Source organism: Pseudoalteromonas sp. T1lg122 (assembly GCF_002964825.1).
Taxonomy (GTDB): Bacteria; Pseudomonadota; Gammaproteobacteria; order Enterobacterales; family Alteromonadaceae; genus Pseudoalteromonas; species Pseudoalteromonas gelatinilytica.
In genome coordinates this window covers 1-57671 of the sequence record NZ_PQCG01000003.1, presented here as the reverse complement: position 1 = coordinate 57671, position 57671 = coordinate 1, and the positions used below count along the sequence as shown (strand labels likewise).

Sequence of the window (57671 nt, the reverse complement as noted above, 5' to 3'; positions counted from 1 at the left end):
AACCAGGTTTGTTTCACGAGCGCCGAGAGCGGTAGCATTATCAATAACGTGCTGCACCATAGGTTTACCAGCAACTTTGTGTAATACCTTAGGGAGTGCAGAGCGCATACGGGTGCCTTTACCCGCAGCAAGAATAACGGTAGTCAGAGACATTAAAACAATATCCTTCTTTCTTTGTTTTAGTTGAGCGAAATGAATTAAGCGATAAACATGTAAAGTTGCGCAAGTCACGTCATGTGCAAATACTCAAACCTAGTTAATAGGAAAGAACTTCAGATGAAAGCTCAGTTCAGTTTCAATACACACATTGTAGCGGGGAATAGTGCAGGATATAAGTACAATAATCAGAATAGGGTGTTATGCAGTGAATTTCGGGCACAAAAAAGCCCACGTTAAGTGGGCTTTTTGAAAACCGAGTAGGCTTACTTTTTACGTAATTGTTGGATTACGCGAAGTTGAGCGATTGCTTCAGCAAGCTGCACAGCAGCTTGTTGATAATCTAACTCAGCAACTGACGTGTTCGACATTTGCTCTTCAGCATCACGTTTAGCTTTTTCAGCTGCTTGTTCATCTAGATCTTCACCACGAACTGCAGTGTCTGCAAGAATCGTAATGCGATTAGGTTGAACTTCTAGCGTACCGCCAGCAACATACATCACGTCTTCGTGACCAAATTGCTTAACTAAACGTACCATACCAGGTTTTAGGGCAGTTAATAATGGAGCGTGACCATAGTTAACACCTAGGTCACCTTCAGTACCACTTACTTGAATAGATTCTACCAGACCAGAGAATAAACTCTCTTCTGCGCTTACTACGTCAAGATGTACAGTCATAGCCGCCATACTACCCTCCTAATTACATGCTTTTGGCTTTTTCTTGAGCTTCTTCAATAGAGCCAACCATGTAGAACGCTTGCTCTGGCATATCATCAAACTCACCGTTTAAGATACCTTTGAAGCCAGCAATTGTGTCTTTAAGTGACACGTATTTACCCGGTGAACCTGTGAATACTTCAGCAACGAAGAACGGCTGAGATAGGAAACGCTGGATTTTACGTGCACGAGATACAACTTGCTTATCTTCATCAGAAAGCTCGTCCATACCTAGGATTGCGATGATGTCTTTAAGTTCTTTATAACGTTGAAGAACTGTTTGAACGCCACGCGCTGTATCGTAGTGCTCTTGACCGATTACTAATGGATCAAGTTGACGTGAAGATGAATCAAGTGGGTCTACCGCTGGGTAGATACCAAGTGAAGCGATATCACGTGAAAGTACTACTGTTGCATCTAAGTGAGCAAACGTTGTTGCTGGAGATGGGTCAGTTAAGTCATCCGCAGGTACGTATACCGCTTGGATTGAAGTGATTGAACCAGTCTTAGTAGATGCGATACGCTCTTGAAGTACACCCATTTCTTCAGCAAGAGTTGGTTGGTAACCTACTGCTGAAGGCATACGACCTAGAAGTGCTGATACTTCTGTACCCGCTAGAGTATAACGGTAGATGTTATCAACGAAGAAAAGAACGTCACGACCTTCGTCACGGAACTTCTCAGCCATAGTAAGACCTGTTAACGCTACGCGTAAACGGTTACCCGGTGGCTCATTCATCTGACCGTATACTAGAGATACTTTGTCTAGTACGTTTGAGTCGTTCATCTCATGGTAGAAATCGTTACCCTCACGAGTACGCTCACCAACACCTGCGAATACTGAGTAACCGCTGTGCTCGATTGCGATGTTACGGATAAGTTCCATCATGTTTACGGTTTTACCTACACCGGCACCACCGAATAGACCAACTTTACCACCTTTAGCGAATGGACATACAAGGTCGATTACCTTGATACCAGTCTCTAAAAGTTCTACTGAATTTGATTGATCTTCGTAAGAAGGTGCTTCACGGTGAATAGACATACGCTCTTCTTCACCAATTGGACCAGCTTCATCAATAGGGTTACCTAATACGTCCATGATACGACCTAGTGTCTTCGTACCTACTGGAACGTGGATTGGCTGACCTGTACCTTCTACTGCTGTACCACGACGTAAACCGTCAGTAGTACCAAGTGCGATACCACGTACCACACCGCCACCTAGCTGTTGTTGAACTTCTAAAGTTAAACCTGCTAAGTCGCCATCTGTTACTTTTAGTGCGTCATATACGGCTGGCACGTTGTCTTGTGGAAACTCGATGTCCACAACGGCGCCGATAATTTGGACGACCTTACCTAAACTCATGTCTATTCCTCTCATTAAACTTTGCCGAAGCGTTAAACTGCTGCCGAACCGCCAACAATCTCACTGATTTCTTGTGTGATTGCAGCTTGACGAGCCTTGTTATAAACAAGCTGTAACTCATCCATAAGGTCGCCTGCGTTATCAGTTGCAGCTTTCATTGCAACCATACGGGCAGCCTGTTCAGAGGCAGCGTTCTCAACTACACCTTGGTATACTTGAGACTCAATAAAGCGTACTAACAGAGCTTCTAAAATCGCTTCTGGGTTTGGCTCATATAAGTAATCCCAAGAATGTTGAGATACTTCTTCTTCAGCTTTTGGCAAAGGGAGTAACTGATCGATTGTTGGTTCTTGCTTCATAGTATTAACGAATTTGTTAAATACTACGTATAAGCGGTCAATTTTGCCTTCAGAATATGCATCAAGCATAATTTTTACAGGACCGATAACGTCTTGTACTGAAGGTGTATCTCCCAAGCTCGCTTTTTTAGCGAGTAACTTACCGCCGAAACGTTGGAAAAAGCCAGCTGCTTTGCTACCTAAAGTAGCGAACTCAGCTTCAACGCCTTTTTCTTTCCACGCTTTCACGTCTAGGGCAACTTTTTTGAACTCGTTAGAGTTCAAGCCACCACAAAGACCACGGTCAGTAGAGACAACAATATAACCAACTCGTTTTACTTCACGCTCAACTAAGAACGGGTGAGTAAAATCAAGATTTGCTTGAGCAACACGACCGATTACTTCGCGTAAGTTTTCAGCGTATGGACGGCTTGAAGCCACACGTTCTTGCGCCTTTTTCATTTTAGACGCAGCAACCATTTCCATTGCGCTGGTGATCTTTTGAGTATTCTTGATACTCCCGATCTTGCTTTTAATCTCTTTTCCGCTGGCCATGACTCTCTCTCCGAATCAGGTGGGCTTTAGTTGCCTAAAGCTCACCATTCATAACTAAATTACCAAGTTTGCGTCGACTTGAACTTCTCTAGAAGTTCTTTAAGTTGAGCTTCAATCTCAGCGTTGTAGTTACCAGTTTCATTGATTTGAGCCATTAGCTCTGCGTATGTGCTGTTTGCATAAGAAATTAAGCCAGCTTCAAAGTCACCGATTTTCGCGATTTCGATGTCTTTTAGGTAGCCTTTTTCAGCAGCAAATAGCGACAGAGACATTTCAGCAACAGACATTGGTGCGTACTGTTTCTGCTTCATTAGCTCTGTTACGCGCTCACCATGCTCTAATTGAGCACGTGTTGCATCGTCAAGGTCAGACGCGAACTGCGAGAACGCAGCTAATTCACGGTACTGAGCTAACGCTAGACGGATACCACCACCTAGTTTCTTAACGATTTTAGTTTGCGCTGCACCACCAACACGAGATACCGAGATACCAGCGTTAACAGCTGGACGGATACCTGAGTTGAATAAGTCAGTTTCTAAGAAGATCTGACCGTCGGTGATAGAGATAACGTTTGTCGGTACGAACGCAGAAACGTCGCCGCCTTGAGTTTCAATGATTGGCAATGCCGTCAATGAACCAGTTTTACCTTTCACTTCACCATTAGTGAACTTCTCAACGTAATCAGCGTTTACACGTGATGCACGCTCTAGAAGACGTGAGTGAAGGTAGAATACGTCACCTGGGTATGCTTCACGACCTGGTGGACGCTTAAGTAGTAATGAGATTTGACGGTAAGCAACAGCTTGCTTAGATAAATCATCATATACGATTAGCGCGTCTTCACCACGGTCACGGAAGTATTCACCCATAGTACAACCAGCGAATGGTGCTAGGTACTGAAGTGCCGCAGATTCAGAAGCAGATGCAACAACAACGATTGTGTTTTCAAGTGCACCGTGCTCTTCTAATTTACGTACTACGTTAGCGATTGTAGATGCTTTTTGACCAACTGCAACGTACACACACTTAACGCCTGTACCTTTTTGGTTGATGATTGCATCGATTGCTAATGCAGTTTTACCAGTTTGGCGGTCACCGATAACAAGCTCACGCTGACCACGACCTACTGGGATCATCGCATCGATAGATTTATAACCAGTTTGAACTGGCTCATCTACTGATTGACGTTCGATAACGCCTGGTGCGATTTTTTCTACTGGCTCATAACCATCGTTAGCTAAAGCGCCTTTACCGTCGATAGGAGCACCTAGTGTGTTAACAACACGACCAAGTAGACCACGACCAACAGGAACCTCTAGGATACGACCAGTTGATTGTACTTTTACGCCTTCTTTAAGGTCTGCGTAAGGACCCATTACTACAGCACCTACTGAGTCACGCTCAAGGTTTAGTGCGATAGCGAAACGGTTGCCTGGAAGCTCAATCATCTCACCTTGCATACAGTCAGCAAGACCGTGGATGCGGATGATACCGTCAGTAACAGATACGATAGTACCTTCGTTACGAGCTTCACTTACAACTTCGAACTGCTCAATACGTTGTTTGATCAGATCTGAAATTTCAGTGGAATTAAGTTGCATGCTCTTCTTCCCAATTACGATTGTAGTGTAGTAGCTAGGCGGTTTAATTTACCGCGTACAGTGCCGTCGATTACAGTGTCACCAGCCTTGATTACAAGACCACCAACAATAGTTTCGTCAACACTACAATTCAGCTTAACTTTGCGTGCGAAACGTTTTTCTAATGCCGCTACCAGAGATGCTTGCTGCTCAGCAGTAAGCGTTGTTGCAGAAACTACATCTACGTCGATTAATTTGTCGTAGTCCGCTTTAAATTCAGCGAATAGTTCAGCAACAGCTGGTAGTGCCGTTAAACGTCCATTTTCAGCCATCACTTTTACTAAGTTCTGACCATTTTCGTTGAGTTGCTCTGCACAAACAGAAATAATAATTTCTGATTGCTTTTCAGCAGAGGCACTTCCTGAAAGAAACTGAGCGATTTGCTCGTTCTTTGCCACTTCACCAGCAAAAAACAACATTTCGTTCCAGCTTTCAACAGTACCTTTATCAACGGCAAATTCAAAAGCCGCTTTAGCGTATGGGCGAGCGATTGTAGTCAATTCAGACATGCTCATACCCTCCTATTAAAGCTCAGCGACGAGTTTTTCAACGATGTCACTATGTGCGGCTTCATTGATTTCGCGCTCTAAGATCTTCTCGGCACCGATAACCGCTAATGAAGCAACTTGCTTACGCAATTCTTCTTTAACACGGTTACGCTCAGCTTCGATTTCAGAATGACCTTGAGCAATAATTTTTTCACGCTCTTCGTGACCACGAGTAGTCTCTTCATCAACGATTTGCGTGGCACGCTTTTTAGCTTGCTCGATGATATCAGCAGCTTGTGATTTAGCTTCTTTAAGCTCTTCAGTTGCTTTTTTACGAGCAAGCTCAAGATCTTTTTCAGCTTTATCAGATGCAGCTAAACCATCTTCAATTTTTTTCTGGCGAGCTTCAATAGCACCGTTTAGTGGTGGCCACACGAACTTCATGCAGAACCATACAAAAACAATAAATGCTATTAATTCGCCGAGTAGAGTAAGGTTTAAACTCACAACCACTCCTCCTTAGTCAATTGTTGATCGCGTAAAAGTATTTTCAATATTAAAGTGCGAACAACATGTATAGACCGATACCTACACCGATCATCGCGATAGCATCGATAAGACCCGCTACGATGAACATTTTAACTTGAAGTTGTGGTGCAAGCTCAGGTTGACGAGCCGCTGACTCTAGGAATTTACCACCAAGGTTACCGAAACCGATCGCAGTACCTAAAGCACCAAAACCAATTAGTAAAGCAACAGCGATATATTTAAGGCCGATTACAAGTTCCATTATTGTCTCCAATATAATTTTAAATGATTAAAGTTAAAGTAAAAAAATCTTTATTGAACAAGCGCTACGATTAGTGATCAGTAGATGCCATGCTCAGGTATACAATTGTTAGCATCATAAAGATAAATGCTTGCAATACGATTACGAGAATGTGGAATACAGCCCATACGAAGTGCAGTGGTAATTGGAATAAACCAATTGCGCCGATCAGGATGAAGATAAGCTCACCTGCGTATAAGTTACCAAATAAACGTAGTGCCAATGAAATTGGCTTAGCAAACAAGGTTACTAATTCTAGTAACAAGTTTACTGGAATGAATAAAGCTTGAACTACTGGGTTCTTAGCGCTAAATGGTTGTAATGTAAGTTCTTTTACAAAACCCATTACGCCTTTCACACGAATCGAGTAGAAGATGATTAACGCAAACACACCTAAGCCTAACGCCATTGTTAAGTTAAGGTCAGTGGTTGGTACTACTTTCATGTAAGTGTGTGATTGACCGCTAGAGATTACATCCCAAGACTCACCATTGATCAGCGATGCTGCAATTGGTAAGAAGTCTACTGGAATTAAATCCATTAAGTTCATTAAGAAAACCCATACAAAAATCGTAAGGGCAAGCGGGGCAATTAGTTTGCTTCGACCGTGAAAGGTGTCTTTCACGTTTTGATCAACGAATTCAACGATCATTTCGACAAAGCATTGAAGTTTACCAGGAACACCAATCGTTGCTTTATTCGCAGCACGTTTGAAAATCCATAGGAAAACCAATCCTAAACCGATTGACCATGCAAGGGTATCGACATTAAGTACCATCCACCAATTGTTAGGGTCGTCGGTTAGACGCACCTGACCGTTGGTAAGGTGGTGCTTGATGTAACCCGTAAGAGTTAGCTCTTCACCTGCAGCCATGTTATATCCCAAAAGTTAATGTTTAAAAAAAACCGGTGCAAACAATCCAAAAAACATCACAAGTATAAAGCAGCTGAAAAAAGGTAGATGAACTACCGGAAAAAGCTTAAATACCAGTACAAACAAAACGATTGTAAGCAAAAATTTTAGTCCTTTGCCGCGTTTAAACGAAGCAAACACTTGTTTTACCTTACTTGCACCCATATAACGGAATGCATAGAGGGTAAAAACCAGATTAGGGAGTACTGCGACAACTCCGCCAGCAAGCGCTGACTGACCGGCGTTGGCTCCCCAACCTATAAAAACAATTACTGCAGCAATGAGCGCTACGATACCCTGAAGACAAATTAATCTGAATGCGGCAAGCCTATATGGCTTTGCTAACCTATTAGTCACGTTTTGTTAACCTTTAGAACTATCGTTGTCAGGGTATGAAAACTGGCGAAATTATACTGATTCCTACCAGTTTTGCAACTTGAGTTGAGCCTTTGTAGTGCAAAATCACCACAAATGTCTCTTTTTGGACATGTTATTAATTAATGACGGGAATAGTCTTAATTTATACGGCTTAAAATGCCATCTAACTCATCTAGACTTGTATACGAAATAACCAGCTTGCCTTTACCTTTTTTATTGTAGTTAATTTCGACTTTTGCGCCCAAATTTTCAGCGAGCTTTTGCTCTAACTGTTTGACATCAGGGTCTTTTTCTTGCTGTTCTTTTTTAGGCGCTGGTTCTAAAATAGAACGCACTAACTTTTCGGTTTCACGAACGGTTAAAGCTTTAGCAACTGCGAAACGTGCAGCGTCTGACTGCGCTTCACCTTCAAGTGCTAATAAACAGCGTGCATGGCCCATTTCAATGTCGCCATGCTCTAACAAAATTTTAACATCTTCGTTAAGATTATTCAGACGTAGTAAATTAGTCACAGTGGTACGAGATTTACCTACGGCCTCGGCAACTTGTTGGTGAGTTAATTCAAATTCGTTGAGTAAGCGATTCAGTGCAATCGCTTCTTCCATCGCATTTAGGTCTTCACGTTGAATATTTTCAATTAGCGCGATAGCAACTGCCGCTTCATCAGGCACATCTTTGATAATACACGGCACAGTGTCTAATTTGGCTAATTGAGCAGCACGCCAACGACGTTCACCCGCGATGATTTCATATTTGTCTGCACCAATTTGGCGCACAACAATCGGCTGAATGATACCTTGGGCACGAATTGAGCTCGCTAATTCTTCTAGCGCTTCTTCTGACATGTCTTTACGCGGTTGATATTTACCCGATTGTAAAAACTCAATCGCTAACTTTTGCAGCTCACCTTTACTTTGCTCGGCAACCACATCAGAGACTTGCTCAGTTGCTGCGGTTGCTTGTTGCTGATTATTTGCACTAGGGGCAGGTTTTGATGAACTTAATAAAGCGTCGAGTCCTCGGCCTAAACCGCGTTTTTTAGCAGACATGTTATTTTTTTACCTCGAAGTTAGGCTACTGCTGAAGATGTTTTCTCTTTTCTACGTAACATTTCACCGGCTAGGGCTAAGTATGCTTTAGCACCACTAGATGCACGGTCATAATACATGGCAGGGGCACCAAAACTCGGCGCTTCTGCTAAACGGACATTACGTGGGATAACGGTACGATAAACTTTATCGCCAAAATGTTGTTTTAGTTGTTCAGATACATCATTTGCAAGGCGATTGCGCGGATCATACATGGTGCGCAAAATCCCTTCAATTGTTAACGCTGGATTTACTAACTTAGAAAGTTGCGTAATGGTATCCATTAATGCGGTTAAACCTTCAAGGGCATAATACTCACATTGCATCGGAACTAAAATTGAATCAGCTGCAGCCATCGCATTCACAGTCAGCATGTTTAGTGAAGGCGGGCAGTCGATAAAAATGAAGTCGTATTGGTCTTGAATTTTTTCTAGCGCATTACGTAAACGCACTTCGCGAGCAAACAATTCCATTAGCTTTACTTCAGCGGCAGTCACATCGCCATTAGCAGCAATTAAGTGATACTCACCTGAGGTCTCTTTATTGATCACCTCCTCGATAGGGGTTTCTTCAATCAATAAATCGTAAATAGTCGCAACATCACCGTATTTATCGACACCGCTACCCATGGTCGCGTTTCCTTGCGGATCAAGATCGATTAATAACACTTTACGCTTCGTCGCGGCCATCGATGCCGCGAGATTCACAGCGGTGGTTGTTTTACCAACACCACCTTTTTGGTTTGCTAATGCGATGACTTTTGCCACAGTGCTCTGATCCCTAGTCTTTAGATAGAATGATTAGATGTCTTTGCGCATCTAACTCAGGTACTTCCAAGCTGATTTTTTCGTCAAACTTAATACCTTTAGGTAATGAGTCTAGTTCTTCGCTCGGAAATACGCCTTTTAAAGCGATAAATTTACCTGAATGATCAATCAAGTGCGCACACCAGTCAACCATATCTTGTAAAGAGGCGAATGCACGACTTAATACACCATCTAATTTAACACTTGGTTGATATTCTTCAACTCTAGACTGCACTGGGGTTACATTTTCAAGGCCAAGTGCATGTTTTACTTGCATCAAAAAGCGCACACGTTTACCTAAACTATCTAACAAAATAAATTGCGTGTCAGGTAAAGCAATGGCTAATACGATACCCGGTAAACCAGGACCTGTACCAACATCAATGTAATGTTTGCCTTTAAGGTGAGGTGCAACAACTAAGCTATCCATAATATGCTTAATCATCATTTCTTCAGGTAAACGAACAGAGGTTAAATTATACGCTTTGTTCCACTTGTCTAATAATTCAACATATTGCACAAGCTGTTGTTGCTGTTTTTCTGTTAGCGCAATATCAGTTTGCGCTAACAGTGACGTTAATTGTTGTTGTAACACTGTATTCCTTACCAACTACGCTGTTTTGCGTAGTAAGCCTTGCTTTTTCAGATAGACTAATAATAGCGAAATAGCAGCAGGGGTGATACCTGAAATACGCGACGCTTGGCCAATTGTGTCTGGACGACTATCCGTAAGCTTAGCTACAACTTCATTTGATAAACCAGAAACAGTTGAATAATCAAAGTCTTTTGGTAAAACAGTTTGCTCATGACGCAGTTGTTTATTGATCTCGTCTTGTTGACGGGCAATATAACCTGCGTACTTAGTGTGGATCTCAACTTGCTCAAGTGCAGCTTGATTATCAAACTCTGAACCTAAGCCATCAATTGCCATTAAGTCGTTATAACGAATTTCAGGACGACGGATCAGATCTTCAAGGCTTGCCTCACGCGTCAATGGGGTCTTAAGTAACGCATTTACTTGTTCTACAGCAACATGATCTTTATGGATCCACGTTTCTTTTAAGCGTTGCGTTTCTTTTTCGATGATTTCCATTTTTTCGTTAAATGCAGCCCAACGAGCATCATCAACTAAGCCTAGTTCACGGCCTTTAGCAGTTAAACGGATGTCGGCATTATCTTCACGAAGTAATAAACGGTATTCAGCACGGCTAGTAAACATACGGTACGGTTCTTTAGTACCTAATGTTGCTAGGTCGTCAATGAGTACACCTGTGTATGCTTCATCACGGCGTGGTGTCCAAGATTCTTTACCTTGTACTTGAAGTGCTGCGTTCATACCCGCAATTAGACCTTGCGCGCCCGCTTCTTCGTAACCAGTTGTACCATTGATTTGACCAGCAAAGAATAAACCGTCAATAAATTTGGTTTCTAATGATTGCTTTAAGTCGCGTGGATCAAAGAAGTCATATTCAATCGCATAACCAGGGCGACAAATATGTGCATTTTCAAAACCAGTGATTGATTGCACAATTTCAAGTTGAACATCAAACGGTAAACTTGTTGAGATACCATTTGGATATAATTCGTATGATGTTAAGCCTTCTGGCTCAACAAAGATTTGATGTTTGTCTTTATCAGCAAAACGTACAATCTTATCTTCAATTGAAGGGCAGTAACGTGGACCAATCCCTTCGATAACACCTGAGTACATAGGTGAGCGATGCAGGTTATTGCGGATCACATCATGTGTTTTTTCATTTGTATAAGTGATGTAACACGGGATCTGCTGTGGGTGATCCGATTGTTTACCCATAAACGAGAATACTGGAGTAGGGGTATCACCTGGCTGTTCTTGCATCTTGCTAAAATCAACAGTACGCGCATCAATACGAGGTGGCGTGCCTGTTTTTAAGCGATCAACACGGAACGGTAATTCACGTAAACGCTGTGCTAGAGCAATTGAAGGTGGATCGCCAGCACGACCGCCTTTGTAATTCTCTAAACCAATATGGATCTGGCCGCCTAAGAAAGTACCGACTGTAAGTACAACTGAAGGCGCGCTAAAACGAAGACCCATTTGGGTTACAACACCCATTACACGATCACCTTCAACAATCAGATCATCACATGATTGTTGGAAGATCTTTAAATTCTCTTGATGTTGTAATGTATGTTGGATAGCTGCTTTATACAAAGCACGGTCTGCTTGTGCACGTGTAGCACGTACAGCAGGGCCTTTAGATGAGTTTAAAGTACGAAATTGAATACCGCCTTTATCGATAGCCTGAGCCATAGCACCACCAAGTGCATCGATCTCTTTAACTAAATGGCCTTTACCAATACCGCCAATTGCCGGGTTACAAGACATTTGACCAAGGGTATCCATATTATGAGTTAGCAATAGGGTATTCATGCCCATGCGAGCAGATGCTAATGCAGCTTCAGTACCTGCATGTCCACCACCTACAACAATAACATCAAAACGTTCGTGAAAAATCATTTATGGGATCCTACTTAATCGACCAGCAAAACTTTGTAAAGGGAGCGTATTCTACCTAGAAATTTAGAGAAGATAAATGATTAAACAGTGCTCAAGATCTAAGTGGGTGATCTCTAATAATATAAAGGATCTTTTAAAGAGATCTTTTGTTGTTTTTACTATTAGTACTCAGCAGATCTGTTGATAATGTCTGCTTTGCTATTTAAAACATGATCTTAAAGCAGATCTAAAGGTGTTAATATGATCGGATCTTCCCGCGTACAAGCTTTGATCAAAAGGGCTATTTATTCACAGGGCAATATCGATTGGATCTTATCCAAGGGATAAACTAGCTTAAAATCGCAGTTAGATCAGTGTTTATCCACAATCCGATCTAAATTATCAGTAAATTGTGGGTAACTTTTATAACGACGATCAATGCTGATCGGCTTAATTGAGTCCTACTGACTCGATCCAGCTTGGTAACCAGGCTAAAGCTGTGTCTTCTGGTAATGCTTCATCAAGAATATTGAGCTCTAAGCGTTCTGCGACGCGGCTTGCGCCTTTACTCGCTAATAACTCATCAAGATTACGGCCTGCATAGTTATAGGTGTCGTAGCTAGTGTCACCTAGACCGATCACACTGTACTTTAATCCTTTAAGATCAGATTGTTGGTTAATAGATTCAACAAATGGCAGTAGGTTCTCAGGGTAGTCTCCCGCACCATATGTCGATGTACACATCAACCAAATAGTATCTTGCTGATCAATATCATCAAACACAGGCTGTTCATGAAGCTGCACTTGGATCCCTTGTTGTTCAAGGGCTTCTGCTAGTTGCTCTGCTACGTATTCAGCAGATCCCATTTGGCTGCCAACAATGATATTTACTGATTGCATGTGTTTGATCATGTAATTAAATAAGTGGCCACATGATAACGAAGTTAGGGTGTGAGTAAAGCGTTGAATTACGATCTGAATAAGTTTTTAAGCTCAAAATACAGGCTTTAATTTAATAATAATTTTAAAGTACTGTTTTTAATGGTTTTTTAAATATCATAATAAATTAAACCCTTTGATCAAGCTGTTAATAAATTTGGGGAAAGTTCTGATCAAGCTAAATATTGGAAAGTGTATAACTTTGCTAAGTTGTTGATCTTTAATTGTGTGTAAGCGCTTTTATTTTTAGATCAAGGTAAAGTTCGGGTTATGATCGTTTTGTGGATAGATCGCTTGTTGATAACGATCGGTTTGCAATTTGCGATCAATAAAACAGATCGAAAAAATGCTAAATAAGTGCCTATAAGAGCTGTTTTAAAGAAAATTAACGGTGAAAAATGGCTGTTGATGACAAATAAATTTAAATTTCTGCGTTTTTTTATGATCAAATCAGCCTTTAGATCTAAAAAAGCCCCAAATGTGGATAACATTTTTAGCTAAATTCGATCTTAAAAGCTGTTTTGATCTGATTTTTTAGCTCGCTAAGTTAATTTTCGATCTGAGTTAAACTGGTTTTTATCGTATTACCGACTAGATCATAGAGAGAATTACCCAGTGAGAAGCGTTTTGCGCCACCAGCAAAAGCCGCTTTTGCTGAGTTAAAATTATTCATTGCCATCACATTTAGTGGAATATCTATCGCGTTTGCTAAGCTGGTTATTTGCTCTATGTTAGTGAGACCGGGTACAAACAGACCATCTGCTCCTGCATCTTGATACGCTTTTGCGCGCTTTAATGTTGCTTGAAAAGGGGATTCACTTAGAAAGTAGGTATCGGTTCTGGCGTTTATAAATAAACGACCGAAGCTATTTTCGTTAAGTACTTTCTTTATCTCACTAATAATAGTGCATTGCTGTTCGATAGATCTTAGTGCGTTAGTGTCTTTGTCTGAGTCTTCTATGTTGATACCAATAACCCCTAATCTTGCTAACGCTAAAACGTTTTGGCTAATTTGCTGCGGATCGTTACTGTAGCCTGACTCTATATCGACAGAGAGTGGAATATTTAAGTGTTCGGTTAAGCTTTTAACCAGCGCTAATTGAGTTTTAAAAGAGATGTTCTCACCATCGGCTAAACCTAAACTGGCTGCAATGCCCCAGCTGGTTGTTGCGACGGCTTTAGCACCCGCAGTTTGAATGAATTGGGCAGAACTTAGATCCCACGCATTAGCGAGTACAAAACCTGTTGGCTGGTGGTGTAATTGGTGAAAGAGTTGATATTTGTCCATGATGTCCTCCGTTTAATGACATCGCTAGACTAATTGAAATTGCATTTAATACTGGCTGGTTTCGGCCCTGAACCGATAATTGAATGCTGGATTAAAAACAAAAAAAGAGTCTTGCGACTCTTTTTTATAATATTGATGTCCGGAAACTATTTACCGATACAGAACGAACTAAAGATTTTCCCTAGTAGGTCATCAGAGGTAAATTCACCCGTTATCTCATTTAAGAACTGTTGAGTTAGGCGTAATTCTTCAGCAAGGATCTCGCCAGCAATATGCATCTCTAATTGCTCTTTACCCGTGTTTAAATGATAGGCTGCATGATCTAGTGCATCTAAGTGACGACGACGTGCCATAAAGCCACCTTCAGTAGCTCCTTGGAAACCAATACATGCCTTTAAGTGAGTACGAACTAACTCTATACCTTCTGCATTTTTAGCACTTAAACGGATCACCGGATATTGTTCATGTTCATCCATACCGACATTTTCACCGGAAATATCGGCTTTATTTCGGATCACTGTCACGCCCATACCCTCTGGTAGCTTAGCCATAAACTCAGGCCAAATATCATGAGGGTCGGTGGCTGCTGTGTCTGTGCCGTCTAACATAAATAGTACGCGATCGGCTTGGTTGATTTCTTCCCATGCGCGCTCAATACCAATTTGTTCTACTTTATCTGGGCTTTCACGCAGGCCTGCGGTATCAATAATATGTAGTGGCATGCCGTCAATGTGGATATGTTCACGTAATACGTCACGTGTTGTACCGGCTATTTCGGTAACGATAGCAGCATCACGGCCAGCTAATGCATTGAGTAGGCTTGATTTACCAGCGTTAGGGCGACCCGCAATAACAACACGCATACCTTCACGCATGATGCTACCTTGTTTAGCTTGCTGAGTGACATTATCGAGTTGATCAATAATGGCATCGAGATCTGCTGCTACTTTACCGTCTGATAAGAAGTCGATTTCTTCATCAGGAAAATCAATCGCGGCTTCAACATACATACGTAGATGAATGACTTTCTCCACCAGCGTTTCGATGTGCTTAGAGAATTCACCTTGCAATGATTGAAGGGCGCTTTTGGCTGCTTGTTCACTGGTTGCATTGATTAAATCGGCAATTGCCTCTGCTTGGGTTAAATCAAGCTTGTCATTCATAAATGCGCGCTCAGAGAACTCACCTGGTTTTGCTAAACGTACACCGTCAATTTGGCTAATTTCTTTTAATAGCATATCAAGTACGACAGGGCCGCCATGACCTTGTAGTTCTAGTACGTCTTCGCCGGTAAATGAATTTGGCCCTTGAAAGTAAATAGCAATACCTTGGTCAAGCTGTTCACCGCTCAAGCTTTTAAATGGCACATAGTCTGCGTAACGTGTCTTAGGACAACGGCCAATAATCTGTTCTGCCACTGTTTTAGCTAAGCTGCCAGAGACGCGAATAATACCAACCCCACCACGTCCTGGTGCGGTCGCTTGTGCTGCAATTGTGTCTTGATTAATCATGCGATGAAATATTGCCAATAAAAGAATGAATGCTGGCTCTATTGTAACCTATGGCTTAATTTCATGCGAATAGCTGTTTAGCGAATGAAGTAGTAGTTAGCTGATATTAGTAATACTTTATTTAGCTTTAATTAATAATAAACGACCATTGCAAATGATAATTATATTCATTAACATGTTGCGCATTATTAACCTTGTCCCTTTTTACTATGCGTCTTTCTGCTGTTTTTATTGCTCTTGCTGCGGGTTTTTCAGGTATTGCTCATTCGCAAACTGAAGTTTCTACTGATCAAAATGATTCTAAAGAGATCGAAAAAATTGAAGTTGTTGGCCGTGCGTTTTCTTTATATCGCCCAACAGAGTCAAGTTTTGCTACTCGTACTAATACACCGTTAGAAAAAATACCTCAGTCAATTCAAATTTTACCGCAGGAGCTGATTAATGATCAGGCTGCTCGCCAAATTACCGATCTTTATAGCAATATTGCTGGTGTTAATGCCTTTAGTTATTCAGGCGTGACATTCCGTGGTTTTCGCCAAGATGAGATTTTATACGATGGCGTAAAGGGCGACCCTTTCAATGGCTTTGCTGTTCCGCAATTATTTAATATCGAACAAGTTGCGGTGTTAAAAGGACCTGCTGGTGCTATATACGGTAGTGGTAATCCGGGCGGTATTATTAACTATGTGACTAAGAAGCCTAAATTCACCAGTGAGCACAGTATTGAAGTTGAAGTGGGGAATGATGACTTCTTCAGTGGCGCATTAGAAAGCACAGGAGCATTGAGTGAATCACTTGATAACCATGCTTATCGCGTTGGCATCTACCGTGATACTGAAAAACCATTTCGTGCTAATACTAGCAGCGATAATACCATTGTTGATCTTGGTTATACGTGGCTTATAAACAATGCAACAGAATTAACCACTCAGTATACCTATATAGAACAAGAATTAGGTGGGGCGCGTTTACGTGGTGTCCCGGCTGATGATAACGGCAATTTTTTAACTGATATAAGCTGGAACCATAACGAGGCAACAGACTTTCAAAATGTAGAAGCGCATGTTTATCAGGCGACTTTAAAACATGATTTTAATGATGTTTGGCGCACAGATGTCACAGCACGTTATTTTGATAACAAAGAAGTGCAAAACTACCATGAGCCAAGAGGTCTGGTAGATACTGACGGTGATGGAATTGTTGATTGGAGTCATCGAGAGTTTCGTGATCAAGTCCGTGAGAACGAAGGCTTTAGCTTAACAGCTAATGCAATTGCGGAGTTTGCATTTGCCAACATGCAGCATCAAGTGCTGTTTGGTAGTGATTGGTATGAACATGATTTTGAAAGTGTTTACCGTACAGCTACGCAACAAAGTAAAGGTGGCCCAGTACCAGGACTTGATCTTAACAATCCTGAATATGGTTTAACGTCTGCTGATGACTATGACCTTGATAGTATTACTCCAAGGCTTGGGAAAACAAATAGCACGCGCTTTGGTGCGTACTTACAAGACCAACTTGATATCACCGCTAATTGGAGTGTGACAGCTGGCTTAAGATATGACCGTTTTGAAGATAAAGATCTGTTAAATCAAACCGAGTTTTCTGATAGCGACCTCACTTACCGTATTGGTACCAGCTATAACATTAACAATATGTTCTTCCCTTATGCGTTACATGGCACTGGCTTTGTGCCGCAAAGTGCCAGTAATCAGGAATCAGCAAAGGGCGGCCCATTCTCGCCTGAAACTAGTCGTATCAACGAGTTAGGTTTAAGAACCAAGCTATTAGAAGACACACTTGCTGTTAATATGGCGGCGTATGATATTGTTCGCGAAAACATCCTGCAGCCTAGCTTATTAGGTGATGTTGCCGGTGACGGCGTTGATGATTTAGTTGCTATTGGTGAAGTGCAAAGTAAAGGTTTTGAACTTGAAGTGGTTGGTGACATCACTGAGCGCTGGGTAGTTACTGCAAGCTATGCTTATAATGATACCCGTATTACTAAAGCAAACGACAGTATTACCAATCAAATACCTGATAGTGATAAATTTGCCAACGCACCGCAAAATACTTTAGGCATATGGACACGCTATGAGTTACCTCGCTTATCGTCATCTATTTCTGCTGGTTTAGATTATGTTGATGAACAGCTAAGTTTAGGCGGTCAACGCGTTAAACCTTATACGATTTACAACATGGCGTGGCAAACAACCATTAATAACTGGCAATGGCAGTTATCAGTTAAGAACGTGTTTGATAAAGAATACGCAAGCAGTGGCTTTATCGAGCGAACAGGGCACTTTCCTGGTGAGCCACGTCGTGTCTATTTAAGTGCTAAATACAGTTTTTAATGGTGGCGTGTGAACGCTAAAAGTTGGTTTAACTTACATTCTTGGGCAGGACTCTTTGTTGGAGTCCTGCTTTTTGTTACCTGCGTATCGGGGACACTCGCTACGTTAAGTCATGAACTCGAGTACTTAACAGACGCTAAGTACCGTGCTTTAAGTTCTTCTACCTCTACTAACTACTCAGCTCTCGAAAACACTCTTAATAAGCATTATCCGCAAGCTCAATTACTTTATATCCAACGTCATAAACAAGATTACCTTGCCACTGAGGCGGCCCTTAAAGTCGGTGATTCATTTCGTTTTGTTTATTTAGATGCTGCAACGGGTCGCTTACTCGGTGAAGGAGAATGGGCGCGGATATCGCGGTTTTTACGTAACTGGCATATGAACTTGTCGATGGGCTGGACGGGTAAATTAATCGTCACTAGTTTGAGTGTGTTACTCGTTATTTTATTGGTCTCGAGTTTTTATGTGTATCGGCGCTGGTGGCAAGGCTTTATGAAAAAGCCTGCTGCGCTTTGCCTTGATAAGCGCAGTAGTTGGGCTGATTGGCACAAACTGTTTGGGCTTTGGAGTTTATGGTTTATTACGGTGATGGCCATTACTGGGATTTGGTATTTAGTCGAACATGGGCTGCAAACCGCTAAAGTGCCGCACACAGTTTCTTTACCACAAGCGGTAAGTGACTTTAAAAAACAACGTATTGAAAAGTATCTATCGCCAATTAGTTTAACTGCAGCATATGAGGCAGCTAAGCAGGCGTTTCCGAGCCTTGATATTCGCTATATCCGCTATCCTAATAAAGCGGATCAGCCTATTGAAGTGCGTGGATATAACGATGATATTTTACTGCGCCTTCGTGCTAACCGTGTTTATTTAAAACCAAGCTCGGGTGAGTCACTAGGTATACAAAAAGGAGAAGAGTTACCGATTGTAGCCCGGATCTCAGATACCGCTGATCCATTGCACTTTGGTAACTTTGCAGGAGTCGGAACTAAACTTATTTGGGGATTGTTTGGTACGTTGATGAGCTTTGTTAGTGCTGCTGGCATCTATATGAGTTGGCTTAGAGTTAAACGTAAAACAACGGCTGTAAAGTGGCTTGGAGTATCTGGGGGGATTGCAATCGGTTTGGTGGTTGCTTCGCTACTAATAACGAGTTTGAGCTTTACTGAGCGCAGTGTGCCGAATCGGGTTTATTCTCCCATTCTTGGTTAGCCATGTTCAGACATTAAAAAAGGCGCAGTTAGCGCCTTTTTTGTTGGGTTAAGAGTTTAGCCTCTTACCTTAATACCTTTTTTCTCCATACCGCGGTAGATGATCAGCATCTGTGCGATTGAGATAAGGTTCGATACTAACCAGTAAAGTACTAGGCCAGATGGGAACCACAAGAAGAAAATAGAGAATACAACTGGCATAAAGGTCATCATTTTTTGCTGCATAGGGTCAGTAACCGTCATAGGTTGCAGCTTTTGAGTGATGAACATACTTAAACCAAATAAAACAGGTAATACGTAGTATGGGTCCATTGCTGATAAGTCATTTAGCCATAAAATGAATTCAGCATGACGTAGCTCTGTTGATTCTAAGAATACGTAGAATAATGCTAAGAAGATTGGCATTTGTAGTAACAGCGGGAAACAGCCACCCATAGGGTTTACTTTTTCTTTGCGGTACATTTCCATCATCGCTTGACCGAATTTTTGACGGTCATCACCATACTTCTCTTTTAGCGCAGCCATTTTAGGCTGTAGTGCACGCATCTTCGCCATTGACGTGTATTGTGCTTTAGTAAGCGGGTACATTGCCGTTTTAACGATAACCGTGATTGCAATGATAGCTAGACCCCAGTTACCTAGGATGCTGTGTAACCACTTAAGTAGTACGAATAATGGTTGTGAGATAAACCATAACCAACCATAGTCTACTGTTAGGTCTAAGTCTGGGTGAATTGCTTCTAGTACATCAGACTCTTTCGGGCCCATGTAGTAAGTTGAGCTAAGTGTTGCTTGCGTACCAGCTTGTACGTTAACTGCTTCACCTTTAGTACCAATAATTGCCGCATTACCAGCAACTAACTTGCTGTAAAGGGTATTTTGTTGGTCTTGCTGAGGTACCCAGGCACTTACAAAGTAGTGCTGGATAAATGCAATGTAGCCACCAGCAGTGGTGATGTTAAGGTTTTTATCAGCCATGTCTGAGAAGCTGTACTTTTCGTATGGCTCTTCTTCAGTACCGTATGCTGCACCTAAGTAGTTTTGATCTACTAAGCTACCTTTGTCTTGTACAGTGCGTTTTACTTGCGTGTATAACTGAACTTGAATTGGGTCAGCTGTAACGTTGTTTACTGTGTACTCTAAACCTACAGCGTAGTCGCCTTTTTTGAATATATAGGTTTTAGTAAACGTCACACCTTTGCTGTCAGTAAACTCAAGTGGAACACGCAGCTCATCACCATTTAAAGTGAATGCTTTTTGTGTGGTTTTATAAACCGGACGGCCTTCAACAGTCGCATCTGGGCCATTTAAACCAATTAAGCCGCTTTGTGAGAAGTATTGTTTACCGTCAAACACACCAAGTAGCATGTAAGGAGTATCACTGCCTTTTGTCTCTTCGTACTGAAGTAAGTCTGCTTCAATAATGTCACCACCACGGGTGTCAATTTTAACAGTGAATACATCAGTTGTTACATCGATAACTGAGCGCTTTGCTGTAGTAGCAGCTGGCACTTCACCGTCAGATGATGCTGGAATAAAGTCATCAGATTCTGGTGTAGTTGCGCCTAGTGTTTGTGTTGTGGCACTTGGATCAGCTTTTGGTGCGTTGTAGTCGTTATTCCATTCTTGAAATAATAAAAACGACACAAGCATCAAGCCGATTAATAAAAACGTGCGTTGCGATTCCATAACAGCTCTTATTTCTCGTGTTGGTGGTTAATATGATTTTTTGCCGGTACGGGATCATCCCCACCAGCATGTAAAGGGTGGCATTTTAATATGCGTTTAACAGCTAACCAACTGCCTTTTACACTTCCATGCAAATTAATTGCTTGAATAGCATAACTAGAGCAGGTTGGGTTAAAACGACAATGCGGGCCTAATAGTGGGCTTATCCATTTTTGATAGCCGCGTATTAGCATGACTAAACAGCGCTTTGGAATAGCAACAAGTGGTTTAAGTAACCTCATGATGTGTCAGCCCCTGCGTTAATTTAGTCAATGGATACCATGAATTTAAATTCCTATCGTAGAATTTTAAATGCATGATTAAAAGGTGAGCTAAAGATACCTTAATTAAGCCTGTAATTCTATTGCTATCAGGCTTGTTTATTAGATTTAGCTGATTTATTCGGGCGTTTTTTGAAAGGTGGTGGTTTTGGTGCACCAGGCTTGCAGCGTTCGTTAATTTTTCGCCACAATTTATTAAGTTGTTTTGTTAGCTCGTCGTTTGACTGCTCATCAATACCACTTTTAACCATAAGCACAATATCAATGTTATCGAGTTTGTGTTGATTTAAACGAAAACTTTCGCGAGCAAGTCGTTTGATTCGATTACGTTGGCAGGCTTTTTTAACGCGTTTTTTTGCGACCGTAAGACCTAATCGAGGATTAGTTTGGTCATTGCGTTTAGCTAATAGGGTAAAAAAAGGAGTCGCAGCGCGTGCTGGTTCATTAAAGATTCGAGAGTAATGCGAGGGAGTTAACAGACGTAACTCCCTGCTGAAGCTAAAGTCTTCCACTTATATATTAAGCAGAAAGAACTTTACGGCCTTTAGCACGACGACGAGCTAATACTTTACGGCCATTTGCTGTTGCCATACGAGCACGGAAACCGTGTGTACGTTTGCGTTTTAAAACGCTAGGTTGAAAAGTTCTTTTCATAACAATTCCATCCGATCGGTTAAGGTTAAAACATCCTATGCAGGTCGCGATCCTGGCACAGGTGCCATTGCGAGCGCGAGATATTATAGATGAAGACAGCAAAAGTCAATCATTAAAACGCTGCAGAGGTAGTAATTATAAAGGATCCTTTTACGTGATCATATAGGATCATCATAAATAAGAAGTTTTCCACAGCCTCTGTATAAAAAGTGAATAAAAGCTTGGGAAAAGCCAATTCGATCGTAGAATTTGATCGCGATCTGCGTCTAAATTTGTTATGATCACTGTTCGAGCTTAAAAAATAATTTTCTTTAAAATCAATATTTTAATGTTTTATGTTGCCGAGATCATATTTTTCATAAAAATCAATCTTGTACTTGTGGATAAAGTACCTTCATAATAGTCGGTCTGGGCCAAGAAAGTTGGTCAAAGATTAGCAATAAATGTTTGATTTTCCATCATTAAAGATGAACGGGAATAAAAATTAAATCTCTGGGAGTTTGACTGTGTATCTGTCGGTTTGGCAAAGTTGTTTATATGTATTGCAAGATGAATTGCCTTCACAGCAATTCAGTATGTGGGTAAGACCACTTCAAGCAGAAAGTACCGAAGATACGTTGACTATATATGCACCTAATCGTTTCGTTTTAGATTGGGTGAGAGAAAAGTATTTAAACCGTATTAATGAACTACTCGTTGAAATTTGTGGTGATGAAGCACCAGAGTTACGTTTTGATGTAGGTAGTAAACCCATTTTAAATGCTCAAGCGGCATCAGCTCCGGCTGCATCGGAAGCAAGTGCACCAGTGAGTGCGCAACATACTACCGAAAAGCAACAGCCAAAACCTGAAAAAGCAGCGGTAGAGCCTGCTCCAAAATCAGGTTATAAATCAAACATTAAAGAAAATTATACCTTTGATAGCTTTGTTGAAGGTAAATCAAACCAATTAGCAAAAGCCGCAGCGACTCAAGTTGCAGATAACCCAGGTTCGGCATTTAACCCTGTATTTATATATGGTGGTACGGGCTTAGGTAAAACTCACTTATTACACGCTGTTGGTAACGGTATTATGGCTAATAAGCCAGACGCGAAAATTGTCTACATGCACTCAGAGCGATTTGTGCAAGACATGGTTAAAGCACTGCAAAATAATGCCATCGAAGAGTTTAAACGTTATTACCGAAGTGTTGATGCATTGATGATCGATGACATTCAATTTTTCGCTAATAAAGAGCGCTCACAAGAAGAGTTCTTTCATACCTTCAACGCTTTACTTGAAGGAAATCAACAGATTATCTTAACTTCAGACCGCTATCCTAAAGAGATAGAAGGGGTTGAAGATCGCCTTAAATCACGTTTTGGCTGGGGCTTAACCATTGCTATTGAGCCGCCAGAACTTGAAACACGTGTTGCCATTTTGATGAAAAAAGCCCAACAAAGTAAAATCAATTTACCTCACGAAGTGGCCTTTTTTATCGCGAAAAAATTGCGCTCAAATGTACGTGAATTAGAAGGGGCGTTAAACCGTGTTATTGCTAATGCAAACTTTACTGGTCGTCCAATTTCGATCGATTTTGTAAAAGAAGCCCTACGTGATTTACTTGCACTGCAAGATAAACTGGTAACGATAGATAATATTCAACGCACTGTTGCTGAGTATTACCGTATTCGTGTGTCAGATTTACTCTCTAAACGTCGTAGTCGTTCAGTAGCAAGACCACGCCAAGTGGCCATGGCATTATCAAAAGAACTTACAAATCACAGTTTACCTGAGATTGGCGACGCCTTTGGCGGTCGCGATCACACAACAGTATTACACGCTTGTCGTAAAGTTAAATCACTCCGTGATGAAAGCCACGAAGTGAAAGAAGATTATCAAAACTTAATAAGAACCTTGTCATCTTAAGGCCGACTTTATTATGCAAATAACAATATCAAGAGAGCAATTTTTAAAACCTTTAGTTCAAGTGTCTGGTGCGATCGAGCGTAAGCACACCTTACCGATTTTATCGAACGTTCTGTTAGTTGTTGAAAACGGGCAACTTTCGATGACAGGTACTGATCTTGAAATTGAATTAGTAGCGAGTGTGTTTGTTGGTGAAGATACCACTGATACAAAACTAACTTTACCAGCTAAAAAGTTACTCGATATTTGTAAAAGTTTACCTGATGGCTCAGACCTTACATTAAGTAGCCAAGATCATCAGTTACTACTTACCAGTGGTAAAAGCCGTTTCTCTTTGACGACACTTGCGGCTGAGGATTTTCCTAATCTAGAGCAATGGGATGGTGAAGTAGAGTTTCAACTAACACGACTAGAGTTACGTAAGCTTTTAGAAAGCACACATTTCTCTATGGCTAATCAAGACGTACGTTATTACTTAAACGGTATGTCATTTGAAGTTGATAACGCAGACATTAAAACAGTGGCTACAGATGGTCACCGTTTGGCAATTGCACAAAAGCAATTACCACAATCTTTAAATACACAACGTCAGTTAATTATTCCACGTAAAGGTGTGCAAGAAATTATGCGCCTTATGGTGGCTGATGATGAATTAGTTACCATTCAATTTGGTGCTAACCATATTCGTATTATTGATACTGAATTTACGTTTACCAGTAAGCTGGTGGATGGTCGTTTCCCTGACTATCGTCGAGTATTACCGCGTGGTGGTGATAAAATTATTACTGCTAACCGCGAATGGTTGCGCAGTGCTTTTCAGCGTGTGTCTATTTTATCGAATGAAAAATTCCGTGGTGTACGATTAAACCTATCTGAAGGTTTACTAAAAATTACTGCTAACAACCCTGAGCAAGAGCAAGCCGAAGAGGTTGTTGAGGTAATGTACCAGGGCGGCGAACTTGAAATTGGCTTTAACGTTTCTTACGTGCTTGATGTACTAAATACATTAAAAACAGAAGATGTTGTTTTCACACTTGCTGATTCAAATAGCAGTGCGCTAATTGAAGGTGCGGGTGACGAAGAAGCTATGTACGTTGTTATGCCGATGCGCCTATAAGCTTGTATGAGTTTAAGTCATTTAAGCCTCAATAATTTTCGGAATATTGAGGCGCTGACACTTGAGCCGGTTAATGGCATAAACATTATCTATGGCGAAAATGGCAGCGGTAAAACTAGTCTCCTTGAGGCGATTTATTTCCTTTCTCATGGTAAATCATTCGTACCGCCAAACATAAAAATATCATCCAGCATCAACAAGACAAGTTTGTGATACATGGTCGCAAAGCACTACACGATTTGTCTATTCCGATTGGAATTAGTAAGAACCAAGCGGGTGAAACATCTTTAAAGATTCAGGGAAAAACGAGCCGTAAAATTTCTGAATTAGCCCAGCTAGTACCTGTGCAGGTGATTACGCCAGAAAGCTATTCATTGTTTTTTGGTGGCCCAAAAGAGCGTAGAAAATTTCTTGATTTAGGATTGTTCCACGTGGAACATGACTTTTTTTATTTATGGCAGTCCTTTAATAAAGTACTTAAACAACGTAATGCTTTATTAAGAAGTAAACCAAGAGATTATTTCGAACAGATCAAGTTTTGGGACAAAGAATTTGTTAGACTAGCTGAGCAAATAAATAATTTAAGAATCGCGTATATAAGTAGGTTTAAGCAGCAGTTTTTTGATAAAATGTGTGCAGAATTAACGCTTGTAAGCGATTTAGAAATTAACTTTCATGCGGGCTGGAAAGAGAGTGAAACGCTCTCAGAGGCGCTTGAGCAAAGCTTTGAACGTGATGCCAAACAAGGTTTCACAAGTAAAGGTCCGCATAAAGCTGATTTTAGTTTTAGTGTTTCTGGTAACAGTGTAGAAAATACATTTTCTCGCGGTCAATTGAAGCTCTTGCTTTATGCGTTAAAAGTAACGCAAAATAGCTTAATTGAGTCAGAAACAGATAAGCAATCTATATTGCTAATAGATGACTTACCTTCAGAGTTAGGTGAAGATACAAAAGAAAAAGTGGGTCAGCTTTTGACTCATTGCGATTCGCAGCTTTTTATCTCATCAATTTTATCTGAAAGTATTTCTGCTGTGGTGGAACCCATGCAACGAGAACTAAAAATGTTCCACGTGAAACATGGCAACCTAATAACAAGATAAGTGGGATTAACCATGTCTGAGAATTACGATTCGTCGAGTATTAAAGTACTTAAAGGATTAGACGCAGTAAGAAAGCGTCCAGGAATGTATATAGGGGACACCGATGACGGTACAGGCCTACACCACATGGTGTTTGAGGTTGTTGATAACTCTATCGATGAAGCCTTAGCTGGTCATTGTGATGATATTTTTGTAACGATTCACTTAGACGGTTCTGTCTCTGTAAGAGATAACGGTCGTGGTATCCCTACATCTATTCATGAAGAAGAAGGTGTATCAGCGGCTGAAGTTATCATGACGGTACTTCACGCTGGTGGTAAGTTCGATGATAACTCATATAAAGTATCAGGTGGCTTACACGGTGTAGGTGTTTCAGTAGTAAACGCTCTATCTGAAAAACTACAGTTAACAATTCGTCGTGAAGGTAAACTTCATCAGCAAACATATACAATGGGTGTGCCAGATGCACCATTGGCAGTGATTGGTGAAGCAAGTGATACGGGTACTGAATTACGTTTTTGGCCAAGTGGTGAAACATTCACTGACTTAAACTTTCATTACGACATTCTAGCAAAACGTTTACGTGAACTTTCGTTCTTAAACTCAGGTGTAAGCATTATTCTTACAGATGAGCGCGAAGAAACGAAAACAGACCACTTTAAATATGAAGGTGGTATTCAGGCGTTCGTTGAATACTTAAACCGTAATAAAACACCAGTACATAAAAGTGTTTTCCACTTTACCCATGAGCGTGAAGAAGACGGTATCAGTGTTGAAGTATCAATGCAGTGGAACGATGGTTTCCAAGAAAGCATTTACTGTTTCACAAACAACATTCCACAACGTGATGGTGGTACGCACTTAGCTGGTTTTAGAGCTGCATTAACGCGTACGCTAAATAACTACATGGAAAAAGAAGGCTTTAATAAAAAAGCGAAAACAACCAGTAATGCAACGGGTGATGACGCTCGTGAAGGCTTAACGGCTGTTGTCAGTGTTAAAGTTCCTGATCCTAAGTTCTCATCACAAACGAAAGATAAACTAGTATCAAGTGAAGTTAAGTCTGCTGTAGAACAAGCAATGGCAGAAAAACTAACAGAGTTCTTATTAGAGAACCCGGTTGATGCAAAAACAGTTGTTGGCAAAATTATTGATGCAGCACGTGCTCGTGAAGCTGCACGTAAAGCGCGTGAAATGACTCGCCGTAAAGGTGCAATGGATTTAGCCGGTTTACCGGGTAAACTGGCTGACTGCCAAGAAAAAGATCCAGCACTTTCTGAACTATACATAGTGGAGGGTGACTCTGCAGGTGGTTCAGCTAAGCAGGGTCGTAACCGTAAAAACCAAGCAATTTTGCCACTTAAAGGTAAGATTCTTAACGTAGAAAAAGCACGTTTTGATAAGATGCTTTCTTCTCAAGAAGTAGCAACTCTTATCACCGCGCTAGGTTGTGGTATTGGTCGTGATGAATATGACCCAGAAAAACTACGTTACCATCGCATCATTATCATGACCGATGCGGACGTGGATGGTTCTCACATTCGTACTTTATTGCTGACTTTCTTCTACCGTCAAATGCCAGAGATTGTAGAAAAAGGCTTTATTTATATTGCACAGCCACCACTATATAAAGTGAAAAAAGGTAAGCAAGAGCGCTACATCAAAGATGACCCAGCGCTAGTTGATTACTTAACATCATTAGCATTAAACAATGCTGCACTTTATACAAGTGAAGGTGCATCTGCACTTGAAGGTGAAGCGTTAGAAACGATTGTTCACGATTATCAAAGCACTGTTAAAGTAATTGAGCGTTTAAAACGTAAATACCCGAACACGGTAATGGAACGCTTAATCTATCAAAGCGAATTAACTGAAGCTGATTTATCAAATGAAGCAAAAGTTAAAGAGTGGACTAACACCTTAGTTGATGACTTAATTGCACGTGACGAAGATGCAACTATCTTCCACGCAAGCACAGAGCATGATACTGAGCGCAACTTGTATTATCCAGTTGTGAATATCCGTCAGCACGGTGTTGATAAGGCTCATGTATTAAACCATGACTTCATCACATCACGTGACTATAAACGTATTGCTGCAACGGGTGCGAACATCGCTAACCTAATTGAAGCGGGTGCATACATTCAACGCGGTGAGAAAACTCAGCCTGTTGATAACTTTGTGGATGCGTTAGAGTGGTTAATTACTGAATCTAAGCGTGGACTATACATTCAACGCTATAAAGGATTAGGTGAGATGAACCCAGATCAGCTTTGGGAAACCACCATGGACCCAGATGCACGTCGTATGTTGAAAGTGACAATTGAAGATGCTGTTGCAGCTGACCAATTGTTCGCGACATTAATGGGTGACCAAGTTGAACCTCGTCGTGACTTCATTGAAACGAATGCACTACGCGTAGTTAACTTAGACGTATAAAGTTAAAATTGATATTTAAAAAAGGAGCCAACGGGCTCCTTTTTTTATTACTGAAAAAGCACAAACTGCTTAAAACCTTACTGCACACAAGGTATACTGAGAGCAATTTTCAGACTAAACGCACCAGATACTATAAGCCAAATATGCAAAAATATGACGTTAAAACCTTCCAAGGTTTGATCCTGGCTTTACAGGACTATTGGGCACAGCAAGGCTGTGTGATTGCTCAACCACTCGATATGGAAGTGGGAGCAGGGACATTTCATCCTTTAACATTCTTAAAGTCGATTGGCCCAGAGCCAATGTCGAGCGCGTATGTTCAACCATGCCGTCGTCCAACTGATGGTCGCTATGGTGAAAACCCAAACCGCTTACAACATTACTACCAATTCCAAGTAGTATTAAAACCATCACCAGAGAACATCCAGGAGCTCTATTTAGGCTCTTTAGCTGCTGTTGGTATCGATACGCTCACTGATGAAGTTCGCTTCGTAGAAGACAACTGGGAGTCGCCAACATTAGGTGCTTGGGGTCTAGGTTGGGAAATCTGGTTAAACGGCATGGAAGTGACTCAGTTCACTTACTTCCAACAAGTAGGTGGTCTAGAGTGCTCACCAGTAACAGGTGAGATCACATATGGTCTTGAGCGTTTAGCAATGTACATTCAGGGCGTAGATAGCATATATGACCTAGTATGGGCAGACGGTCCTATGGGTCGTGTAACATACGGCGATGTATTCCATCAAAACGAAGTTGAGCAATCTGCTTATAACTTCGAACAAGCAGATGTTGAGTTCTTATTTGCACAGTTTGATCACTGTGAAAAAGAAAGCGAAAAACTAATCGAAGCAGGCTTACCATTACCAGCCTATGAGCAAGTAATGAAAGCATCACATGCATTTAACTTATTAGATGCACGTCACGCTATCTCAGTAACTGAACGTCAACGTTATATCTTACGTGTTCGTGCTTTATCTAAAGCGTGTGCACAAAGTTACTATGATGCCCGTGAAGCACTTGGTTTCCCGCTTTGTAAGGATTAAGAATTAGCATGTCAGCAGAAAATTTATTAGTAGAAATTGGCACAGAAGAGTTGCCACCGAAAGCACTTCGTAAACTTGCTGAGTCATTTGCTGAGAACTTAACAGCAGAACTTGCAAGCTTAGAACTAGCACATCAAGGTGTTAACTGGTACGCGTCTCCACGCCGTTTAGGTTTACGTGTGACTGCGCTTGAAGCAAAGCAAAGTGACAAGGTAGTAGAAAAGCGCGGTCCTGCTGTAGCAGCTGCATTTGATGCCGATGGTAATCCAACTAAAGCAGCAATGGGTTGGGCACGTGGTTGTGGTATCGATGTAAGCGATGCAGAAACGATTGAAACAGATAAAGGTGCTTGGTTATTACATAAAGCACAAGTAGAAGGTCAATCAACAACTGCACTTATGAGCGATGCGGTAAACAAGGCACTTGCTAAATTACCTATCCCAAAACCAATGCGTTGGGGTGCGAGTAAAACACAATTTATTCGCCCTGTGCACACAGCGACTATTTTATTTGGTAGCACGCTGATCGAAGGCGAAATCCTTGGTAAGCAAGTTGGCAACCAATTACAAGGTCACCGTTTCCATCATCCAGAAAAAGTAACAATCAACCATGCTGATGATGTGTTTGAGGTGCTTAAATCAGCTTATGTTATTGCTGACTTTGCAGCGCGTAAAGCACAAATTCGCGAACAGATTGAAGCTGCTGCTAGCGCTGTAAATGCAAAAGTAGCGATGGATGAAGACTTACTAGAAGAAGTAACATCTCTAGTTGAATGGCCTGTTACACTAACTGCCACTTTTGAAGAAGCATTCTTAGCTGTTCCTTCAGAAGCACTTATTTATACCATGAAGGACGACCAAAAGTACTTCCCGCTATTAGACCAAGATGGCAACTTACTTAACAAGTTCCTATTTGTTTCTAATATCGAAAGTAAAGATCCAAGCGTGGTCATTGCCGGTAACGAAAAAGTTGTTCGTCCTCGTTTAGCTGATGCGCAGTTCTTCTACGAAACCGATAAGAAGAAAACGCTAGAGAGCCGTTTAGAGTCGCTAGATACCGTTTTATTCCAAAAGCAACTTGGTACGCTGAAAGATAAATCTGAGCGTATTAGTGAACTTGCAGGTTACATTGCTGAGCAATTAGGTGCGGATGCCGAGTTGGCTAAGCGAGCTGGCTTGTTAAGCAAAACAGATTTAATGACCGAAATGGTCATGGAGTTTACCGACATACAAGGTGTAATGGGTATGCATTACGCTCGTCACGACGGTGAAGCTGAAGAAGTAGCACTTGCGCAAAACGAACAATATATGCCACGCTTTGCGGGCGATAACTTACCAGCAAATGTGATCAGCTGTGCTGTAGCAATTGCTGATAAGTTTGATACGCTGGTGGGTATTTTTGGTATTGGTCAAGCGCCAAAAGGTGACAAAGACCCATTTGCACTTCGCCGTGCAGCAATTGGTGCATTACGCATCATGGTTGAAAAATCATTACCGCTAGATATCTTAGATCTTGTTGCTAAGTCACAAACTTTATTCGGTGAAAAGCTAACTAACTTAAACGTATCAACAGATGTGTTTGAGTTTATGCTAGGTCGTTTCCGCGCATGGTACCAAGATGAAGGTATCGAAGTTGATGTGATCCAAGCTGTGTTAGCACGTCGTCCAACTAAACCAGTTGATTTCGACCGTCGTGTTAAAGCGGTAAGTCACTTCCGTACATTAGACGCAGCAGAAGCGCTTGCAGCAGCAAATAAACGTGTAAGCAATATCTTGGCTAAAAATGACATCACAACACAAGGTGATGTGAATGAGAGCCTATTAAGCGATGAAGCAGAAAAAGTATTAGCGTCACACGTTGCTAAGTTCGCAACTGAGCTTGCACCTTTATATGCAAATGGCGATTACCAAGAAGCATTATCACAACTTGCGGGTATCCGTGAGAGTGTTGATAACTTCTTTGATAACGTCATGGTAATGGCAGATGATGAAGCGGTTAAACAAAACCGTTTAGCATTATTAAGCCAGCTAAGCCGTCTGTTTTTAGATATTGCTGATATTTCTGTACTTCAGAAGTAAGCAGTAGCCAATTGATAAAAGCCAGCTCTGTGCTGGCTTTTTTGTAGCATAAGGAACAGTAATGAAACGTGTAATTACTTTAGCATTAGCAGGCTTATTAACTGCCTGTTCTAGCCAAATGCAAATGCCAAGCATTGACGATATTCTGCCAAGCAAAGACCTCGACCGTACTATGTATTTACGTGGTGACTTTACTTTGTGGGATGCCGAACCTCAGTATCAATTAGAGCAAGTTGCACCGGGTATATTCCAAACCGAGGTTAAGTTTTCAACGCCTGGTAAGGTTTATGAATTCAAAGTAGCAGATGCTGATTTTAGCGAAGGCTATAACTGTGGTTACAGTGATATGGACCCAGCAGGGCAATCATTAGTTCTAGGCCAAGCCGCCAATGCCGACTGTAATACCATCTACAATTATTTCAGCTTTAAACCCGCTGCAAAAGGTGTGTATGTAGTGAGCTTTGATTACCGCAATAGTAATCAACCAAAAGTGACAGTAACGAAGAAATAGCTTTAAGCTGTCAGCTTTAAGCCGATCGAGTGAGCGTTTAATATTGAAAAATGCTCACTTTTAATTTTAATTGATTAACTCGAAACTCGTTGTTACAACCCTTTCTTCACCAAGTATCGATACGGTGCTTGTTCTACATCTTTAGCCACAAGTGTGTGATCCATAAAGGTACAAAAGCTTGGGATATCACGGGTGGTTGATGGGTCATCGGCGATGATAAGTAAGGTTTCGCCATCTTTCATTTTACGTACTGCACCACGCACCATCATCACAGGTTCTGGACAACGTAGGCCAAGTGCATCTAATTGGTGATCGGGATTATCAAAACTCATGGCTGACCTTTTGGATGAAAGAGACAATTAATAAGCGGCTATTTTAACTTTCTATTGCCGCCAGTTTCAATAAGTGAAAGCAAAGCAAATAAAAAAGGCGCACTGAGCAATTCAGTGCGCCTTTTTATCACCAAGATGTTTGGCGTGAGCTCGTTATTCTACTCGCTCAAATACAGTTGCAATACCTTGGCCTAAACCAATACACATAGTTGCTAGACCGTATTTAGCGTTCTTGTCTTCCATTAGGTGAACAAGCGTTGTGCTAATACGTGAACCAGAACAACCAAGTGGGTGACCAAGTGCAATTGCACCACCATTTAGGTTAACTTTCTCATCTACCACGTCCATCAGACCTAGGTCTTTTAATACTGGTAGAGATTGTGCTGCGAATGCTTCGTTAAGCTCTGCAACATCGATATCGTCAATAGTGATACCTGCTTGTTGAAGTGCTTTTTGCGATGCAGGAACAGGGCCGTAACCCATGATTGATGGATCGCAACCTGCAACAGCCATTGATTTAATACGCGCACGAATTGGTAAACCAAGTTCTTTTGCTTTTTCTTCGCTCATTACAAGCATTGCTGACGCGCCGTCAGAAAGTGCAGAAGAAGTACCTGCCGTTACGCTACCTGATGCTGGATTGAATACAGGGCGTAGTTGCGATAAACCTTCTACAGTTGTTTCTGGACGGATTACTTCATCGTCTTCAACTAAGATTAAAGAACCATCTGCATCATGACCTTCCATTGGCAGGATTTCACGACGGAAACGACCTTCAACAGTTGCCGCGTGTGCACGTTGATGTGAACGGTAAGCAAACTCGTCTTGTTGCTGGCGGCTAATGCCGTGCAGCGTTGCAAGGTACTCTGCAGTTAAACCCATTACGCCGGCAGCTTGTGCTACAGACGTTGATAAACCAGGGTGAAAATCATTACCGTGAGTCATAGGTACGTGACCCATGTGCTCAACACCACCAATGATATAGGTATCACCAGCGCCAGTCATAATAGCGCGTGCTGCATCGTGTAATGCCTGCATTGATGAGCCACATAAACGGTTAACCGTTACTGCTGGCACTGAATGCGGAATACCGGCGAGTAGTGCTGCGTTACGAGCAATGTTAAAACCTTGCTCTAAAGTCTGTTGTACACAGCCCCAGTAAATATCATCAATTGATGCTGGATCAACGGCTGGGTTACGGTCTAACAAACCTTTCATTAAGTGAGCACTTAAATCTTCCGCACGCTTGTTTTTGAATACGCCGTTCTTAGAACGACCCATTGGTGTGCGGATACAATCTACGATTACTGGATTATTCATGTTTCTTATCCTTCCACCTTATAGAATACACGGCCTTCTTCGGCCCACTTGCGAGTTTCATCAGATACTTGGTAAATCGCACCTAAGTGAGCGTACTTGTCTGCTGTTGCAACAAAGTTCGCTAAACCAGTTTGATCTAAGTAACGGAATGCACCGCCTCTAAATGGAGGGAAACCAATGCCGTAAATTAGCGCCATGTCAGCTTCTTGTGGAGACGCCACGATACCTTCTTGTAAACAAAGTAGTACTTCGTTGATCATAGGGATCATACAACGGTCAATGATTTCTTGTTTATCAAAATCTTTAGGCGCATCAGTGATGGCACTTAGTAACTCAGTTGCTGTAGCATCTTGTGCCTTTTTAAGGCGACCACGGCGGTCTGGTGCATATTGGTAGAAACCAGAACCATTTTTCTGACCAAAACGTTTTTCGTTTGCAAATACAGTAACAGGGTCTTTATCTTGACGAGCCATACGCTCAGGGAAACCATCGGCCATTACGCCAGTACAGTGGTAAGCCGTATCGATACCTACAACATCAAGAAGGTAGGCAGGGCCCATAGGCCAACCAAATACATTTTCCATTACTTTATCAACTTTCGCGAAGTCAGCACCTTCAACAACAAGTTTGCTGAAGCCTGCAAAGTAAGGGAATAATACGCGGTTTACAAAGAAACCAGGGCAGTCGTTTACAACGATTGGTGATTTACCAAGTTTTAAAGCGTAATCAACAACCGCATTAATTGTTGCTTCTGATGTTTTTTCACCGCGAATGATTTCTACTAATGGCATTTTTGGCACTGGATTAAAAAAGTGCATACCACAGAAGTTTTCTGGTTTTTCAAGTGCAGATGCTAACTCGTCAATACGAATTGTTGAGGTATTTGAAGTTAGGATAGTGCCCGCTGGTAAGTCTTTTTCAAGACCTGCAAGAACGGCTTGCTTCACTTTAGGGTTTTCAACCACGGCTTCAACAACAATATCAGCACTTTGTAAGTCTGCATCGTTAAGCGTCGGTTTGATCTTGCCTAATGTAGCAACCATCTTTTCCATCGCCATATGGCCACGTTGTACTTTTTTACCAAGTAGCTTAGAAGCTTCGCCCATACCTAAATCAAGTGCATCTTGGTTGATGTCTTTCATGATAATAGGTGTGCCTTTATAAGCAGACTGATAAGCAATACCGCCGCCCATAATACCTGCACCTAATACAGCGGCTTGTTTAATTTCAAGTTCACTGTGCTTAGCTTGCTTCTTCGCTTTACCTTTAATGTATTGGTCAGCTAAGAAAATACCTGTTTGTGCTGCTGCTTCGCTTGTTGCTGCTAATTTAGCAAAGTTAGCGTTTTCAATCGCCATTGCTTCAGCGCGTTCACAATTTGCAGCTGCTTTAATTGTTCTTACTGCCATAACGGGTGCTGGGTAATGACCTTTTGTCTGACCCATTACCATACCTTCCGCCATCGCAAAGCTCATGCCTTGCTCAACACGGTTCATTTTCAGTGGCTGTAATTTTACTTGTCGTTTTGCTTGCCAATCTAGCTTGCCAGCAATTGCTTGTTCAAGTGTTGATATGCTTGACTCTAAAAGTTTGTCAGCACTAACTACCGCGTCAAGCGCACCAACTTTAAGTGCATCCGCAGCACGGTTTTCTTTGCCAGTGGTGATCCACGTCATCGCATTATCAGCGCCAATCAGGCGCGGAAGGCGAACAGTGCCACCAAAACCAGGCATAATGCCTAATTTAACTTCAGGTAGGCCAATTTTAGCATCAGTACTACCAACGCGATAATCGGTAGCAAGTGCCCACTCACATCCACCACCAAGCGCCATGCCGTTTACAGCACTTAACGTTGGGAAAGGTAAATCTTCAATAGCGTCAAAAACGTCAGTTGCATTTTTGATCCATGCAACAAGTTCTTCTTGAGGTTTAGTGAATGTAGGTAAAAATTCGAAAATGTCGGCGCCGATAATGAAATGATCTTTATCGCTGGTGAACACCATGCCTTTGATATCTGAGTTTGTTGCCAATTCTTTTAATGCTAAAGCGCAATCTTGCAAGGTTTGCTGCGAAAGTTTGTTTACTGAACCGTCGGCACAGAACTTAAACTCGGCGATGTTGTCCTTGATGAAAGCAACTTCAAATGAATCGCTTTTATATAACATTATTATTCTCCCTAGTTAATTAACTAAGACTGGTACGATGAGTTTGCATTTCAATCAGTGTGCTTGCTTTAAAATGAAAATGCAACGAAAAATTTACTGCGCTTTATCGCGATTGGTTAAAATATAGCTGGTTTGGTGCTAAGGTGTAGGAGAAGTTTTTTGTTATTAATTCTTTAATTTTTGTTAAAGGTCATCATGAAAAAACAACTCTTTGGTTGGACAGCTGCCGCATTAATTTTTCCTTTTTTTGCAGCTGAAGCCAACGATAAACATGACGCTTTTTTAAAAGCAGAAAAAAAGGCGCGTTACGGTGATTATCAAGACATGAAAAATGCAATTAACGGGCTCGATCACCCGTTAAAGCCTTATGTCGAAAAGGCGTTTTGGCAACGTAATCCAAGCTTAAATCACCAAACAGAGATCGAAAACTTTCTCAATATTTATCAAAATACACCGCTTGAGTGGCCGGTGCGTAAAGCCTGGCTTGAATACTTGAAAAAGTACAACAAGAAAGCGGCTTATATTCGTAACTATCGCGAAACGAGCAACAACGAATTGACCTGTCCTTATTTAAGTTTTCAATTAGACTTAGGGGCACCTGAAAAAGCCATCATGAACCAAGTTAGTGATTTGTGGGTGGTAGGAAAATCACAACCTAAAGAGTGTGATAAGTTGTTTTCACTCTGGAAGAAGAAGGGTTACCAAACGCAAGATCGTATTTGGCAACGTATTAGCTTAGCGGCAGAGGGCGGCACATCAAGCTTAATTCCTTATTTAAAAACGTTATTGCCTCAAAGCGAGCAATATTTAGCTGACTTATATTTAACAGTTCGCAAAGACCCAAGTGCAGCAGCCGGGCTTTATCGTTATAAGAAAAAGTCGGCTAAAGAGGGGCAAATTGCCCTTTACGGTGTGAAGCGTTTAGTGTGGCGAGATAATGACCTTGCATTACGTGCATGGGAAAAGCTCGAAACCATGTTTAATTACACAGACGAGCAAAAAGCAGATGTTTATTATAGTTTTGCGTTGTCGCTTGCATCTAATGGTCATCAACAAGCGCGTTTTTGGCTGAATAAAGTGCCTAAAGACCGTCAAACGAGCAAGCTAATGCAGTGGCAGTTAGCAAATATGCTTGAAAGACAAGATTGGTCAGGCATTGTGGCGTTTTTTACTGGTAAAGAAAATCTCAGCCTTGGTCAGCAATATTGGTTAGCGTATAGCTTAAACCAGCGCGGTGAAGTAGAGCGCGCGCGTGCTATTTGGCAAACAGTGGCAAAAGAGCGTGATTATTATGGCTTTTTAGCTTCAGCACGATTAGGTATTCCGGTTAGTTTAAACAATAAAGATATCAGCATTAGCAATCAATTAAAGTTAGAAGTAGCCAATGCTCCAGGCTTTAAACGTGCTCGTGCTTTATATGAACTTGAGCGTTTTACCTCAGCGCGCCGTGAATGGAATTACCTAACAGACACCTCAACTAAAGAGGAAAAGCTCGCAGCCTCAATTTTAGCGGCTGATCTCGATTGGTACGACAGCACTATCTACACCTTAGCGCAGATAAAAGAGTGGGATTATGTCGACTTACGCTTCCCATTTGCGTTTAAAGATGTGTTTGCCACGTATAGTAGTCGCAGCCATATTGATGTTGCATGGAGCATCGCTATTTCGCGTAGAGAAAGTTCTTTTGCACCTGATGCTCGCTCTCATGCTAATGCGCATGGTTTAATGCAGCTACTACCAAGCACAGCCAAATATATGAATAAGAGTACGGTAACACGTAAGCAGCTGTATCAGCCACGTACTAATATTCGACTTGGTACCGAGTATCTACAGTATTTGAAAAAGAAAAATCATGGCAATGAGATCCTGGCTACAGCCTCATATAATGCAGGTTATCATCGTATTAAACGCTGGTTACCTGAACAGCCAATGCCTGCCGAGCTGTGGATCGAATTAATTCCTTTCACAGAAACACGTAACTACGTTAAAAACGTGTTTGCTTACAGACAGGTATACCATACTCGACTCGGTCGCGACGGCAATGTTCTAGCGCCAATTCTTGATATGTCGATGGGTGGTTAAGCTTCACTGCATGTACTATCCCCTCAGTTGGGGGATGGTACAGGACTATGATAGACTGCTAACAAGTTAAATTTACTAAAGATGGGTTTACTATGGATAAATTAGCGGTGTTATACGCCGAACATATTGCAACCTTGCAACAACGTACTCGCACAATTACAGAGCGCGAAGGTTTAGAAGGGTTAGTAATTCACTCAGGTCAGGCTAAGCGTCAGTTTTTAGATGACATGTATTATCCGTTTAAAGTGAATCCGCAATTTAAAGCGTGGTTACCAGTGATCGACAACCCTCATTGTTGGATTGTGGTTGATGGTGTATCTAAACCTAAGCTTATTTTTTATCGTCCAGTGGATTTTTGGCATAAAGTGCCTGATGAGCCGCGTGATTTTTGGGCTGAGTATTTTGATATTGAATTATTAGTACAGCCAGATCAGGTCGAAAAATTACTTCCTTATGACAAAGCAAATTACGCCTACATTGGTGAGTATTTAGAAGTAGCGCAAGCGCTGGGCTTTAGCATTATGAACCCAGAACCTGTTATGAACTACTTGCATTTTCACCGTGCTTATAAAACACAGTATGAGCTTGAATGTTTACGCCAAGCAAACCGTATTGCGGTAGAGGGCCATAAAGCAGCACGTGACACATTTTTTGCTGGTGGCTCAGAGTTTGATATTCAACAAGCTTATCTTATGGCTACCCGTCAAAGCGAAAACGAGATGCCTTACGGCAATATCGTTGCGCTCAATGAAAACTGTGCAATTTTACACTACACTCATTTTGAGCCAAAAGTGCCGCAAACACATCGCTCTTTCTTGATTGATGCTGGTGCAAACTTTAACGGCTATGCTGCTGATATTACACGTACTTATGACTTCAAAAAGTCGGGCGAATTTAGCGATCTAATTAAGGTCATGACTGAGCATCAAATTGCTTTAGGAAAAGCATTAAAGCCTGGCTTGTTATATGGTGAATTACATTTAGATTGCCACCAACGTGTAGCGCAAGTGCTTAGCGACTTTAATATTGTGAAATTACCAGCCGCTGAAATTGTTGAACGTGGTATTAGTTCAACCTTCTTCCCGCATGGTCTTGGCCATCACTTAGGTTTACAAGTTCATGATATGGGTGGTTTTATGGCTGATGATAAAGGTACTCATCAGGCGCCACCTGAAGGCCATCCGTTCCTTCGCTGTACGCGTTTAATCGAAAAGAACCAAGTATTTACTATTGAACCTGGTTTATACTTCATCGACTCGTTATTAGGCGACCTTGCGCAAACAGACAACAAACAGTTCATTAACTGGGAAAAGGTTGAAGCGCTTAAGCCATTTGGCGGTATCCGTATTGAAGATAACATCATCGTTCATGAAGATAGCCTAGAAAACATGACCCGTGATCTACACTTAGATTAATGGTGAAGGTTAGTGAATATCGGGGCCAATAGGCCCCATTTTTTTAGATAAGCAATTATGTCTGAATACCAATACCCGGCTGAACCGGTTTTTTACCAAGAAGAAATTAAAAAAAGCACGTTTATTGTGCATATTGCCCACACGCCAGATCTAACCTCGGCGAAAGCCTTTATCAAAGAAATCCAAGAGAAATACAGTGATGCTCGTCATAATTGCTGGGCTCATGTTGCAGGAAACCCTGGTGGTAGTCATGTGTATGGTTTTTCTGATGATGGTGAACCCAATGGCACAGCAGGTAAACCCATGCTTAATGTATTAACAGGCTCTGGTATTGGTGAAATAACAGCGGTGGTAACTCGTTATTTTGGCGGTATTAAACTCGGCACTGGTGGGCTTGTGCGGGCTTACGGCGGTAGTTTAAATAATGCCATGCGTGAGCTTAAAACCATTACCAAGGTACCGAGTGTTGAACTGGTAGGTCAAAGTGATTACAGCGCACAGGGTGCAATTGAACAATTATTAAAAAGCCAGTATCAAGTGCTTAATATCGATAAACAGTTTGCAGAGAATATTGCCTGGAAAATTGAGATCGATAGTCGACAAGCCGAGCAAGCTATTCATGATGTTCATGAATTGACTCACGGTGCAGTGAGCCTAAAAGTCAGAAAAGTTTGAAATGTAAAAATAATACATTCCGTTTACTTACAATTAAGCCTGTAAGACAATAAACTGTATTAGCTAAACAATTAATAAGAAAGCGATACGCCTAGATGCAATTTCGTACCATAATAAAAATTCTCGGCCAGCTGGTGGCGTTATTTAGTATCACTATGGTGCCTCCGGCGCTGGTGTCTTTGATCTACAAAGACGGTGGTGGTGTGCCATTCGTTCTCGCTTTTATCTTTAGTGTTGTGATTGGTTTAGCGGCTTATTATCCAAACCGTCATGAGCATGGTGACCTTAAAGCCCGAGAAGGCTTCTTGATTGTGGTCTTGTTCTGGCTGGTACTAGGCACCTTCGCTGCGGTGCCTTTAGTGTTCTTACAAGAGCCTAATCTTTCCTTAGCTGACTCCGTATTTGAGGCCTTTTCAGGGCTTACAACGACAGGGGCTACCGTACTTACGGGGATAGAATATCTACCTAAATCAGTGCTTTTTTATCGCCAGCAATTGCAATGGTTAGGCGGTATGGGGATCATCGTACTCGCGGTCGCGGTACTGCCCATGCTAGGTGTCGGTGGTATGCAGCTATACCGTGCAGAAACGCCTGGTCCGGTTAAAGACTCGAAAATGACGCCGCGTATTGCCGATACCGCAAAGCACCTTTGGTATATCTATGTATCACTGACGATAGCTTGTACGCTTGCGTACTGGGCTGCAGGAATGGATTGGTTTGATGCAATCTGTCATTCATTCTCAACAATTGCGATTGGTGGCTTTTCTACTTACGACGCATCAATGGGGCAGTTTGATAGCCCATTAATTAACTTTATCTGTGTCGTGTTCTTATTAATTGCTGCTATTAACTTTTCGCTTCACTATGCTGCGGTATCGTCGCGCAGTCTTCGTGTTTATTTACGCGACCCTGAATTTAAAGTGTTTTTATTGATTCAATTAGCATTGGTCATTGTTTGTTTTACTGTACTGTCTTCAAATAATATTTATGCCGATGGTGATGAGACTCTCGACCAAGCTATGTTCCAAGCGGTATCAATGAGTACCACTGCGGGCTTTGCTACTGACAATTTCTCAGCATGGCCACTGTTCCTACCTATTTTACTTATTTTTTCAAGCTTTATTGGCGGCTGTGCCGGCTCTACCGGTGGTGGTATGAAGGTTGTACGGGTGTTCTTACTTTACTTGCAAGGTATTCGTGAGCTTAATCGTCTTGTGCACCCGAGGGCTATTTACTCAATTAAATTAGGCCGAAAAGCACTCCCAGATAAAGTTGTTGAAGCCGTTTGGGGCTTCTTCTCGGCGTATGCTTTGGTGTTTGTCATTATCATGTTGGCGCTGATGGGCACCGGCATGGATAACATCAGTGCGTTCTCGGCAACGGCAGCATGTTTAAATAATTTAGGTCCAGGTTTAGGTGAAGTCGCAGCGCATTACGGGGCGATTTCTGATACGGCAAAATGGCTACTTACTATTGCGATGGTATTTGGTCGTTTAGAAATATTCACCTTATTAGTGTTGTTTACGCCAACCTTCTGGCGAGGCTAACCATAGTAAGGTGATTATCTAGAAGTGGAGGCATTACTGTGCCAAAAACTCAAAAACAACGTAATCTTGAAAAGCTCACCTGTATCCCTGCAGGTAGCTTGGTGGATGTTGAAATTACCACACCAACCGACAGCAAACGCGTAAAAACAGAATTCATAGGATTGATGAATGATCAGTACATCATAATCAATTATCCATCCGCAAAGCGTTTAGCGAATGGCAGTGATTTCATCAAAGATGGGGTGATGGTTGTTATACGGGCTGTACTTGAAGCGGGCGGTGGGCAAGTGATTGCTTTTCGTCAGCAAATAAACGCCTTGGCATCGCATCCGCATCGCTTAATTTTTCTCGACTTTCCTCAGCAAGTACAGCTGTTTAGTTTGCGTAGTGAAGCGCGTATTCCTACGTTATTCCCGGCAAATTTAGTGATTGCAGAGCAAAAACTGGCTGGGCTAATTAAAGATATTTCACTCACAGGGGTTCAGTTTGATATTAATAGCAATGAGGATTTAAGCGCTTTGAAAGGGCAAAGTGGCCAAATCACACTGAGCAAACGAGAGTTTAATGGCACAGTATGCAGCGTACGCAAAAGAGCGGGTGGTTTTATGCTCGGTGTGCAGCTTGATACCAGTGAAGATGAAATGAAAGCGTTTATGAAAGAGCACCTAATTGACCTTTCAGTATTGGATAGCTAATGCCAATTCGCCATTTTGCAACAAAATGGCTATTTTCCTCGATTTAAACCTATAGATATCAAAATTAATTTATAAACAAATCAAAATAACCAATTAAATCAATGTTTTATTTATTAAATTAATTTCGATTTTTTTCTTTAAGTTTTGTTGTTCAGATAGAGTTTATTTTCAAATTCCTAATTTCTCTGTTTTTTAATCCAAATAAATCACTATTGTCTCCATTTTATACTTCATAAGTCATTGATTTTAAAAGAAGCGTAAAACCAACCATTGAGCTTGTTGCAAAACAGCAACAAATAAATCGGGCTATTTTCCTGAAAATATCGATTCTTCAACTCAACTATATGATTTTGTTGTTATTTTTAACTTTGGCATCGAAGTTGAAATAGTCTTAGCGAACACAGAGAAAAACTGATTCAGGAACATATCCTTTATCACAGTTGAGACAACATTGAAGGAATAGTGATTATGAAAACGTTACACAAAACTTTAGCACTTGTAGCTCTTGCAACTTCATCTGCAGCGTTTGCCGCTGACTTTGACACATTGGATGTTAATGGTGATGGCGCAATCAGCAAAAGCGAAGCATCAGTAAGCGAAACGTTAATGAGCCAATTCAAAGAGCTTGATACAGACGGCAACGGTGAGCTGTCTAAACAAGAGTACTCAAAAGCTTAATTTCATTGTAAGGACACACTGAAAAGGACTTCTAACTCAAGACAACACACTTTGAAGGAATGACATTATGAACACAGTAAATAAAACACTAGCACTTATGGCACTTGTATCTTCATCTGCAGCGTTTGCGATGAGTGATTTCGATACTCTAGATGTTGATGGCAATGGTGTTATCAGCCAAAGCGAAGCATCGGTAGATGCAGAGCTAATGAGCAAATTCACTGAATTAGACACTGACGGTAACGGTGAGTTATCGAAACAAGAATTTTCAAAAGCTTAATGTGATTAAGCAAAACCAGTTTATTTAGCTGATTAGTTCTGAGCTGCCAAAGACAGCCTAAATGGATAAGGGAATCCATGACAAAGGACAACACTGGAAGTGTGATCAGCTAACACTCTTAAAATTGAAGGAATATGATTATGAAAACAGTAAACAAAACATTAGCTTTAATCGCACTAGCATCTTCTTCAGCAGCTTTTGCAGCAACTGATTTTGACACCTTAGACGTAGACGGTAACGGCGTGGTTAGCAAAAGTGAAGCAGCCGTTGACGCAAAAATTATGTCGCAGTTTAAAACATTAGACGTGAATGGCGACGGCGTTCTTACAGAAGCTGAGTTCTCTGAAGCCGAATAACTGAATTAATACGTAGTTATACCAATTTCCACTAAACAGGGATCTCAGAAACGGATTTCACTCTTTTCAAATTTAAGGTAGTTATTATGAAACAGTTAAGCACAACAATCGCAATTTTAGCACTAGCAACGTCATCAGCAGCCTTTGCACAAGGCGTAAGCTTTGCAACGTTCGATACTGACGGTGATGGTGTGATCAGTAAAGAAGAAGCGTCTGCAAATATGCAGCTTGAAAAGTTATTTCCAGAGCTAGATAGCGATGGTAATGGCGAACTTTCAAAAGAAGAATTCGCTCAAATTCAATAGAATCTTTTAGAAAAGTTAGGTACTTTCACTTCAAGAGTCGTAAAGCAGCTGTCATGGCTGCTTTTTTCGTTTACAAGAAGATAGCACTTACTTGGAATAGTTTTTCTACAACCGTAATATGCTTTTTATCAATCAAGAACATGATGACATGGTCACCCGACTGAATAATGGTATCGTCATGGGCAATCAGTACATCATCGTTACGCACAATTGCACCAATGGTTGTTCCAGCTGGTAGCTTAATATCAGCAATAGCTCGGCCAACAACTTTAGAAGTATGCTCATCACCGTGAGCGACAGCCTCAATGGCTTCTGCTGCGCCCTTACGTAATGAATAAACGTTAACAATGTCACCACGACGTACGTGTGTTAGCAGCGCCGAGATAGTGGCTTGCTGAGGTGAAATAGCAATATCAATTTCACCGCCTTGTACTAGGTCAACATAAGCGCCACGCTGAATAAGCACCATGGTTTTTTGTGCGCCCATACGCTTTGCCAGCATCGCAGACATAATGTTTGCTTCATCGTCGTTAGTCACTGCGATGAATACATCCACTTGTTCAATATGTTCTTCAGATAACAGCTCTTGATCAGAAGCATCGCCACAAAACACAACCGTGTTATCAAGCATTTCAGAGAGCTGTGCTGCGCGCTCTTTATTGCGCTCAAGCAGCTTAACGCTGTGGTTTTTCTCAAGTGAACGCGCAAGGCCTGCACCGATATTACCACCACCCGCAATCATGATCTTTTTGTATGAACGTTCGAGCTTTTGCAGCTCATTCATGACTGCTCGAATATGCTTTGTTGCAGCGATAAAGAACACTTCATCGTCCGCTTCGATAACGGTTGTACCAAGCGGTTTAATCGCTTTACCTTGACGATAAATAGCCGCTACCCGGGTTTCGACATTCGGGATGTGCTCTTTCAAGGCTGAAAGTGCATAACCCACCAGCAAACCACCGTAATAGGCTTTCACCGCAACCAGCGATAACATGCCATCGGCAAATTGTAATACCTGTAAAGCACCCGGATAGTCGATTAAGCGACGAATATACTTAGTTACCAGCGCTTCTGGAGCTATGTAGTGGTCAACAGGTAAGTCATCGTTATGAAATAACTTTTCACGGTACTTTAAGTATTGTTCTGAGCGAATACGGGCAATTTTAGTTGGCGTGTTAAAAATACTATAAGCTACTTGGCAAGCAACCATGTTCACTTCATCTGAACTGGTTACGGCAATAATCATATCGGCGTCTTCTGCGCCTGCGCGACGCAATACATCGGGATGCGCACTGTGGCCAGTAACACCTTGTAAGTCGTACTTATCTTGTAGCTCTCGCAAACGGTTACCGTCGATATCGACAACGGTGATCTCATTTTGCTCACCTACGAGGTTTTCTGCCAGTGTGCCACCAACTTGTCCGGCACCGAGTATGATTATTTTCATAGCTTGTTCTTATTAGTGTTTTTTAACTAGCTTTGCATAATAGAAACCGTCACTTTCACCAGGTAGTAATTGCAGACCAGGTAACGTAGGGGTGTCGTTTTCATGCAAAGGTATGTGTTCAGCACTTGGATTATTGGCAAGAAACTTGGCAACTTGTTGCTGGTTCTCTTGCGGTAATACAGAGCAGGTCGCATAAACTAACGTACCACCTGGCTTAAGTAGAGGCCAGATGCTATTTAGGATATCGCCTTGTAAATTAGCCAGATCTTCAATATCAGATGCACGACGTAACCATTTAATGTCAGGGTGACGACGGATCACGCCAGTAGCTGAACAAGGCACATCAAGCAAGATACGGTCGAATTGCTGCTCATCCCACCAGATGTGAGGTTGTGAAGCATCGGCACATTGTAAATCGGCAGCTAAACCAATACGAACTAAGTTTTGTTTAACACGCTCTAGGCGCTCGCTGTCGCTATCAAGTGCTAATACGTCGGCATCGGCAAGCTCTAGGATATGGCACGTTTTACCACCTGGCGCTGCACACGCATCTAAAATGACATCATCATTTTGTGGATCTAAAAAGCGTGCTGCTAATTGTGCCGCGGCATCTTGAACAGAGCAGGCACCGGTATCAAATTCTGGTAATGCGTACACATCACACGGTTTAGCTAGTTTAATACCATCAGGAAAATCAGCATTAAGGGTATGCTCAATATCATTTGCTTTAAGCATTTCGCTGTATTCTTGGGTGCTGTATTGCGCTTGGTTTACACGTAACCACATAGGTGCTTGTAGCTGATTCGCTTCAAGAATTTCTTGCCAGTTATCAGGATAAGCTGCAGTAACTTGTTTGATAAACCAACCTGGGTGGTTAAATTTGCAAACAGGAATTTGCTTTGCTTTTTCTTCAAGCTCAGCTTGTTCACGTTGGAAACTGCGTAAAATCGCGTTGATCAGGCCTTTTAAACCCAGTGCACGCATTTGCTGAAGCGCATTAACTGTTTCGCTGATTGCTGCATGAGGCGGTACACGCATATGCTGAAGTTGGTAAATACCCACATACAATAAAAACTGGAAAATACGGCGTTTGCCTTTTAGTGGTTGATCTAAAAGTTGCTGGCAATAATTTTCTAGGCTAGGTAAATAGCGCAGCACACCGTAGCAAATTTGTTGTAGTAAGGCTTTATCTTTCGGCGATAATCCTTGGCTTGCAAAAGGCAGCTCTTGATTCAACGACGCGCCTTTATCGACCACGTTGTAAAGGGTTTCAGCAGCAAGTGCTCTTACATTACTCATTGCTTTGACCTAATACTGAGCCAGGTTCAACCCAATCACTGCGACCATTTAAAAAGTCACTCACTGCCATTGGTTTTTTACCTTGTGGTTGAAGAAGGGTGATTTTAAGTGCATCTTGCCCACAGCCAACGGTAATACCTTGCTTATCAGCAGCAATGATTTTACCGGCTTGTGCAGTTTGCGATACAACCTCTGCTTGCCAAATTTTTACCGTTTGTCCTGCCATTTCAGTAAAGCAAACAGGCCATGGATTAAAAGCGCGGATATTACGCTCAATTTGCGCAGCATCCATTGACCAATCAATGTTTGCTTCGTCTTTTGATAGCTTTTTAGCGTAATTTGCCAGTGCATCATCTTGCTTTTCTGGGGTGATTTCACCTGCAGCAAGACGATTGATAGTATTGATCAGTGCATCAGGACCCAATGCAGCTAGCTTATCGTATAAAGAGCTACTGGTTTCTGTGCTATCAATCGCGCAACGGCTGATATGCAGCATATCGCCGGTATCTAAACCTTCATCCATTTGCATTATTGTTACACCGGTCTCATTGTCACCAGCCCAAATAGCACGTTGGATCGGTGCAGCACCACGCCAGCGCGGTAAAATTGAGCCATGCACGTTTAAGCAGCCTAAGCGCGGTGCATCTAAAATTGCTTTTGGTAACAGTAAGCCGTACGCCACCACAATCATAATATCGGCGTTCAATCTGGTAAGCTCTGCAAGTGCGTCATCTGATTTTAGTGATTGCGGTTGATAAACTGGTAAGTCATGAGCAAGTGCAAGTTCTTTAACTTCACTGGCTTTTAGCTTTTTACCGCGGCCCGCTGGGCGGTCTGGTTGGCTATATACACCAACAACGTCGTGCTCTGAGTCAATCAGTGCTTGTAAATGGCGCGCAGCGAAGTCCGGCGTACCAGCAAAAATAATGCGTAATGGTTGTGTCACAGATATTCCTATTGATTAACTAATTATTTAGCAGCCAGCTTTGCTTCTTTCTCAAGCTTTTTACGGATACGTTGGCGCTTTAAAGGCGATAGATAATCAATAAATAGGGTGCCTTTAAGGTGATCAAGCTCATGCTGAATACAAATTGCTAATAGCTCGTCAGCGTCTAGGCTGAATTCTTCACCATTTTCATTAAGCGCTTTAACCGTGACAGTTTCTGCGCGGTCAACTTTTGCGTATGAGTAAGGAACAGATAAACAGCCTTCTTCACTCACCGTTGAGCCATCTTTTTTGGTGATTTCTGGGTTGATTAATACTAACGGTTGGTCGCGCTCTTCAGATACGTCGATCACCACAATTCGCTGGTGGATATCTACTTGCGTCGCTGCTAAGCCGATACCGTTTTCGTCATACATGGTTTCAAGCATGTCTTTGACGATTTGACGAACGTCATCGTTTACTTCTGGTACTTCTTTCGCGATTGTACGTAAACGCTCATCCGGAAATCTTAAAACTTCTAACCTAGCCATAGTTACCTTTTACACTTGTGATTCATTTAGGGTATTGTATGCTCTTATTTTAGCCATTCGTGTTCACCTTTAACAGGTTTTGGTCGATAATAATCTAAAAACAACTCAAGGAAGCCAAATGAGATACCCACTAGTTGCGGCTTTGTTAGCCATTAGCAGTGCTTTTCCGGTAGCTGCTGATGTTTTAACAATAAAAAAAGATGCACCAAAACAATACGTTGTCAAAAAAGGCGACACGCTTTGGGATATCTCGGGCGTATATCTTGACGAACCTTGGCAATGGCCTGATTTGTGGCAGATGAACCCACAAATTGCGAATCCGCATTTAATATACCCGGGTGATGCGCTCACTTTAATTTACGATAAAGACGGAAATCCTCGTTTAGTTAAAAATGCGCGTTATAAAAAACTCTCTCCTGAAGGGCGAATTACACCAAAAGGTAAGCAGGCTGTGCCGACGTTGCCATTGGAATTGTTACGTCCATATTTGAGTTATGAACAAGCGATTAGCGCCGATATTATTGCAGAAAAACCGTATATTCTCGGTGCCAGTGTTAATACCAAAATGAATACTATGGGTCATACGCTTTACGTTAAAGGTGATTTAACACTTAACGAGGCTTATGGCGTATACCGTAAAGGAAACGACCTTGTCGATCCAAATACCAATGAAGTACTGGCGAATAAAGCTGAATTAGTAGCGATTGTTCGTTCATTTAGAAGCGGTGATGTGGCAAATGGCGTGCCTGCCTCAGTGAAAGTTGAGCTGGTAAAACAAGAAATTAAGCCGCATGACTTTTTAATGCCTGCGATGGAAGGGCAAATGTTGCCAGCCTATTTCACTATGAAACGTCCTGAAACGGCTTTAGATGGCACTATTATCGCGTCAGCTAATGAAATGCGTGAATTTAGTACCATGGATATTGTTGTACTAAACTTAGGTTCAGACCAAGTGAAACCGGGTTTTGTACTCGATATTCAGCGTCAATCACCTGAAGTGTATGACGGCCGCAATGGTCCTCGTTATCGCGAAGATTCTAACAGTCTTGAGAAGTTTATGACTGATGCAAATGATGTGTTAGGAATTGAAAGCGATGAAGACAGTAATGTATGGCACATGCCAAAGGAAAAAGTCGGTGAGTTAATGGTGTTTAAGGTATATGACAACGTTAGCTATGCATTGATTGTGAAGAATCAGCACCCGATCCGAGTTGGAGATTATGCAGTTATAAACTAACTCACAATTTGGGCGCTCTAAGGAGGGAGCATGACACAGGTTTCAGGCAAGCTATCCCATTGGCTTGCCTTTTATTTATGTAAAGGGCTTGGGATCAAAAGTCTTATTGCATTAAGTCAAAAACAGCCATTGGATAAGCTATTTTCGTTATCCAGTTTAGAGCTTCAGCAGCTGGGCTTATCACAAAGCCAAGCTGATAACTTAGTTAATACCGACTGGCAATTAGTCGCCCACTACCAAGAGCAGATAGCAAGACTTAAAATCAAAGTCATAAGCTATTTTGATAGCAGCTATCCGCCTTTACTCAAACAAATAGCCAGCGCACCTATTTTATTGTTTTGTTTAGGTAACACAGAGCTATTACTGTCACCACAAATAGCAATTGTCGGTAGTCGTAATGCCACTCCTACAGGTCTTGAAATAGCCGCTGAATTTGCTCATCAATTATCTGTTGTAGGTATGACAGTGACATCGGGTATGGCTATGGGTATTGATGGTGCTGCCCATAAAGGCGCATTAGCTGGATCAGGCAAGACCATTGCCGTACTAGGTACGGGTATCGATATTGCTTATCCCAAACGCCATAGTTTGCTCATTAAACAAGTGGCAGAGCGGGGTTTATTGGTTTCTGAGTTCTTGCCTGGCACCGCTGCTAATGCTGCTAATTTTCCTCGCCGAAATCGTATTATCTCTGGATTATCATTAGGTGTGTTGATTGTCGAAGCGCAAATTAAAAGTGGCTCTTTGGTTACCGTACGCTATGCACTTGAGCAAAATAAAGACGTGTTTGCTGTGCCGGGTTCGATAAAAAGCCCACTTTCAGAGGCAAGTCATTTTTTAATTAAGCAAGGCGCTAAATTGACAGAAAATATTAGTGATATTCTTGATGAAGTGAGCTTTTTCTGTGAAAACAGTCTATATAGTATAGAACAGCCTATAGCAGATGAACCCGACTGCCCAGTGTTCAAAAGTATAGGGTATGAGGTAACAAGTGTTGACCAAATTACACAGCGCAGCCAATTACCTGTAGACGAAGTACAAGCTCGGTTACTCGACCTAGAGCTCGCAGATAAAATCGAACGAGTACTAGATGGTTATATAAGACTTGGAGGACATAAACATGTTTGACATCCTCATGTATCTTTTTGAAAACTATATCCATAGTGAAGCTGAAATCTTTACTGAAGAGAACGAACTTACCGATGAGTTAGTTCGTGCTGGCTTCAATAAACCTGAAATCTACAAAGCCCTTGATTGGCTAGAGCAACTTGCTGACTTACAACAAAGCGATATCTACCCGTACCTTAATGCCCAGCCACAACATGCCATGCGTATTTACACTGATAGTGAATGCCAAATGTTAAGTGTTGAGTGTCGCGGCTTTTTAATGTTTATCGAGCAAATTGGTGTGATTAACACTGTAACCCGCGAAATGGTGATAGATAGACTTTGCGCTCTTGATAAACCATTTATTTCTTTGGAAGATCTAAAGTGGGTGGTGCTTATGGTGTTATTTAATGTACCAGGGTCAGAGCAAGCTTATGCACAAATGGAAGACTTAATATTTGACGAGCCAGCCGATGTATTACATTAATTCGACTTTGCTTGTATCTTTGTTGAGTTTGGGTATATTAGGCGAAAATTAGCCAACCCCACAGGAATCTTATGAGTAAAATCGACCATTCTCTTTTTTCTGCAGATAAACATGCACTCGAAAAAGAGTATGAGGTTTGCCCTAAATGCGGTTCTGAATTGGTTATGCGCAACTCAAAGTCAGGGCCGTTTTTAGGCTGTGCCAGTTACCCTAAGTGTGATTACATCCGCCCATTAGCTCATCATGATAGCCAACAAATAAAGGTGCTCGAAGACAGTGCCTGCCCAGAGTGTGGCAAGCCATTGGTAATTAAAAATGGCCGCTACGGCATGTTTATTGGGTGTACTGGCTATCCCGAGTGCCACTATATTGCACATGATGAAGAACCTGACGATGCCCCCCAATTACCTGCTTGCCCGAAATGCAAAAAAGGCCAGCTGGTTGCGCGTAGTAATAAGTTTGGCAAAACCTTTTATTCTTGTGATGGCTATCCACGCTGTAAATATACGCTTAATCATAAACCTGTGGCGACCGAGTGTCCTGCCTGTCAGTGCCCAATTATGACCGAAAAGAAAACTGCCTCAGGTGTTGTGTTACAATGCCCGCAGAAGTCGTGTATGCATAAGTTAGTCGAATCTTAATGCACTTGTAATTTGTTTATTTAGGAGAGTTTCTTTGTCTGATCCTGTTGCACAACCAGCCAATGCAATTGACGCTTTGCAGCAAGGCGGTGTGATTGTTTACCCAACCGAAGCTGTTTTTGGTCTTGGTTGCGATCCTGATAACCAAGCTGCGGTTGAAAAGCTTTTAGCCATCAAGCAACGCCCTGTAGAAAAAGGCTTAATTTTAATTGCTGACAATTATGGCCAGTTATTAAAGTATGTAGATGATGCCAAAATCCCGATGGATAAACGTGCTGATATCTTTTCACAATGGCCAGGTGCTATCACTTGGGTGATGCCAGCAGCAAAAGAAACGCCAAAGTGGTTAACGGGTCAGTTTGATACTATTGCTGTGCGTGTAACTGATCACCCAACAGTAAAAGCCCTGTGTCAGCAATTTGGTAAACCGTTGGTTTCAACAAGTGCAAACTTAACCGGTCAAGAAACGGTAATGACTATCGCTCAAGCAAAAAGCGAATTTGCTGATACGGTAGATTTTTATGTTGATGAGCCGCTGGGCGGCAACAGCCAACCAAGTGTGATCAAAGACGCTGCGACCGGCAAAGTATTTAGAGGATAAACATGCAAAGCGAGCTACTCGAACAAGTTAAAACCTATTTAATGGCCTTACAAGATACAATTTGTCAGGGCCTTGAAAGTGCCGATGGCAAAGCAAAATTTGTTGAAGATAATTGGCAACGTGCAGAAGGCGGCGGTGGTCGTACTCGTGTTATCCAAGGTGGTAATGTCATCGAACAGGGTGGGGTAAACTACTCGCATGTATTTGGCGCGTCAATGCCAGCATCTGCAACAGCGCATCGCCCTGAGCTCGCAGGTCGTAGTTTTCATGCATGTGGTGTGTCATTAGTGATCCATCCGAATAATCCACATATTCCAACGAGTCACGCCAATGTGCGTTTCTTCATTGCCGAAAAAGAAGGTGAAGAGCCAATTTGGTGGTTTGGCGGTGGTTTTGATTTAACACCTTACTACCCTGTATTTGAAGATGTACAACATTGGCATCAAGTGGCAAGCGATCTGTGTCAGCCATTCGGTGTAGCGGTATACGACAAATATAAAAACTGGTGTGATGAATACTTTTATTTAAAACACCGCAGCGAAACACGTGGTGTTGGTGGCTTATTCTTTGATGATTTAAATGAGCTCGGCTTTGAACAAAGCTTTGCCTTTATGCAGGCGGTAGGAAATGGCTATTTAGATGCTTACCTTCCTATTATTGAGCGCCGTAAAGACACGCCGACAACCGAACAGCAACGCGATTTCCAACTGTATCGTCGTGGTCGTTATGTTGAGTTTAATCTTGTTTGGGACCGCGGCACATTATTTGGCTTACAAACCGGTGGGCGTACAGAGTCAATTTTAATGTCGATGCCACCATTAGCACGTTGGGAGTATAACTATGTACCTGCTGCAGATAGCCCAGAAGCTAAGCTGTATCAGTACTATTTACGCCCACAAGATTGGTTAAACAGCAAAGAATCAGATTTAGTTGCACGCCAGTGGCAGCTTTAATCGAGTATTGAAACCACTCGAACAAACATTGTGTTGTCACCCTCTACGAGGGTGGCGACACTGTCACTGTTAGGCAGCTCTGCCAAGACACTAAATAGCACTTCTGCTTTTAATATCTCTAACTTATCAGATGGTGTATCAATGGGGGCACTAACCTGAGTTAAGCATTGACTAATATCACAGGCATAGAAATCAAGTTTCACCTCAAAATATTCAGGGTGCTGAATAAGCTTATCAAAACCATCAACAATGCTTTGTTCATGTTTATCGCTCTGTGAGGTTTTATCTTGACTGATAAGAGATTGAGCAATCTGTTGAATATCATCCTGATAAATATATTGATCAATCGTGCTTAGTTGATCAGCAGTATCATTCACGCTGTGCTGATAGGTAAATAGTAACGCCGCAATAATTCCAATGCAGACTAAAAGAGTTGTTATAAATTTCATTTAAACATCCTTATTTACTATGAAATGTATATAACAACTCTAGCAGTTGCACGAAAAGTGCGCAATTTAGCTTAATTTGAAGCGTCTTACTTGCTCATCCAGTGAACGAGCTAACGACAACAGCTCTTCACTGACTTTTTGGTTTTCATGGGCATCAACCAATGAGTGCTCGGCATTGTCACTAATTGCTATAACGCTTTGATTAATTTCTTCAGCCGCGAGGTTTTGCTGTTCGGTGGCATCAGCGATTTGCACGTTAAGTTGGTTTATTTCGCTCATTTGTGAAGAAATATCACGCAGAGCTTTAGCAACTTGCTTAACTTGAACTGCTCTTTCGTCTGCTTCTTCACAAGAGTTATTCATCGTATTAACGGTTTGTGCAGCTTCAGCTTGTAGTTTATCGATAGTGCGGCGAATTTCGTCGGTTGAGTCATGGGTGCGTGTTGCTAAAGTACGTACTTCATCGGCTACCACAGCAAAACCTCGGCCAGCTTCACCAGCACGAGCTGCCTCAATCGCAGCATTAAGTGCAAGTAAGTTAGTTTGCTCGGCAATGCTACTGATCACCTCGAGTACTTTGCCAACGTCTAACGTTTGCGTTTGTAGTTGACTTACTTGCTCAGCTGCTGCTCTAACATCTGCCGCAAGTTGATTAATACTTTGCTCAGTGTGCTCAGCAACATGTAAGCTTTGCTGCGCAAGTTGATTACTATGCTCAGATTTCTCAGACGCAAAATGGGTGGTGTTTTTAACTTCGCTTGATGAGCTTTCTAATTCGTTGATAGCGGCAGCGACCGAATCTGTCCCTTGCTTTTGCTTTAAAATCGCTTGCTCGGTGGCATCCGCTGAGGCATAAATGCTTTCGGCAGAGTGGATCAATACCTTAGAAGAATGGGAGACTTGGGCAATATTATCTTTAAACGCGCCTATCATGTGATTAAAGCTGGTGGCGAGAGAGCTAAGCTCGTCATTATTATTGTCGTCTATCGTGAGGCTTAAATCTTTATTGGTGGTTGCCAAGTGCATAGTATGGCTAATGACTTTTAAGCGTTTGATGAATATTTTTCTAAACATCACAGCCAGTAGTGAAAATGCAGTAATGAAAATAGCCGTTAGTAGTAGCGTGTTCATTAAGGTGTTTTGCGATACTTCTTGCTCAATATCAGCCAACGAATAACTAATTTTCACTACACCTAACACATCGCCTTCTTGTGCTTGATGGCAGCCTAAGCAGTTTGTTCCTTTATAGTCACTGCGAGCAAACATAGGCTTAAGATAAGTCATCGTACTATTTTGATTATCAATAAATAGTGCTTCAGTGCCTGTTAGTGCTTTTCGCTCAGCATCGTTAGTCGCAACTTGGTTGGCATTTCCTGGCCCATAAATTTTATTAACGATTGGACTACGAATGATATGAGCATCTGCAATATTAGGATGGCTTCTTAATTTAGTACTCAGAATTTCGCGATTAGCCATGGTGCCAGTTAGCATCATGGTATTAATAGAGTCAAAATAATTATCGGCAAGCAGTTTTATGTTACTTTCAACGGTATCTTGCGCTAATTCATGCTGCTGCTGGGCGCTGCTGAATATACTGGCAAACAGCACCAATACGCCTGTCAGAGCCAACAAGGCATAAATTTTAAATTGGATAGACTTCATTTGACGACGCTTTTTCTAAATTAAGGAAAATTTATTATCTTTATTTAGAAAAAGCGTACATTGATATAGCGCAAAGCTTCGTTAGTTTTGATTGATCATATGGCTGGCGAGTTGCGATAACGATTGTCTTAACCCTTCACGCAGGAGTGGGTTATCAATCTCGATATCAAGCGTTTTATTCATACAATGCATCCATTGGTCACGTAGGTCTTGATCAATAGGGAAAGGCATGTGACGCTTTCTTAGCATTGGGTGACCATATTTTTCAACGAATAGGTCAGGGCCGCCCAGCCAGCCAGATAAAAACTCAAAGAATACTTGGCGAATTCTATCTAAAGGCTGAGGATGCATATCATATAATGGTTTGGCGTATTCATCTGTGGCCATTATGTCGTAAAATCGATTTGCAATTGCTCGAGCTCCTGCTTCACCGCCAATAATTTCGTAAGGTGTTTTTTCTGGGGTAGGCGTTTCAGGCGTTGGTTTCGATTTAGAAAAAAGTCGTTTAATCATAATATTAATAAAGCTCTACAGGGCGAAGAGGTTGCTTCACTATGGACAAATACGCGGTTTTTGGAAATCCAATAAAACATTCGAAATCACCCGCAATACACGCACAATTTGCTGCATCATTAAACGAGCAAATACAATACAGCGCCATTTTAGCACCAACAGATGCATTTGAAAAAACTGTCGCTGAGTTTTTCGCTGCGGGTGGTAAAGGGGCTAATGTCACCTTGCCATTTAAAGAGCAAGCATTTGCCATGGTCGATGAACTTACAGAGCAAGCGAAAATAGCCGGAGCAGTAAACACGATTAAACAACTCGAAGATGGTAGCCTACTGGGGGATAACACCGATGGTGTAGGGCTTGTTAAAGATCTTTTAGCCAATAATGTCACCTTAAAAGGGCAGCGAGTACTTCTTATTGGCGCCGGTGGTGCGGCGCGAGGCGTCATTCAGCCATTATTGAATGAGCAAATCGAAAGTTTAACAATAGCCAACCGTACCGCCGAAAAAGCAAAGGCGCTAGCAAGTCATTTTAATGGTGAAATTGATGTGCAGGGCTTTGCTTTAAATGATATCCCAGCAAACAACTATGATGTGGTAATTAATTCAACCTCAAGTAGCGTAACGGGAGACCTGCCTGGTATAGCTGAAGAGCACGTTGCTAAGTGTCAGTGCGCTTACGATATGTTTTACGCAAATGACGATACCGCATTTATCAGTTGGGTAAAGTTGATTAACCCAACATGTTTAACACTTGATGGTTGTGGCATGCTAGTTGGTCAAGCAGCGCAAGCTTATTTTGTATGGCGCAATAAAATGCCAGAAATCATTCCCGTTGTTAGCGCGCTTAAAGCAGGAGAAATTGCGTGAATCAAGCTATCCAATTTATAGACAGACTCGAATTTAAGCCAGAAGAAAAGCAGTTGGTGTTTTTTGCCCAAGTAAGTGGCTTGATGGTGGAGTGTGTTATTGATACCAGCAAATATGATTTTGCTGATCAAAGCAGTGCGGTTAATTACTTTGAATCTTATCGTTTCGATTACGAAGAACTCGCCGAGCAACTGATCGAAGATGAGCAGTATAACTCGGCAGGACAAATCGAATTAACCGAGGTGTTTTAGCCCTCAGCTAAGTATTCATCTTTAAGCTGAACATAATTATCAGCAGAGATTTTTAAAAAGGCGCGCTCTTGCTCTGTTAAAGGGCGAGCCTGTTTAACAGGGCTACCGACATAAAGGTAACCAGACTCTAAACGCTTGTTAGGTGGTACTAATGAACCACCACCAATGATCACATCATCTTCAACAATTGCGTTGTCCATCACAATCGCACCCATCCCAACAAGTATACGATTACCTAGTTGGCAGCCGTGTAACATAACTTTATGACCGACAGTGACGTCATCACCAATAATAAGAGGGTAACCATCGGGGTTTGACTTAGAAGCTCGGGTTAAATGTAAAACACTGCCGTCTTGAATGTTTGTACGTTCACCAATACGTATATAGTTAACATCACCTCGCGCAGCAACAAGAGGCCATACACTTGAATCTTTACCAAGCGTAATATCACCGACTAAAACCGATGACTCATCAATATAAACACTATTATCGTATGTCGGAGTGATCCCTTTATAAGAACGGATAGTCATAAATTCACCTTTTAATTTAAAAATGCGCTCAGTCTAGTGTAACAGCGAAGCAAATAAATACACCAAAACAGAGCTAAATTGACTGCTAAACAGCCAGTTTTAGGGTGTTTAGTTCAAAAGCTGAGCGAACAGTACGTTTTTTTAAATTTTATTGAAAAAAGTGCTTGCGTAAAAAATCCATCTCCCTATAATGCGACCCCACTGACACGGCGGGCAGCAACGAAAGGCGCTGAACAACGTAGCAGAGAGTTAAGTGAAACTTCGGTTTCAAATAATCGAAAGAAAGTTTGAAATTAAGTGTTGACTCGAAAATTTAAGGATGTATTATACGCATCCCTAGCGACAACGTCGCAACGTTCTTTAACAATATAAAGCAATCA

Annotated in this window: 57 protein-coding genes and 1 pseudogene (1 of these 58 running past the window's edge); 26 read left to right on the top strand and 32 right to left on the bottom strand. The window is 41.7% G+C overall.

Going from position 1 to position 57671, the window contains the following annotated elements; all coding sequences use genetic code 11:
* From glmU to mnmE, 17 genes are all read right to left on the bottom strand, one after another.
* Positions 1 to 153: the beginning of a bifunctional UDP-N-acetylglucosamine diphosphorylase/glucosamine-1-phosphate N-acetyltransferase GlmU gene (gene glmU, locus C2M33_RS04280; protein WP_063701373.1), read on the bottom strand. It extends 1206 nt beyond the left edge of the window; the window shows 153 of its 1359 coding nt (coding positions 1-153); it begins with the start codon at positions 151 to 153; the stop codon falls past the left edge of the window.
* A gap of 269 nt (positions 154 to 422) precedes the next feature.
* Complete coding sequence (locus C2M33_RS04275; RefSeq protein WP_063701376.1) at positions 423 to 845, bottom strand: F0F1 ATP synthase subunit epsilon; 423 nt, start codon at positions 843 to 845, stop codon at positions 423 to 425.
* 13 nt (positions 846 to 858) lie between these two features.
* Positions 859 to 2244 carry a F0F1 ATP synthase subunit beta gene (gene atpD / locus C2M33_RS04270; RefSeq protein ID WP_063701380.1) on the bottom strand — a complete coding sequence of 462 codons (1386 nt, stop codon included), beginning with the start codon at positions 2242 to 2244 and terminating at the stop codon, positions 859 to 861.
* A gap of 32 nt (positions 2245 to 2276) precedes the next feature.
* A complete protein-coding gene (gene atpG, locus C2M33_RS04265) occupies positions 2277 to 3137 on the bottom strand; it encodes a F0F1 ATP synthase subunit gamma (RefSeq protein WP_063701383.1) in 861 nt (286 codons plus the stop codon).
* A gap of 59 nt (positions 3138 to 3196) precedes the next feature.
* Entirely contained in the window at positions 3197 to 4738 is a 1542-nt protein-coding gene (gene atpA / locus C2M33_RS04260) for a F0F1 ATP synthase subunit alpha (RefSeq protein ID WP_063701386.1), read from the bottom strand.
* 14 nt (positions 4739 to 4752) lie between these two features.
* Positions 4753 to 5286 carry a F0F1 ATP synthase subunit delta gene (gene atpH, locus C2M33_RS04255; protein ID WP_063701389.1) on the bottom strand — a complete coding sequence of 178 codons (534 nt, stop codon included), beginning with the start codon at positions 5284 to 5286 and terminating at the stop codon, positions 4753 to 4755.
* Positions 5287 to 5301: 15 nt separating this feature from the next.
* The gene (gene atpF, locus C2M33_RS04250) at positions 5302 to 5772 is read right to left on the bottom strand and encodes a F0F1 ATP synthase subunit B (protein WP_063701392.1); all 471 of its coding nucleotides are present in this window, start codon (positions 5770 to 5772) and stop codon (positions 5302 to 5304) included.
* Positions 5773 to 5821: 49 nt separating this feature from the next.
* Positions 5822 to 6055, bottom strand: a complete 234-nt coding sequence (gene atpE, locus C2M33_RS04245; RefSeq protein WP_063701395.1) for a F0F1 ATP synthase subunit C — start codon at positions 6053 to 6055, stop codon at positions 5822 to 5824.
* Positions 6056 to 6125: 70 nt separating this feature from the next.
* Positions 6126 to 6968 (bottom strand): F0F1 ATP synthase subunit A, encoded by an 843-nt coding sequence (gene atpB, locus C2M33_RS04240; RefSeq protein WP_063701397.1) that lies wholly within the window; start codon positions 6966 to 6968, stop codon positions 6126 to 6128.
* Between the two features lie 15 nt (positions 6969 to 6983).
* Positions 6984 to 7364 carry an ATP synthase subunit I gene (locus tag C2M33_RS04235; RefSeq protein WP_063701399.1) on the bottom strand — a complete coding sequence of 127 codons (381 nt, stop codon included), beginning with the start codon at positions 7362 to 7364 and terminating at the stop codon, positions 6984 to 6986.
* A 158-nt stretch (positions 7365 to 7522) separates the two neighbouring features.
* Positions 7523 to 8434 carry a ParB/RepB/Spo0J family partition protein gene (locus tag C2M33_RS04230; RefSeq protein WP_063701401.1) on the bottom strand — a complete coding sequence of 304 codons (912 nt, stop codon included), beginning with the start codon at positions 8432 to 8434 and terminating at the stop codon, positions 7523 to 7525.
* 20 nt (positions 8435 to 8454) lie between these two features.
* Positions 8455 to 9240, bottom strand: a complete 786-nt coding sequence (locus C2M33_RS04225) for a ParA family protein (protein WP_063701404.1) — start codon at positions 9238 to 9240, stop codon at positions 8455 to 8457.
* Between the two features lie 13 nt (positions 9241 to 9253).
* A complete protein-coding gene (rsmG, locus tag C2M33_RS04220) occupies positions 9254 to 9874 on the bottom strand; it encodes a 16S rRNA (guanine(527)-N(7))-methyltransferase RsmG (protein ID WP_063701407.1) in 621 nt (206 codons plus the stop codon).
* A 15-nt stretch (positions 9875 to 9889) separates the two neighbouring features.
* A complete protein-coding gene (gene mnmG / locus C2M33_RS04215) occupies positions 9890 to 11779 on the bottom strand; it encodes a tRNA uridine-5-carboxymethylaminomethyl(34) synthesis enzyme MnmG (protein WP_105173826.1) in 1890 nt (629 codons plus the stop codon).
* A 429-nt stretch (positions 11780 to 12208) separates the two neighbouring features.
* Complete coding sequence (gene mioC / locus C2M33_RS04210; protein ID WP_105173828.1) at positions 12209 to 12658, bottom strand: FMN-binding protein MioC; 450 nt, start codon at positions 12656 to 12658, stop codon at positions 12209 to 12211.
* A 586-nt stretch (positions 12659 to 13244) separates the two neighbouring features.
* Entirely contained in the window at positions 13245 to 13985 is a 741-nt protein-coding gene (locus C2M33_RS04205; RefSeq protein ID WP_105173825.1) for an isocitrate lyase/PEP mutase family protein, read from the bottom strand.
* A 146-nt stretch (positions 13986 to 14131) separates the two neighbouring features.
* On the bottom strand, positions 14132 to 15496 hold the full coding sequence (gene mnmE, locus C2M33_RS04200; RefSeq protein WP_105173824.1) for a tRNA uridine-5-carboxymethylaminomethyl(34) synthesis GTPase MnmE: 1365 nt from the start codon (positions 15494 to 15496) through the stop codon (positions 14132 to 14134).
* A gap of 209 nt (positions 15497 to 15705) precedes the next feature.
* Here mnmE and C2M33_RS04195 point away from each other — a divergent pair, with 209 nt between their 5' ends.
* Complete coding sequence (locus C2M33_RS04195; protein WP_105173823.1) at positions 15706 to 17850, top strand: TonB-dependent siderophore receptor; 2145 nt, start codon at positions 15706 to 15708, stop codon at positions 17848 to 17850.
* A 9-nt stretch (positions 17851 to 17859) separates the two neighbouring features.
* Positions 17860 to 19065 (top strand): PepSY-associated TM helix domain-containing protein, encoded by a 1206-nt coding sequence (locus tag C2M33_RS04190; protein ID WP_105173822.1) that lies wholly within the window; start codon positions 17860 to 17862, stop codon positions 19063 to 19065.
* A gap of 56 nt (positions 19066 to 19121) precedes the next feature.
* Here C2M33_RS04190 and yidC read toward each other — a convergent pair whose 3' ends face one another.
* The 4 genes from yidC to rpmH form a co-directional block, all read right to left on the bottom strand.
* Positions 19122 to 20753: a membrane protein insertase YidC gene (gene yidC, locus C2M33_RS04185; protein WP_063701430.1), complete on the bottom strand. Its 1632-nt coding sequence runs from the start codon at positions 20751 to 20753 to the stop codon at positions 19122 to 19124.
* Between the two features lie 8 nt (positions 20754 to 20761).
* On the bottom strand, positions 20762 to 21034 hold the full coding sequence (gene yidD, locus C2M33_RS04180) for a membrane protein insertion efficiency factor YidD (protein ID WP_054563758.1): 273 nt from the start codon (positions 21032 to 21034) through the stop codon (positions 20762 to 20764).
* A 128-nt stretch (positions 21035 to 21162) separates the two neighbouring features.
* On the bottom strand, positions 21163 to 21585 hold the full coding sequence (rnpA, locus tag C2M33_RS04175; protein WP_063701433.1) for a ribonuclease P protein component: 423 nt from the start codon (positions 21583 to 21585) through the stop codon (positions 21163 to 21165).
* A 7-nt stretch (positions 21586 to 21592) separates the two neighbouring features.
* Positions 21593 to 21727, bottom strand: a complete 135-nt coding sequence (gene rpmH / locus C2M33_RS04170) for a 50S ribosomal protein L34 (RefSeq protein ID WP_008488847.1) — start codon at positions 21725 to 21727, stop codon at positions 21593 to 21595.
* 506 nt (positions 21728 to 22233) lie between these two features.
* Here rpmH and dnaA point away from each other — a divergent pair.
* The 7 genes and pseudogenes from dnaA to C2M33_RS04135 all read left to right on the top strand — a co-directional run bounded on the left by dnaA (position 22234) and on the right by C2M33_RS04135 (position 31922).
* Positions 22234 to 23634 carry a chromosomal replication initiator protein DnaA gene (dnaA, locus tag C2M33_RS04165; protein WP_105173821.1) on the top strand — a complete coding sequence of 467 codons (1401 nt, stop codon included), beginning with the start codon at positions 22234 to 22236 and terminating at the stop codon, positions 23632 to 23634.
* Between the two features lie 13 nt (positions 23635 to 23647).
* Entirely contained in the window at positions 23648 to 24751 is a 1104-nt protein-coding gene (gene dnaN, locus C2M33_RS04160) for a DNA polymerase III subunit beta (protein ID WP_063701437.1), read from the top strand.
* A gap of 6 nt (positions 24752 to 24757) precedes the next feature.
* Positions 24758 to 25851, top strand: a pseudogene (recF, locus tag C2M33_RS04155) (DNA replication/repair protein RecF).
* Between the two features lie 12 nt (positions 25852 to 25863).
* On the top strand, positions 25864 to 28290 hold the full coding sequence (gene gyrB, locus C2M33_RS04150) for a DNA topoisomerase (ATP-hydrolyzing) subunit B (RefSeq protein ID WP_063701442.1): 2427 nt from the start codon (positions 25864 to 25866) through the stop codon (positions 28288 to 28290).
* 143 nt (positions 28291 to 28433) lie between these two features.
* Positions 28434 to 29333 carry a glycine--tRNA ligase subunit alpha gene (gene glyQ / locus C2M33_RS04145; RefSeq protein ID WP_054554789.1) on the top strand — a complete coding sequence of 300 codons (900 nt, stop codon included), beginning with the start codon at positions 28434 to 28436 and terminating at the stop codon, positions 29331 to 29333.
* A gap of 8 nt (positions 29334 to 29341) precedes the next feature.
* Complete coding sequence (gene glyS / locus C2M33_RS04140) at positions 29342 to 31411, top strand: glycine--tRNA ligase subunit beta (protein WP_105173820.1); 2070 nt, start codon at positions 29342 to 29344, stop codon at positions 31409 to 31411.
* A gap of 61 nt (positions 31412 to 31472) precedes the next feature.
* Entirely contained in the window at positions 31473 to 31922 is a 450-nt protein-coding gene (locus C2M33_RS04135; protein WP_063701446.1) for a hypothetical protein, read from the top strand.
* 92 nt (positions 31923 to 32014) lie between these two features.
* Here C2M33_RS04135 and tusA read toward each other — a convergent pair whose 3' ends face one another.
* The 3 genes from tusA to fadB form a co-directional block, all read right to left on the bottom strand.
* Positions 32015 to 32254: a sulfurtransferase TusA gene (gene tusA, locus C2M33_RS04130; RefSeq protein ID WP_054554785.1), complete on the bottom strand. Its 240-nt coding sequence runs from the start codon at positions 32252 to 32254 to the stop codon at positions 32015 to 32017.
* A 153-nt stretch (positions 32255 to 32407) separates the two neighbouring features.
* A complete protein-coding gene (fadA, locus tag C2M33_RS04125; protein ID WP_063701448.1) occupies positions 32408 to 33574 on the bottom strand; it encodes an acetyl-CoA C-acyltransferase FadA in 1167 nt (388 codons plus the stop codon).
* A 5-nt stretch (positions 33575 to 33579) separates the two neighbouring features.
* A complete protein-coding gene (fadB, locus tag C2M33_RS04120; RefSeq protein WP_105173819.1) occupies positions 33580 to 35739 on the bottom strand; it encodes a fatty acid oxidation complex subunit alpha FadB in 2160 nt (719 codons plus the stop codon).
* A 195-nt stretch (positions 35740 to 35934) separates the two neighbouring features.
* Here fadB and C2M33_RS04115 point away from each other — a divergent pair, with 195 nt between their 5' ends.
* The 9 genes from C2M33_RS04115 (at position 35935) to C2M33_RS04075 (ending at position 43772) form a co-directional block, all read left to right on the top strand.
* Positions 35935 to 37821: a transglycosylase SLT domain-containing protein gene (locus C2M33_RS04115; RefSeq protein WP_063701452.1), complete on the top strand. Its 1887-nt coding sequence runs from the start codon at positions 35935 to 35937 to the stop codon at positions 37819 to 37821.
* 92 nt (positions 37822 to 37913) lie between these two features.
* Complete coding sequence (gene pepQ, locus C2M33_RS04110; protein ID WP_105173818.1) at positions 37914 to 39236, top strand: Xaa-Pro dipeptidase; 1323 nt, start codon at positions 37914 to 37916, stop codon at positions 39234 to 39236.
* Positions 39237 to 39293: 57 nt separating this feature from the next.
* Positions 39294 to 39911: a YigZ family protein gene (locus C2M33_RS04105; RefSeq protein ID WP_063701456.1), complete on the top strand. Its 618-nt coding sequence runs from the start codon at positions 39294 to 39296 to the stop codon at positions 39909 to 39911.
* Between the two features lie 95 nt (positions 39912 to 40006).
* Complete coding sequence (locus C2M33_RS04100; protein ID WP_063701458.1) at positions 40007 to 41458, top strand: TrkH family potassium uptake protein; 1452 nt, start codon at positions 40007 to 40009, stop codon at positions 41456 to 41458.
* A 38-nt stretch (positions 41459 to 41496) separates the two neighbouring features.
* Entirely contained in the window at positions 41497 to 42153 is a 657-nt protein-coding gene (locus C2M33_RS04095; RefSeq protein ID WP_105173817.1) for a flagellar brake domain-containing protein, read from the top strand.
* Positions 42154 to 42621: 468 nt separating this feature from the next.
* Positions 42622 to 42831, top strand: a complete 210-nt coding sequence (locus tag C2M33_RS04090; protein WP_054563772.1) for a calmodulin — start codon at positions 42622 to 42624, stop codon at positions 42829 to 42831.
* A gap of 67 nt (positions 42832 to 42898) precedes the next feature.
* The gene (locus C2M33_RS04085) at positions 42899 to 43111 is read left to right on the top strand and encodes a calmodulin (protein ID WP_105173816.1); all 213 of its coding nucleotides are present in this window, start codon (positions 42899 to 42901) and stop codon (positions 43109 to 43111) included.
* Between the two features lie 140 nt (positions 43112 to 43251).
* Positions 43252 to 43467, top strand: coding sequence for a calmodulin (locus C2M33_RS04080; protein WP_055022185.1), 216 nt, complete (start codon positions 43252 to 43254; stop codon positions 43465 to 43467).
* 86 nt (positions 43468 to 43553) lie between these two features.
* Positions 43554 to 43772: an EF-hand domain-containing protein gene (locus C2M33_RS04075; RefSeq protein ID WP_054554774.1), complete on the top strand. Its 219-nt coding sequence runs from the start codon at positions 43554 to 43556 to the stop codon at positions 43770 to 43772.
* A gap of 70 nt (positions 43773 to 43842) precedes the next feature.
* On the opposite strand, the gene trkA is transcribed toward C2M33_RS04075, so the two are convergent.
* Genes trkA through def form a run of 4 tightly spaced genes read right to left on the bottom strand, consistent with a single transcriptional unit; the run spans position 43843 to position 47994 of the window.
* Positions 43843 to 45219 carry a Trk system potassium transporter TrkA gene (gene trkA / locus C2M33_RS04070; RefSeq protein ID WP_063701464.1) on the bottom strand — a complete coding sequence of 459 codons (1377 nt, stop codon included), beginning with the start codon at positions 45217 to 45219 and terminating at the stop codon, positions 43843 to 43845.
* Between the two features lie 12 nt (positions 45220 to 45231).
* Positions 45232 to 46518: a 16S rRNA (cytosine(967)-C(5))-methyltransferase RsmB gene (rsmB, locus tag C2M33_RS04065; RefSeq protein WP_105173815.1), complete on the bottom strand. Its 1287-nt coding sequence runs from the start codon at positions 46516 to 46518 to the stop codon at positions 45232 to 45234.
* Positions 46511 to 47464: a methionyl-tRNA formyltransferase gene (fmt, locus tag C2M33_RS04060; protein ID WP_105173814.1), complete on the bottom strand. Its 954-nt coding sequence runs from the start codon at positions 47462 to 47464 to the stop codon at positions 46511 to 46513. Before fmt ends, rsmB begins: the two co-directional genes overlap by 8 nt.
* 23 nt (positions 47465 to 47487) lie before the next feature.
* Positions 47488 to 47994, bottom strand: coding sequence for a peptide deformylase (gene def / locus C2M33_RS04055; protein ID WP_063701470.1), 507 nt, complete (start codon positions 47992 to 47994; stop codon positions 47488 to 47490).
* Between the two features lie 118 nt (positions 47995 to 48112).
* On the opposite strand from def, the gene C2M33_RS04050 reads away from it, so the two are divergent.
* The 6 genes from C2M33_RS04050 to hemF all read left to right on the top strand — a co-directional run bounded on the left by C2M33_RS04050 (position 48113) and on the right by hemF (position 53020).
* On the top strand, positions 48113 to 49231 hold the full coding sequence (locus C2M33_RS04050) for a LysM peptidoglycan-binding domain-containing protein (RefSeq protein WP_063701472.1): 1119 nt from the start codon (positions 48113 to 48115) through the stop codon (positions 49229 to 49231).
* Positions 49232 to 49261: 30 nt separating this feature from the next.
* Positions 49262 to 50359 carry a DNA-processing protein DprA gene (dprA, locus tag C2M33_RS04045; RefSeq protein WP_105173813.1) on the top strand — a complete coding sequence of 366 codons (1098 nt, stop codon included), beginning with the start codon at positions 49262 to 49264 and terminating at the stop codon, positions 50357 to 50359.
* Positions 50352 to 50825: a DUF494 family protein gene (locus tag C2M33_RS04040; protein WP_054563780.1), complete on the top strand. Its 474-nt coding sequence runs from the start codon at positions 50352 to 50354 to the stop codon at positions 50823 to 50825. Before dprA ends, C2M33_RS04040 begins: the two co-directional genes overlap by 8 nt.
* 71 nt (positions 50826 to 50896) lie before the next feature.
* Positions 50897 to 51466: a DNA topoisomerase family protein gene (locus tag C2M33_RS04035; RefSeq protein ID WP_105173812.1), complete on the top strand. Its 570-nt coding sequence runs from the start codon at positions 50897 to 50899 to the stop codon at positions 51464 to 51466.
* A gap of 34 nt (positions 51467 to 51500) precedes the next feature.
* Positions 51501 to 52067, top strand: coding sequence for an L-threonylcarbamoyladenylate synthase (locus C2M33_RS04030; RefSeq protein ID WP_062564610.1), 567 nt, complete (start codon positions 51501 to 51503; stop codon positions 52065 to 52067).
* Between the two features lie 2 nt (positions 52068 to 52069).
* Positions 52070 to 53020 (top strand): oxygen-dependent coproporphyrinogen oxidase, encoded by a 951-nt coding sequence (gene hemF / locus C2M33_RS04025; RefSeq protein ID WP_105173811.1) that lies wholly within the window; start codon positions 52070 to 52072, stop codon positions 53018 to 53020.
* Here hemF and C2M33_RS04020 read toward each other — a convergent pair.
* From C2M33_RS04020 to C2M33_RS04010, 3 genes are all read right to left on the bottom strand, one after another.
* The gene (locus C2M33_RS04020; protein ID WP_105173810.1) at positions 53017 to 53469 is read right to left on the bottom strand and encodes a hypothetical protein; all 453 of its coding nucleotides are present in this window, start codon (positions 53467 to 53469) and stop codon (positions 53017 to 53019) included. The genes hemF and C2M33_RS04020 overlap by 4 nt on opposite strands.
* A gap of 66 nt (positions 53470 to 53535) precedes the next feature.
* Positions 53536 to 55131, bottom strand: a complete 1596-nt coding sequence (locus C2M33_RS04015) for a methyl-accepting chemotaxis protein (RefSeq protein ID WP_063701478.1) — start codon at positions 55129 to 55131, stop codon at positions 53536 to 53538.
* 81 nt (positions 55132 to 55212) lie between these two features.
* Positions 55213 to 55644 (bottom strand): group II truncated hemoglobin, encoded by a 432-nt coding sequence (locus C2M33_RS04010; protein ID WP_054554758.1) that lies wholly within the window; start codon positions 55642 to 55644, stop codon positions 55213 to 55215.
* Between the two features lie 41 nt (positions 55645 to 55685).
* Between C2M33_RS04010 and aroE the strand changes: the two genes are divergently transcribed.
* Together aroE and C2M33_RS04000 are read left to right on the top strand one after the other, a co-directional pair.
* On the top strand, positions 55686 to 56510 hold the full coding sequence (gene aroE / locus C2M33_RS04005; protein WP_105173809.1) for a shikimate dehydrogenase: 825 nt from the start codon (positions 55686 to 55688) through the stop codon (positions 56508 to 56510).
* A complete protein-coding gene (locus C2M33_RS04000) occupies positions 56507 to 56761 on the top strand; it encodes a DUF1488 domain-containing protein (RefSeq protein ID WP_054563787.1) in 255 nt (84 codons plus the stop codon). The genes aroE and C2M33_RS04000 overlap by 4 nt, the downstream gene beginning before the upstream one ends.
* Here C2M33_RS04000 and C2M33_RS03995 read toward each other — a convergent pair.
* Positions 56758 to 57291 carry a gamma carbonic anhydrase family protein gene (locus tag C2M33_RS03995; RefSeq protein WP_054563788.1) on the bottom strand — a complete coding sequence of 178 codons (534 nt, stop codon included), beginning with the start codon at positions 57289 to 57291 and terminating at the stop codon, positions 56758 to 56760. The two genes, C2M33_RS04000 and C2M33_RS03995, sit on opposite strands and share 4 nt — an antisense overlap.
* Positions 57292 to 57671 lie beyond the last annotated feature (380 nt).

What these genes read in the sequence shown, in the direction of transcription:
- C2M33_RS04100 (WP_063701458.1), top strand. Translation starts at nt 40,007, where the DNA reads ATGCAATTTCGTACCATAATAAAAATTCTCGGCCAGCTGGTGGCGTTA.
- trkA (WP_063701464.1), bottom strand. Translation starts at nt 45,219, where the DNA reads ATGAAAATAATCATACTCGGTGCCGGACAAGTTGGTGGCACACTGGCA.
- atpH (WP_063701389.1), bottom strand. Translation starts at nt 5,286, where the DNA reads ATGTCTGAATTGACTACAATCGCTCGCCCATACGCTAAAGCGGCTTTT.
- dnaN (WP_063701437.1), top strand. Translation starts at nt 23,648, where the DNA reads ATGCAAATAACAATATCAAGAGAGCAATTTTTAAAACCTTTAGTTCAA.
- gyrB (WP_063701442.1), top strand. Translation starts at nt 25,864, where the DNA reads ATGTCTGAGAATTACGATTCGTCGAGTATTAAAGTACTTAAAGGATTA.
- C2M33_RS04080 (WP_055022185.1), top strand. Translation starts at nt 43,252, where the DNA reads ATGAAAACAGTAAACAAAACATTAGCTTTAATCGCACTAGCATCTTCT.
- C2M33_RS04205 (WP_105173825.1), bottom strand. Translation starts at nt 13,985, where the DNA reads ATGGACAAATATCAACTCTTTCACCAATTACACCACCAGCCAACAGGT.
- C2M33_RS04015 (WP_063701478.1), bottom strand. Translation starts at nt 55,131, where the DNA reads ATGAAGTCTATCCAATTTAAAATTTATGCCTTGTTGGCTCTGACAGGC.
- glyS (WP_105173820.1), top strand. Translation starts at nt 29,342, where the DNA reads ATGTCAGCAGAAAATTTATTAGTAGAAATTGGCACAGAAGAGTTGCCA.
- def (WP_063701470.1), bottom strand. Translation starts at nt 47,994, where the DNA reads ATGGCTAGGTTAGAAGTTTTAAGATTTCCGGATGAGCGTTTACGTACA.
- C2M33_RS04040 (WP_054563780.1), top strand. Translation starts at nt 50,352, where the DNA reads ATGTTTGACATCCTCATGTATCTTTTTGAAAACTATATCCATAGTGAA.
- rpmH (WP_008488847.1), bottom strand. Translation starts at nt 21,727, where the DNA reads ATGAAAAGAACTTTTCAACCTAGCGTTTTAAAACGCAAACGTACACAC.
- C2M33_RS04035 (WP_105173812.1), top strand. Translation starts at nt 50,897, where the DNA reads ATGAGTAAAATCGACCATTCTCTTTTTTCTGCAGATAAACATGCACTC.
- aroE (WP_105173809.1), top strand. Translation starts at nt 55,686, where the DNA reads ATGGACAAATACGCGGTTTTTGGAAATCCAATAAAACATTCGAAATCA.
- C2M33_RS04050 (WP_063701472.1), top strand. Translation starts at nt 48,113, where the DNA reads ATGAGATACCCACTAGTTGCGGCTTTGTTAGCCATTAGCAGTGCTTTT.
- dprA (WP_105173813.1), top strand. Translation starts at nt 49,262, where the DNA reads ATGACACAGGTTTCAGGCAAGCTATCCCATTGGCTTGCCTTTTATTTA.
- C2M33_RS04135 (WP_063701446.1), top strand. Translation starts at nt 31,473, where the DNA reads ATGAAACGTGTAATTACTTTAGCATTAGCAGGCTTATTAACTGCCTGT.
- fadB (WP_105173819.1), bottom strand. Translation starts at nt 35,739, where the DNA reads ATGTTATATAAAAGCGATTCATTTGAAGTTGCTTTCATCAAGGACAAC.
- C2M33_RS04010 (WP_054554758.1), bottom strand. Translation starts at nt 55,644, where the DNA reads ATGATTAAACGACTTTTTTCTAAATCGAAACCAACGCCTGAAACGCCT.
- yidD (WP_054563758.1), bottom strand. Translation starts at nt 21,034, where the DNA reads ATGAGGTTACTTAAACCACTTGTTGCTATTCCAAAGCGCTGTTTAGTC.
- pepQ (WP_105173818.1), top strand. Translation starts at nt 37,914, where the DNA reads ATGGATAAATTAGCGGTGTTATACGCCGAACATATTGCAACCTTGCAA.
- fadA (WP_063701448.1), bottom strand. Translation starts at nt 33,574, where the DNA reads ATGAATAATCCAGTAATCGTAGATTGTATCCGCACACCAATGGGTCGT.
- C2M33_RS04275 (WP_063701376.1), bottom strand. Translation starts at nt 845, where the DNA reads ATGGCGGCTATGACTGTACATCTTGACGTAGTAAGCGCAGAAGAGAGT.
- C2M33_RS03995 (WP_054563788.1), bottom strand. Translation starts at nt 57,291, where the DNA reads ATGACTATCCGTTCTTATAAAGGGATCACTCCGACATACGATAATAGT.
- atpD (WP_063701380.1), bottom strand. Translation starts at nt 2,244, where the DNA reads ATGAGTTTAGGTAAGGTCGTCCAAATTATCGGCGCCGTTGTGGACATC.
- mnmG (WP_105173826.1), bottom strand. Translation starts at nt 11,779, where the DNA reads ATGATTTTTCACGAACGTTTTGATGTTATTGTTGTAGGTGGTGGACAT.
- glyQ (WP_054554789.1), top strand. Translation starts at nt 28,434, where the DNA reads ATGCAAAAATATGACGTTAAAACCTTCCAAGGTTTGATCCTGGCTTTA.
- C2M33_RS04105 (WP_063701456.1), top strand. Translation starts at nt 39,294, where the DNA reads ATGTCTGAATACCAATACCCGGCTGAACCGGTTTTTTACCAAGAAGAA.
- mnmE (WP_105173824.1), bottom strand. Translation starts at nt 15,496, where the DNA reads ATGATTAATCAAGACACAATTGCAGCACAAGCGACCGCACCAGGACGT.
- C2M33_RS04230 (WP_063701401.1), bottom strand. Translation starts at nt 8,434, where the DNA reads ATGTCTGCTAAAAAACGCGGTTTAGGCCGAGGACTCGACGCTTTATTA.
- C2M33_RS04195 (WP_105173823.1), top strand. Translation starts at nt 15,706, where the DNA reads ATGCGTCTTTCTGCTGTTTTTATTGCTCTTGCTGCGGGTTTTTCAGGT.
- yidC (WP_063701430.1), bottom strand. Translation starts at nt 20,753, where the DNA reads ATGGAATCGCAACGCACGTTTTTATTAATCGGCTTGATGCTTGTGTCG.
- rsmB (WP_105173815.1), bottom strand. Translation starts at nt 46,518, where the DNA reads ATGAGTAATGTAAGAGCACTTGCTGCTGAAACCCTTTACAACGTGGTC.
- C2M33_RS04075 (WP_054554774.1), top strand. Translation starts at nt 43,554, where the DNA reads ATGAAACAGTTAAGCACAACAATCGCAATTTTAGCACTAGCAACGTCA.
- mioC (WP_105173828.1), bottom strand. Translation starts at nt 12,658, where the DNA reads ATGCAATCAGTAAATATCATTGTTGGCAGCCAAATGGGATCTGCTGAA.
- C2M33_RS04115 (WP_063701452.1), top strand. Translation starts at nt 35,935, where the DNA reads ATGAAAAAACAACTCTTTGGTTGGACAGCTGCCGCATTAATTTTTCCT.
- C2M33_RS04020 (WP_105173810.1), bottom strand. Translation starts at nt 53,469, where the DNA reads ATGAAATTTATAACAACTCTTTTAGTCTGCATTGGAATTATTGCGGCG.
- hemF (WP_105173811.1), top strand. Translation starts at nt 52,070, where the DNA reads ATGCAAAGCGAGCTACTCGAACAAGTTAAAACCTATTTAATGGCCTTA.
- C2M33_RS04090 (WP_054563772.1), top strand. Translation starts at nt 42,622, where the DNA reads ATGAAAACGTTACACAAAACTTTAGCACTTGTAGCTCTTGCAACTTCA.
- atpB (WP_063701397.1), bottom strand. Translation starts at nt 6,968, where the DNA reads ATGGCTGCAGGTGAAGAGCTAACTCTTACGGGTTACATCAAGCACCAC.
- atpE (WP_063701395.1), bottom strand. Translation starts at nt 6,055, where the DNA reads ATGGAACTTGTAATCGGCCTTAAATATATCGCTGTTGCTTTACTAATT.
- atpG (WP_063701383.1), bottom strand. Translation starts at nt 3,137, where the DNA reads ATGGCCAGCGGAAAAGAGATTAAAAGCAAGATCGGGAGTATCAAGAAT.
- atpA (WP_063701386.1), bottom strand. Translation starts at nt 4,738, where the DNA reads ATGCAACTTAATTCCACTGAAATTTCAGATCTGATCAAACAACGTATT.
- C2M33_RS04085 (WP_105173816.1), top strand. Translation starts at nt 42,899, where the DNA reads ATGAACACAGTAAATAAAACACTAGCACTTATGGCACTTGTATCTTCA.
- tusA (WP_054554785.1), bottom strand. Translation starts at nt 32,254, where the DNA reads ATGAGTTTTGATAATCCCGATCACCAATTAGATGCACTTGGCCTACGT.